The organism is Sulfitobacter sp. JL08 (genome assembly GCF_003352045.1).
In the GTDB taxonomy this organism is placed as follows: domain Bacteria; phylum Pseudomonadota; class Alphaproteobacteria; order Rhodobacterales; family Rhodobacteraceae; genus JL08.
In genome coordinates this window covers 281,249-338,919 of sequence record NZ_CP025815.1, presented here as the reverse complement: position 1 = coordinate 338,919, position 57,671 = coordinate 281,249, and the positions used below count along the sequence as shown (strand labels likewise).

Sequence of the window (57,671 nt, the reverse complement as noted above, 5' to 3'; positions counted from 1 at the left end):
GAGGCAATGAGCCCGGCGCAGAAGATAGCCAAAAGGGTGGCCAGTTCGCGCGTCCCGAAGACATTCAGTCCCAATCGCAGGCCGAAGCGGGCGGATAGGATCGGGTCGGTCACGAACGTGGCCACCGTGAGCAGAACAAGGCCAAGGATCAGCCCGGCCGCGGTGAGGACGGCCGCTTCTGTGACGATCAGTGCAAAGATTCGAGTCGGCGTGGCGCCGACAGACCGCAGGATCGCGAATTCGCGGCGGCGGGTGTCGAGGGTCGCGGAGAGCATGACCACCATCCCGATCATCCCGGCCAAGGCGACGGCCCACGCCATCAGCCGCATCGCGCGCTCGGCCGTCCCGGTGATCCCCCAGAGCTCGGCCAGCGCGACCGCCGGGAGGACGGCACTCAAGGCGTCGGAGGGGCGTTCGTTGACCGCCCGCTGCAGGCCGAGGACATTCGCCCGATCGATCAGTCCGACGTAGACGGCATTGATCCGGTCCGGTTCGTGACCGTGTCCGACCTCCGTGCCTTCGTGGTCGCCATGCGCGTCATGATTCTCGTGCTCGTCGCCGTCTTCATGGTCGTCGTGCCCATCGTGATCCTGTGGGTTGCCGTGCGCGTCATCCTCACCATGACCATCGGCGGACATCGCGGCCGGGTCGAGGGGGTCGGCCAGTGGCGCATCTTCTTGCGCATGCAGGGTGTCGAAGCCCTCGAGCGTGACGAAGACCATCCGATCGACCGCGGTGCCGGTCGGTGCGAGCACGCCCGATATGGTGAAGGGCGCGTCGTCGTGGAGGTCGAAGGAGACCTCGCCGGAACCATGGGCGTTAACGATCACCGCACCCGGGGCATAGCCAAACCGCGCCGCGACCTCGGCACCGACCACTGCGGCGTCTTCCGGCCCGTCACTGGAAAAGTACCCGCCCGCGGCCAGGGAAAGCGGCTGTCCGCCAGAGTGTCGGAAACGCTCGAAATACGCCTCATCCGTGCCGATCACCGGATAGCCGCGGTGATTATCCCCCATCTGGATCGGCACCGCCCAGGCGACCTCGGGCCGATCTTCCAACCATTCGAAGATGTCCCATGTCATGCCGGTTCCGGTGCCGCCCACGCCGAAAACGGTGGCCATCAGGATCTGAACCGAATTGCCGCGCGGCGCCACGATCAGGTCGATCCCCGACGCGGAGTTGGCGAAACTGTCACGCGCGCCATCCCTGAGCCGCTCGACACCGAGGATCAGTGCGACGCTAAGGCTGATGGCCAGTACCGTCAGGCCAGCGACGAAGCGACGGTTCCACAGGCTGCGCAGGCTGAAACTTAGCATCAATCGGCGCTCCGGTTCAGGTCGAGGAAGTCGAGGCTGTGATCGAAATGACCCTCAAGGCTGCGGTCATGACTGACGAAGAGCAGCGCGGTTCCCGCTTGGGCGCATTCCCTTGCCAGCAGCTCGACGAAGGCCACCTTGGCCGCCTCATCGAGCGCGGAGGTCGGCTCGTCCGCCAGGATCAGGTCCGGCGTGCCGATCAGCGCGCGCGCGGCGGCGACCCGTTGCTGTTGCCCGACGCTGAGCTCGTTGGCGGGCTTCGATGCCAGAGCAGGATCGGACAAACCCAATTCGTCCAAAAGACGCTGCGCCGTTCCCGCAGGATCCTCGCCCGTACGCGTACGGCGACGCTGCGAGAATGTGCATGGCAGAAGGACGTTCTCAAGCGCGCTCAGCCACGGAACGAGATTGAACACCTGAAAGATCATGCCGATGTGATCCACCCGAAACCGGTCCCGCGCGCCACCGCGTACGGCGCCGACATCCTGATCCGCAACGTGTATGGCCCCCTTCGGCACATCGACGACCCCCGCGATCGCCGACAGCAAGGTCGATTTTCCGCAGCCGCTCGGGCCATACAGGAACAGGCTCTCGCCGGACGCCAGAGACAGCGCACCAATCCCCAGTGTGCCGCGCTCCGCGCCCGGCCACCGGTAGACAAGCCGTTCAATCCGCAATGGGTGCATACGTCGGCCTCCCAACCTCCCGGCCATGAATTCGCCCGCCGCCTATTCACGACGGGCGGCAGTCTTCATTGAAGCGTGTTCTTGTAGATCACGCCGTCTTTCATGATGAGCGCGAGGTTGGTCACCTGCGCCCGCGCGACGCTTGCAAAGCTAGCCGGAACCAACCCGGACCCAGCCGCAGCCGCTGCAATCTCAAGAAATCTACGACGCTTCATGTATCTCTTCCTCAGCATGTTCAAGAAGTCGTTGCAGGCGCTTTTTGTAAAACGCCTGCTGCAAGAGGTCACTCGATGGTGTTCTTGTAGATCACGCCGTCCTTCATGATGATGACGAAGTTCTTGTCCGGGTCGGCGATCAGGTCGATGTTCTCGAGCGGATTGCCGTCGACCAGAAGCAGGTCGGCATAGGCACCTTCCCGAACCACACCGTTGTCACCGGGATAGGGATCACGCGGCCCGGAACGCTTCAAGATCTCGTAGTTCTGGCTGGTCGCAATCTTCAGCACTTCCCAGGGCTCGAAATAGCGGGTGAGCTTTGCCAACTGCGCGCCCTGACGCGCGGCGAGCGCCTGTGAACCCTGAGTGTCAGTACCGAACCCGAAGAGCAGGTCGTATTTCTTCGCTAACGCGAAGGCTGTATCCGTTCCAGAGATCAGCAATTGGTACTTTTGTGCCGCAAATGAGCCGGGTTCGAGCGGGATCGCATCCTCGTCGTTATAGAAGGGCTGCATGCAGACCGACGTATCCGTCTCCTTCATCAGTTTGGCGGTTTCCTCGTCAATCATCTGGCCATGCTCGACATTCCGGACACCGCCGCGGATCGCGTTCTGGATCGCCTTCCCGGTGTAGGAGTGAACCGTCACGTAGGTGCCCCAGTTCTGTGCCACTTCGACCGCCGCCGCAATTTCCTCGACGGTGTATTGCGAGACGTCCAGCGGATCCGAAGGCGAGGCGACCCCGCCGCCGCCCATCAGCTTGATGAAGGCCGCGCCCCGCATCAGGTTCTCGCGCACGCGCTGCAGGACTTGCGCCTTGCCGTCTGCGATGGCGACCGACCCCATCCTTTCCTGCGGGGTAAGATCCCTTGAATAGCTCTGAGGGATGTCAATCGTTTGACGGAAATCTGCATGGCCCGACGTTTGGGAGATCATCGACCCCGCAGCGTACATCCGGGGACCAACGTACATACCCTCGTCGATCACCGACTTTAGATCGAAGACATTGCCGCCCATGTCCCTGATCGTGGTGAAACCCCGCATAAGCGTTTTTTCCGCCCCATCGGCCGCCACAAGGTTCAGCTTTCCCTCACCAAGCGCGAACGCGTTGCCATTAAAATTGGCCGCCATGCTGTGCCAATGGCAATCTATCAGGCCCGGCATCAGCGTCCGCCCGCCGCCGTCGATGACCGTGCCACCCGCGACGGCCAACGGTTCTGTTGACACGGCGGTGATCAAATTGTCCGTCACTACGACATTGGCGTTTTCGATCAGGGCTTCGTTAACGCCGTCAAAGACATTGACATTGGTGAACAGGATCGGCCCAGAGGCGTCTTGAGCAGCGGCAGGCAGGCCGAAGCTCACGGCGACGGCAAGCGCCGCTGTCAAGTTCCTTGGGTTCAGTTTTCGCATTTGGTTTCTCCTATTTTGGATGCAGAGGATAAATCCTGAAAATCTGTTCTTCTCAGTGGAGAAAGTTCCAAAAGCTGCCTTTATGAAGCGAGCCATTTGGTGTCTTTCCTTGGCTATTCGGTGGAATCATCCATTGCATGCTACAATAACTTGGGGAATCTGGGCGCCATAACGAGGGACATATCCTACGCAGGTCAAGCCCATGTGAGTTCGGCCTGAGCGCAGGGGCACCGGCAGAGCCTGCGCCCCCGCCAGATTTATCCGCTTATTGCTTCAACACCGGTGCCAGGTACAAATAGTCGAACACCATGCGGGAGATCTCTGCAATTGCCCGTTCCCTGTCCGACGTGGATGTCTCGCTGCTGTTCGTGTACACGGCGATGGCAAACCGCCGACCGTCGGGGAGCGTGACATAGCCGACGTCATTGGCAATTCCGCCTACGGTTCCGGTCTTGTGCGCGACGGGCGTTCCCATCGGCATCAGCCCCTTGATACGGCCAGGGCCGCTGCGCGTGCGCGACATGACCCCCAGCAGGAACTCGCGGCTTTCCGGGCTCATCGCCGTGCCACCGTCGATGGCAAGCAGCAGTTGCAGCATCGCAAGGGGCGTTGTGTGGTCGCGGGGATCCGCCTCGAAGTCCGGATTAGGATCAGCCTGCTCCGTCCACAGTGCCGGATTGTTGCTAACGGCCTCAGCGACAGTTTCCGGCGTGGCCGGCCCCGGCAAGCCGTAGAAATCCCGGAGAATCTCAGCGGTTAGCCGGTCAACCCTGAAATCGGTGATCCCGAGCCTGCGCAGGTTCTCGGTCACCGCCTCTGGCCCGCCTGCCAGCCCCATGTTGACGTCGGTCGCGGTGTTGTCGCTTTCCGTGATCATTACCTCGATCAGGTTCGCCACCGAGAGCTGGATCCCGCCATGGGGAAATGTTTCGGCCAGCGCGACGACGCCGGTGACGAACATCTCGTTCGGCACTTCGACGAGTTGATCGAGGCTGAGTTCCCCCCTGTCCACGCGGTCCAGTACGGCCGTGGCGATCGCCACCTTGTAGGTGCTGGCCATGGCGAAGGTCTCATCACCATTGAACGAGATGACCTCGTCGCCGCCGATTTCCTGCGCCGCAAATCCTATGCGCCCGGCAAGCCCCGACACGATCTGTTCGATCGCGGCACCAACGGACTGTCCTTGCGTTGTCTGGCCGTAAGCCGGGCCAAAAGTCGCCGCCGCGGAAACCGCGAGGGCTGCGATAACTGAACGATATTTCATTTTTGGTTTCTCCTTTTCAGATCGAGTTTCGGGAATGCCACGATCTGTTACCGCCATTTGCCGGAAAGGCTGGCGTGATATCGGGCATCCAATCCTGATTTCGTCATTGACGGGTTTCCTTGAAGAACATCCCCATCATCGTCAGGCTCGCGCCTGAACAAAGCATCTGGATTCCGAGCAGCGTCCCGAGCAGAACCAGCGTTGCACCCGGCGAGGACAAAAGAATTATTGCCAAGACGACAGACACTGACCCCGCCAACAAAAGAGGCCAGAAGAACCGTGTGCCTTTGACGCGGAAGGCGAACAAGATCTGGACGATGCCGCTTGCCATCAGGAGGATCAGCACGAACGTGGAAAGCGAAATCATGCCGGCAAGCGGGTTGGCCAAAAATGACCAGCCCAGAAATAGTGTCAGAGCGCCAAGGCACCAGGTCAGTATCTTGTTGCCCAGGCCTTCAGTCCAGAACCCAAGGGCAATTTGCAAAGCGCCCCCAAGCAAGAGAAACATGCCCGTAACCGTAACAATAGCCGCGGACGCGATCACGGCATTGAACAGCACAAATACGCCAAGAGCCATTGTCAGCACCCCAAGCCAAAAATATTTCGTCGAAATTTTCATCGCCATAGCCAGTTCTTCCTTCGTTAAGTGTTTATCGGGGAGGCGGAGATCACGCACCGCATGATCCCGCCTCCCCTTGCCTCAGCGCGTTACGCTCAGTTTTCGACTTTCTGGGGAAAGGCCCCCGTGAAGTCAGATGGCAAAGGCATACCGGTCGAGAATTCGGCACTCCACGCCTCTGCCGAGATCGGCTCGAAGCGTGGCTTGTCTTCGGGGTCAAACCGGATCGGCTGACCCGCGAAGACAGGAAGCAGCTCGTCGTCACGCACAGTGACCTGACCGTTGACGATCACGGCTTTCATGCCCGTCGACGGGATACTGCCCTTTTCATAGGTTGAATTGTCCGTGAAGAGTTCGGGGTCAAAGACCACGATATCGGCAACCATGCCCGTCTGGATGCGGCCGCGTTCCTGCATGGATTTCAGGCCGGTATCGCCCAGATGCTTGGCAGCGTTATAGCTGAGGATCGACATCAGCTGCATCATCGGGATGTTGTTTTCCCGACCGAGCCGGATCGTCGCGCCTCGGGCACCAGCCGTGCGCGGATGCGTGCCACCCAACTCTTCCAGAGGGTAATCCCACGGGGCGTCATACGGCGTGCCAGCAGTTGCATCGCTGGCCATGGTCACGCCTTTCAGCGTCAGCCACTTCGCCTGGTTTTCTTCGGGCTGCTTGAAGATGACGATTAGCCTGGACGGTTCGGATGCAACGGTTTCCTTGTAGGTCTCCAGAGTATAGAACTCACCCGTGACCGGATCGAGCATGGTATCTTCATAGCGTCTGCCAAATTCGTCGATCCAGACCTCAGGCTCCAGGAACTCGGCATTGATCGTGGTGGAACCCGCAGCGTAGGGATAGATTTCACCCCAGATATTGTGGCCCTGTTCCTGAAGCTTGGTGATCATCTCATGGGCAAGCTGCCAGCCGTCGTTGTTGTAGTGCAGCACGATCGCCGGGGCGCCAAGCGTCAGGGCGTTGGCGACAAGTTCTTGCGCGCCGTTATTCTCGGCCGTGTCGGTGCCGAGCGTATAGCGTGTATGTGCACCGGTCGGGCGGTCATAGCGCGCCGCGACTTTCTGCACCTCGAACATCTCGCGTGAAGAAACGCCTGATCTCATGTAGCCCACGGTGCTGCCGATGCCGGGGGCGCCAGCCTGCAGGCCCTTGTCAAGCTCTTCGAGAATCGCGTTGCCCTGTTCCAGGGTCGGACGCGTCGCGCTCCAGCCCGTATTCTTCCGGGTTTCCAAAGCGGAAAGGGGGCCGTCTCTCATGTAATCGCCGTCTGCCCCGTCGATCACCATCGCGCGGGCAGATTCGTGGCTGACCGCGCAGCCATAGTTGGCCCCGGTCACGCCGGCACGCGCTTCGTACCATTCCGCCATATAGGATCCCGCACAGCCCATCTCGAAATCAATGCTGCTGGTCAACCCGTCGCGTAACCCGAGGGAATAGCCGACCGGCATTTGAAAATGGAAATGCGTGTCGATGAAGCCCGGTGCCACGATGTGCCCGGTGGCATCCATCGTTTCGGCACCCGCAAGTGCATCCTGGCTGATGGCGGCTATGCGACCGTCCTTGATGCCGACATTGGCAATGTCGTCGAACAGCGTTTCGGGGTCCATGACGCGGCCATTGTTGATCACAAGATCATAGTCCTGCGCGAAGGCAGGTACGGCCCACATGACACTCATCAATAGGGTCCCGGCGACTAGATGTCTTTGCTTCTTCATCATTTTCTCCAAGCTTTTTTGGTAATGTTTCCCAAGTGGGTCTTAGTAGTGAGGATTGCCTATGGAGCCACCTGTCACCCTTTTGGGCAATATTTTTGGACCGGTGGCGGCCCGAATCGATGGTCCGGGCGCGACAGGCGCCCGGACTCCTCGTGCTTCAACCACCAGCCAGCATTTTCGCCGCGTTGCGCAGATATCCCGGCGAATGATCGATCCCCGAGATTTCATCCTGGTTGGGCGCCAAGCCGAAATACATGCCACAGAAATCGCGGGCGGGATCGACATAGATACCCTGTCCCATGTTCCCATGCTTGAACATGGCGCCGTCGTTGAAGACGTGGTCCCACTGGGCCGAGTTGTAGTCAGGGACTTCGCCGAACCAGTCGGTTCCGTATTGCTCTTCGGTCGAGCCCTTGTAGGCCTCGGGATTGCCCATGGTCTGGATGCTTTTCAGCAGCCTGTCGGAGACGATCTTCTCATCCGACACGACATTCCAACTGGGCGTGTAAATCATCGTGAAGCGCAACAGGTCCTCGGGCGTCGTGTTGTGCAAACCGGCGGCCAGAGGGGTTCCGTCCTGCGCGAGCCCGCAAATGAATGGATTCTTCGCCCCGATCTTCGACCAGACCCGCTCGTTCCAAAGGTCCTGCCACCGCATTCCGGTGACATATTGCGTCGCCAGCACCAGCGTCTGTGGTAAGGTTTCATCCGAACTATGCAGATCTCTACCGAAAGAAAGTCGGCGAACTCGCGGGCCTTCTCTCTGATGAGGCAACGCGTGACGATGCCATGACAGCCATCCGCAGCCTGGTTGACCGCATCGAAGTGCGCGCTGGCACCAAGCGGGGTGAGACCGAAGTGACGCTGGTTGGAACTTTGGCGGGGATCTTGGCGCTTGGTACAAAAACGAACGCCGCCCCGGAGGGCGGCGGTACGTTCTTGTTGGTTGCGGGAGGGCGATCTGGACAAGATCGTACCAAGAATGAGTTAGCAATATGTGTATGATCGCTAATCAGCAAATCACTCATTGCACTGCGAACCCTTCCCCTTATGACTTCGGCAATCTCGGGACATCCAGATAACCAATTTCCGGGGCGTCCATTCGCGGCGCAAAGCACCAATGGCCGCAATGCGAAAAACCGGCCGTTCCTTGCGCTGGCGGCTAATGTCTCAGTTGCGGGACTTTGCTGCCGTTCGCCATGTCCAGCCCAACAGCTGCTAACAGCCGGGAAGCCGACCCCCCCGCTGCTGTCTCGATCCTGCCATGGCGGAACTAAGTCGTTCAGGCCGTGAACTGGCAAGTAGCGGATAAGCCCAACATGAAACTCTACGACCGATAGGTGTTAGTTAGAAACCTCCCACCCGTTTCTTTTTTCACGGTTAAATTTGCAGACGTCTCCTTCGTTCTTCCGCGATGCGCCATCCAGGAACTAAACATAGACTTCAAAGACACATGTCCCCTTGCCATCATCAATGTTAAACTTCTGTTCTGCTCCAGGCTTTAGGTTCAGCCCCAAAGGAAGCCAGTCGACCATGCCCTCAGCGTTCCTTGACACGAGTTCGAAGGTTGGTTGTCTGCTCCCGGGTGTTGTTCCGGGCCTTCCTGCATAGAAAGAGATTATCGGCACTGAGCCTTTGTTGACCACAGTTAAAACACGTTGCTGACCGTCGTTGCTTGAAGGCGTTGAACAAGATGCCAACAGACAGAAGACGAGCGGCACAATCGAAGATTTTGCCAGAATATTAATCATTTATGGAAACTCCCTAGAGCCCGCACAGTCGCAGGCGCAACCCAAGATGGCAAGTAAAAGGCGCTAGCGGTTGGGATCTGGTCAGCGAGCAGTCTCAGTGGACTTGATTGTTGTTCGGGTCACACGCTCACCAGGCAATGACCAGCCTCTCGCCGCACTTGTCTCAAATGTACGCTTTAAAAAAAGATCAGCCAGACTCTGAAAAGCCTGCAATCTGCGCTTGGCCGCCGTTTGAACCAGCCGCAGAATCTTGTACTTTGGCTCTGAACTGCCGTTCGCTATGTCGTCCATTAATGACTGCAACGCGGTGCGGTTTCAACTGGTCGCTGCAACACATGTGTCAAACTTCTCAGCAGGCGTTTGGTATTGCAAGGTCTTTCGAGGTCTCTCGTTAAGCTGGCGAGCGACGGCGCTGAGTTTCGCTTGGCTAAAGCCCGATATGTCGGTGCCTTTCGGGAAGTATTGGCGAAGTAATCGATTGGTATTTTCATTACTTCCTCGTTGCCAAGGTGACTGGGGGTCACAAAAATAGACGTCAATATTTGTCGCCATCGTGAACTTTGCATGCCCGGCCATCTCTGATCCACGGTCCCATGTCAGCGATTTGTACAGCTCCTTGGGAAGCTTGCGCGCTTGTTTGATTAGAGCCGCGGTGACGCTTTGAGTGTCTTTAGTTTCGACCTTCGCCAACATCACAAATCGGGAGTGACGCTCGACCAGCGTGGCAATGTAGCTGTTGTTTGAACCAACGATTAAATCGCCCTCCCAGTGACCTGGCACGGCTCGATCTTCGACCTCAGGAGGGCGGTTACTAATCGGAACAGCATCCTTGATCTTGCGCAGCTTCAGCCCTTTCTGGGTCGCATGCCGTGACCGCCTGATGGCACGCGGACTGCGCAAACATTCCTGCAATTCCTTCTTCAAAACCCCACGGGTTTGCACATAAAGGCTGCGATAGATCGTTTCGTGTGACACGCGGCGTTGCTCTTCATTCGGGTGCTTGCGCTTCAACCAACCCGCAATCTGCTGGGGTGACCATTTCCGGCGTAGCTTGCGCGCAATCAACTGACATAATGGATCGTTGAACGACAACTTACATGATTTGGGTCGCATTGCGCAGTTCCACGCACGTTCATCTGAGCGTGCCGCGCGACTGATCGTTGAAGGCGACCGGTTCAGTCCCTTGGCGATGGAACGCAGCGACTTCTGCGCGACCAACCCGCGAGATATCTCTTCACGGTCCACCAAGCTTAAAGCAAATCGAGATCGCTTACGGGCAGGTGGCCGGATCCCACCAAACTGCGCCAAATGTGGAAAGATCGAAGACGACGCACGATTGAAGTGCCGCCCAATCGAGCTCATAGACTCTCCGCGTTGCCATCGGTCCCACATCTCAGACTTCTGTCTGTCCGTATAAAACGTCCGCGTACGATACTTCATCTCTAACACTCCATCTTTCCAAAAAGATTAAAGTGTTGCGATCACCCGTTGAAACCGCCGGACCATGCGGTCATTCGATTACCCTTTGGTAGAGTATGGAATCCCGGACTTCTCTCAATACGGCACGTATTGTACACCTAAGCTCAGAACGAGCTAGCAAGAGTTGGAACTAAAGATGGGGCAGTCAACAATGTCGTCACCAAGGAAGGACAAGTTGAGTGCATTGCCATTCGTGTCCGCAGTTCGACTGGCGTTGCTTGGTCTGATATCTAGCTTTATCATTACCCCTGCTTTCGCACTTGATGAGGCCGCCGTTCTTGAAAGAATGGTAGATATCTATTCCCAAAATCTGGAGTGCGGCGAAAACCCTGAAGTACCTGCATGGCAGCGCAACGCGATAACCAACAGTAATGACGGGTATCGCGCCAGATATAGCCGCTTTGGATGCACAATTGGTGAGCGTGGTTCCATCGTCGTGTTCCCCGGCCGTGGCGAAGGTTCGTTCGAGTACTACGAGACAGCCATTGATTTCATCGACCGTGGATTTGGGCCGGTATATGTGATCGACCATCGGGGACAGGGTCTGTCCCCAAGATTGTTGGCCGACCATCACAAAGGCCACGTCGCAAATTTTGAGGACTACGTTGACGACGCGTTGGTATTTGTCGACACGGTAAAGATTGATCTGGCCGAATTGGGCGCAGGTCCTAACCCCGTCATGTATCTGACCAGCAATTCGATGGGCGGCGCCGTCGGCATCGGGCTGCTCCAACGCTTGGGGCCAGACAATCCGTTTCGCGCTGCCGCCCTTTTAGGGCCCATGATAAACGTCAACTACCACAGTTTTTCTGGTACACCGGCCAATTGGTTTTACCTTCGTCTCTATTCTGAATCAGGTGCTCTGATGCAGGCCCGGTGGCGGTGTGGGATTGCATCCTATTGGAATGACCAGCGTTGCGAGGAGTATGCCGCAAAGAGTGCGGCAAATGGATATGTGCCCGACACCAGACGTTTCGTTGAAAACACCCAAGCCATCATGACGCATAGCAAGGCGCGCTATGAACTGCGGACCCACATGATGGATCGTTTTGATTGGAGCCAAATCGCTGAGGACGAATATACCAGGGATGAGAACTGGTCCGGCCCACAGCTTGGTGGGGCAACCAACGGCTGGGTTCTTGCGGCGGCACGCTTCAATCGCCAGATGCGCAAACCGGGAAGTCTGGAGAAAATGGCGCATATTCCAATCATGCTTCTGACGGGTTCCGAAGACTTAAGGGCCTATAATCCTTATGCAGAATGGCGCGACCGCAAGCCCGATCTCAGCCGACACACGGAGTTTTGCGACGATCTCAATTCGATTAGCTTGGCTTCAATAGGCGCGAACAGCTGCCAGTTCGTTTCTTTGGTCGGGGGTTATCACGAACTCTACAAAGAGCGCGACTTTGAGCGCAACAAGGCCTTGGATACCGTCGACTGGTTCTTCCGTTTCCATGCTGAAATGTAGGCCCATACCAACTCTGAATATGTCTTTGTATCAAAATAGCAGAGTACCCGCTTATTTAACCGGCAGCTTTTGTTGGCATTGTAGACATCGGTGTGGGCTGCAGCATTCGATAGTTGGGCTCAAGGCAGTCATTCGCCGCCGTCTGCACCAATGACTGCACCGCAGGGACGAAGCAGTCGTTGAAACTGTTCAAGGTAATGTCGACTTTTGGGCCGAAATTCAGAGCCCTTCTAAATTCTGGCGAGGTGCCAACAAGGCGCCAACCTCGACTTCGCACAAAACTCATCTGTGTCGTAGCCTGCAAAAAGCCCATCTTGCGTGACAAGTACGGCCCGCCATCCTCGTGCGATCGCCCCGAGTATATCGGTGTGAAGCGTGTCACCGCACATGATGACACGGTCTGCGGGAACGCCAGGCAACGACCTTTCGACCAATTGATACACTTCAGGAAAGGGTTTCCCAAAAAAACGCACCTGCGTCAGACCACGGTCCACAAGTAGGTGGCCGAAATGCCCCGGCTCAAGCGAAAACCCATCATCGCGTGGAGCCACCAGATCAGCGTTTGCAATGAGCACCGGTCGGTCGCGTTTCAACAATGTCGTTTCGAGAAGTGCCTGCCGGGCATTTGTCCAGCCGCTCGAAGACAGAAACAAGAACCCGCTGACCTGATCATAAATGTCCGGATCATCCCCAAGGCGCAGAACCTCATAAGGGATGTCGGTCATGTTGTCTTCGGGTGCGGCGATAACACCCCATGTGCCCGGGGTCAGGCAATTGAGCGTCGCGTCACGGCTGGTGATTATTTCATCAGCCAAGACCGATATGCCCAGTTTCTGAAACTTGGCGACAGCGCCCTGCCGATCATAGCTTGCCGCGTTGGTCAAAATGCGTATCTGACACTCCAGCGCCCGCAATTGCTCTAACCGTCGGTCGGCCCCTTCGATCAGGGTTTCGCCCACGTTCAAAACACCAAAGGCATCAAACACAAATGCCGATGCCTGATCGGCGATATCCATAAGAGACGATATCTCTTTAGTCTGACTGCGCGTTGGGGCCGAGGGAAAGCGTGGGCGCACTTCCTCGTACCTGTCAAAAATCGCTGGTGCTGTTTGCATTTTCAGCGCCGCCCTCACGTTGAACGACACCCGGCGGCACCGCAATTGATACTGTAACCAGAGCGCGCAAAATGGAAAGTCGAAAACGCTTAAAACAACAAAACAGTGTCAATCTCAGGTATGTACAGTGAGGTCTGAGGTTAGAATGACTGTTTGTCACAAAGTTTTGTTGTTTTGTTGCTATTTCCCTTCTAGCCTTGAAGACGATTCTATCGGGGAGGGTCGATGTCTGAAAAAGTTCGAAAGCGCCACGACAGCATTCTGGGACTGGTACAGGAACGCGGCGTGATGAGCGTTGGCGCGCTGGCGGAAACGCTGGGCGTTTCTATGCAAACCATCCGCCGCGATATTGATCTGCTTTGTGAAGGCGACGCATTACGCCGTCGCCATGGCCGGATCGAACTGGATGCACAGCACCTCAACACACCTTTCGATCAACGGACGGCCACAAACCCAATGGGCAAACAGGCCATCGGAGAAGCCGCTGCCGAATTAATCCCGGATGGGGCGACGATCTTTATTTCCATCGGCTCAACCCCGCTGAGTGTCGCGCGGGCATTGCGTCGCCGTACGAAACTGACGGTGATCACAAATAACCTCAGTGCCGCCATGGCGCTCAGCGATGAAACATCCAATCGGATCATTCTGCCGGGGGGTGAGCTGCGTCTGCCTGACCGTGATATTCTGGGCGATGAGGTGGGCGAATTCTTCGGCCGTTACCGCGCCGAGTTTGGCATTTTCGGTGTCGCGGGCGTCGAAGAGGATGGCAGCCTTCTCGAATTCCACACCGCAGAGGTCTCGGCTCGTCAACGCATCAGGGAGAACTCTCAGGTTTCCGTGCTCGTGCTGGATCAGTCCAAGTTTGGTCGCCTTGCCCCTGCCGCCGGGGAGAACATTCGTGACATGGATCACATCATTCTGGACCGGGAGCCTAGCGCAGCCTTTAGCTCTCTCATCAAAGACATCGGCGACCGGGTGATCCTGTCAGAAAGAGAAATCGCATGACGGGCGCGCCCTTTGTCAGTCTCAAGGATGTTGCGAAGCGTTGGAACGGGCAGCTTGGGGTCGAGGATATTTCACTCGACATCGAAGAGGGGTCGTTCGTGGCGCTGCTGGGTCCTTCGGGCTGTGGCAAGTCCACATCGCTGCGCCTGCTCGCAGGGCTGGAGATCCCGGACGAAGGCCAGATCCTGATTGATGGTCGTGACGTGACCACCTCGGCCGCGTCGGATCGCAACCTGTCGATGGTGTTTCAGTCCTACGCCTTGTTCCCGCATTTGTCGGTGGCGGAAAACGTCATCTTCGGCCTCAAGGTTCGCCGCGTTCCCAAGACTGAGCGTGCCGAGAAGATGAAGCGCGCGTTGGAAATCACCGGGCTGACCGGTCTGGAAAATCGCAAACCAGGTGAGCTGTCAGGCGGACAACGCCAGCGGGTTGCATTGGCCCGCGCGATTGTGGCCGGTCAAAAGCTGTGCTTGATGGATGAACCTCTGTCCAATCTGGACGCCAAGCTGCGCAATTCCGTGCGCAAAGATATCAAAAAACTGCAACGTGATCTTGGTATTACTGTCGTATACGTCACCCATGATCAGACCGAGGCCATGAGCATGGCAGATAAGGTCGTTCTGATGAAAGATGGACGTATTCAACAGGTTGGATCGCCTGATGATCTCTATAACCGACCGGCCAACACCTTTGTGGCCGAGTTTGTGGGCGCGCCGCCGATGGCGTTGATCCAGTCTTCGGTGCTTGCCGGATTTGACAAAGACCTGACGCTGGGCGTGCGCGCCGAACATGTGGCGATTGTGGAGACCGGCAAAGGGCTGCTCAGTTGCACGGTCAGCGAGGCCGAGTTCCTGGGGTCTGAAACGCTCATTGGGCTGAGCCACGAGGGCACAACGGGCCTGAGCGTCCTACAGCCCGGCCTGTCGTTGATCGATGAAGGCGTCACCGTCGACATCGCGTTCGACATCGCGAAACTGCACAAATTCAATCAAGAAGGCGATCGCATAGCAGAGATGTAAATCGCCCAACGACACCACACCATAAGGGAGACTTAAAATGAAACATCTAAGAACTCTGGGCCTTTCCACGGCCTTGGTTGCGGGGATGGCCTTGCCTGCCGCCGCTGAAACAGAACTGACCATGTACTACCCCATCGCTGTGGGCGGCGCCTTGACCGAAGTAGTTGACGGTATCGTAGCCGATTTCGAAGCGGAAAACCCTGATATCAAGGTCAATGCGATCTATTCGGGTAACTACGATGACACCCGCGTGCGGGCCTTGTCGGCGCTGAATTCCGGTGAACCTGCACAACTGGCTGTCATGTTCTCAATCGATGCCTATGACCTGATCGAGCAGGACCTGATCCTGCCGTTTGACGATCTGACCGACGATGCTGCATGGCTGGACAGCTTTTACCCCGCCCTGATGGCCAACGGTAAAATTGAAGGCAAAACATGGGGCATTCCGTTCCAGCGCTCGACCATCGTGGCTTACTACAACAAGGACATGTTCCGCGAGGCGGGGCTGGACCCAGAAAGCCCACCCAGCACATGGGATGAGATGATCGAGATGGGCAAGGCCCTGACCAAGGATGACACTTATGGTCTGATGATCCCGTCGACGGGCTATCCCTATTGGATGTTCCAGGCGCTGGCCATTCAGAACGGCAAGGAGGTGATGTCCGATGATGGCCTGACCACTGCGTTTGATGATCAGGCGGTTGTGGACACGCTGGAGTTCTGGAAATCCCTGTCGGCCGAACACGGCATCATGCCCACCGGCACGGTTGAATGGGGCACCCTGCGTCAGGCCTTCCTGGAAGGGCAAACCGCGATGATGTGGCACTCGACCGGCAACCTGACGGCCGTGAAGAACAACGCCAGCTTTGATTTCGGCGTGGCCGAACTGCCTGCCAATGTGCGCAAGGGCTCGCCCACAGGGGGCGGCAATTTCTATGTGTTCAAGGACACCACACCAGAAGAGCAGGCTGCGGCATTGAAGCTGATCCAGTTCATGACAGCGCCCGAGCAAGCGGCAGAATGGTCTATTGCAACAGGCTACATGGGTGTATCGCCCGCCGCCTATGAGACCGATGCGCTGAAAGCCTATACGCAGGAATTTCCCCCGGCGTTGGTCGCACGCAACCAGCTGGAAAATGCTGTGGCTGAGTTTTCGACCTTTGAGACAGCCCGTGTGCGCGATGGTCTGAACAACGCCATCCAATCGGCGCTGACCGGCGCGAAAGAGCCTGCCGAGGCCTTGGGTGAAGCACAGGCTGCCGCGGACCGGTTGCTGAAAGCCTACCGCTGAACAAATGACCGGCCCCGCAGATCCTTGCGGGGCCGGATTTCGGTAAGGACCACCCTATGAGCCAACACGTCAACCTAGAGCGCCGCCGCCAGGCCATTTATGGCTGGCTGTTGTTGTCGCCTGCGGCTGTGCTGCTGTCGCTGTTTGCGTTTTACCCGTCGATTGCCACGTTCATTTCCAGCCTGTTTTCCAAAAACACGCGCCGCAAGCCATCCGAATTTATCGGTACCGAGAATTATGCGGACCTGTTTGCCGACCCGACTTTCTGGATCGTGGTCAAAAACAACCTCTTCTATGCGGCCATCACCATCCCTGTGTCGATTGCCATAGCGCTTGCCATGGCGCTTTGGGCCAACTCCAAAATCCCCGCTCGCGGCTTTGTGCGCACGGCCTATTTCACGCCCACTGTTCTGCCGATGATCGCTGCGGCCAACCTGTGGCTGTTCTTTTACACGCCGGGACTGGGCGTGCTGGATCAGATCGGATCACTGTTCGGCCTGCCCTCGGTAAACTGGCTGGGCCAACCGGAAACAGCGCTATGGGCGATCATCATCGTGACCATCTGGAAAGAGGCGGGGTTTTTCATGATCTTCTACCTTGCCGCCTTGCAGACCATCCCCGAGGATCTGAAGGAAGCCGCTGATATCGAAGGCTGCAGCCGCTGGACCTACACGCGCCGGATCGTGCTGCCCCTGTTGATGCCGACGACACTGTTCATTATGGTCAACGCGATGATCAATTCGGTCAAACTGATCGACCATTTGTTTATCCTGACCAAGGGCGGCCCTTCGGATGCGTCCAAGCTGATCCTCTACTACATCTGGGAAATGGCCTTTGCCTTCTTTGATGCACCCCATGCCGCCGCGATGACCATCCTTGTGCTGGCCGTGCTGTGCATCGTGGCCGCGATCCAGTTCTTCTATCTTGATCGCCGGACGCATTACCAATGAACGCGATGCTGAGATATGTGGAGCCCGGCGCGGCAATCCTGTTGGCGGTGATCTGGATATCACCGCTGATGTTCGCCTTCTGGGCGGCGTTTCACTCCACGTCGGACGCGGTGAACTTCAACCTTCTGTCACCCTGGACACTGGATAACTTTCGCACCGCCTGGGACGGGGCGCCATGGCTGCGGTATTTCCTCAACACCTTCATGCTGGTGACGGTGGTGCTGATCGGGCAGTTCATCCTGACCACGCTGGCGGGCTTTGCCTTTGCCAAACTGGAGTTTCCTGGCAAGAACTTTGTCTTCATTCTGGTGCTGATGCAGCTCTTTATCCTGCCCGAAGTGCTGATTGTCGAAAACTACGCGATGGTCTCGCGCCTTGGGATGTTTGACACCATCCTCGGCGTCGGCATGCCTTATATGGCCAGCGCCTTTGGCATCTTCCTGATGCGCCAGTCGTTCAAATCCGTCCCGATTGAGTTGCACGAGGCCGCCCGTATCGAAGGCTGCGGCCTCTTGGGCATCCTCTGGCGCGTCTACGTACCTTTGGCCAAACCCACTTATCTGGCCTATGCGCTGGTCTCGGTTTCGACGCATTGGAACAATTTCTTGTGGCCTCTCATTGTGACAAATTCACCCGATACACGGCCCTTGACCGTAGGTCTGTCGATCTTTGGCGCACCTGAGAACGGCGTGGACATCAGCGTGATCTCAGCCGCGACACTGATGTCGGTGGCTCCGCTGCTTATTGCCTTCCTGCTGTTCCAGCGTCAGTTTGTTCAGGCCTTCCTGCGGGCGGGGATCAAGTGACGACAATTCTACAAATCACAGACACACACATCGTTCGTCCGGAACGGCTTGTATCAGGTCAGCTTGATACCGCCGCCTCACTCCGCAAGCTGGTCTCACGGATAAAACAGATCAAACCCCAACTTGGGTCGATCGATGCCGTGCTGGTCACCGGAGACTTGACCGACGACGGTGCCCCCGAAAGCTATGCCCATTTCAAGTCCCTCATGGCGCCGCTGCAATTGCCGCTGTTTGTGATCCCCGGCAACCACGACAGGCGTGCGCCTATGCGCGCCGCTTTTGCGGAACACAGCTATCTGCCCCGATCCGGCAAACTGAACTGGCAGATCCAGCTGGGCGATATCGACGTGATCGGCCTCGACACCCTGATTGAGAGCCAAGGTGGAGGAGAGATTGACGAAACCACATTGGTATTCCTGGAACAGGCGCTGATAAAGGGCCAATCCCGACCGACTTTATTGGCTCTGCACCACCCGCCATTCGATAGCGGGATCGCCTTCATGGATGCACTTGGCCTTCAGGCCCACAAACCACTGGCGAAACTGTTGCAAGGGTTTAATGCAGACATCCGCATTATATGCGGCCACATCCACAGCACCATGATAGCAACCATCGGCGGCAAAACGGCCCTTTCGTCCCCATCTCCGAGCAGTTGTTTTGCTTATGACACCACACCCGATGCCCCGGTGGGATTCATGGATCAGGAAGATGGTTTTATGCTTCACAACTGGCAAAATGGCTTTCGTTCGATACGAATACCGATCGAGGCAGGCCTAGGTCCCAACCCATTCTGACATCTGCGAGTTCGGTGCTTTGCGCTAAGCCGCGAAAGCCCGCATGGTGAGTGTAAAGACGAGGTCTACACGGTTTTTCCAGCTGAAAAAGTCATTCCCCAAAACGCGCGTGAAGGATTTTTGTGAAATTATGAAGCGGAACATCCGTGAATAGATGCACGTATGCGGCCGTTCGTGCGTGCTGCAGCATCGGTCGCTTTGGGCTCAAGGCGGTCATTCGCTATGTCGTCCATTAATGACTGCAACGCGGGACAAACCGGCCTTGTACACCTGCAGCCATTACTGACGCAGCATTTCCTCGCACATGCGGCATGGCTATCGCGGTTTTGCAGCACATCATACCGAACCGGCAGTTCAAGCGGGCCGATCTCATTTTATCTCGAACTGGTCTTTCCCGGCTGCTTGTCGCAACAAACGAGACGCCGGACAAGGCAGCCTTTTGCCGTCGTAGCTCTCGCTAACGCACAAAAATATATACGGTGCTACCGAGGATTTGCAGAATGAAGCGGGCTCATTCTCCCAGTTGCCGCGCCATAAACTGAAGAAAGTCCCAGATCGTTCCCTCTAAATTGTCGGGTCCCAGAAAACCAGGGCTGGCGTAGCGGGTCTTCTGGGCCTGCTGAAGCACCTCGAGCTTTTCGCGGTCCTCCGCGTTGAATTCCTTGCACAGCTCGACATAGTTCACAACTTCCGGGTCTGCAGGATCTGTCTTGAACCCCAGCACGCCCCATCTGATGGCGACCTTGTCTGGCCCGCGAGGGCGGAGGCAAAGATAGAGCGTATAGTTTGCGGCGACACCAAATACAAAACAGGGAAAAATGTTTCCCATGACGCTGTTGCGCTGTTCGTCTTCGGTCATGTCGACGTGAAACGGCCCGCGGGGCGGAAAATCCGGGTGATAATAGGATCGGTAGGCCGTCCAGGCCTCTTGGCCTGGCACCTTGCGGCAAAGCTGGGTCGGGGTCATTGGCTCCAGCGTTTTGGGGTGGGTTGCAAAGAGGTGATAGCCTTCGATGAAATTCTCGTTCAGGTTTTTCCAGTTGGTCGCCCACTCCGTTTCATCGGTGAACAACAGGTTGCGCTCTTCGTTGTGGTAATTGTGCAGGATTGTATCAAGCGACGTCAGCTGTGGGCCGAGGGGCGCTGCCGATCCATCGAGATTGACAAAAATGAACCCGCTCCAGATTTCGGTCCTGAAACCGTGGAGCCGGCATGAGGCGCGATCGAACCCTTTGACTTTGCTCATCAGAGGGGCGGTTTTTAGCGCGCCATCCAGATCATAACTCCACGCGTGATAGCCACACACGAAGCTGCGCCTGTTGCCTTTGCCAGTGGCCACCATGTTTCCGCGGTGGCGGCAGACATTGGAAAGCGCGTTGATTGTGCCATCTTTGCGCCGCGCGATGATCAGCGGCTCGTCCGCGATATCGGTTGTAAAGTAATCTCCGGGTTCAGGTATCTCGCCCGCATTGCCCACGCAAATCCATTCCTTGTGGAACAGCTCTTGTCTCTCAAAGTCATGGAAAGACTGCGAGGTATAGAATTCAGGCGCCATTGTCTGGCGGACGCCGTCCTTGTGCTGGCGCAGCTGTTTCAACTGGCTGCGCAGTGCATCGATTTCTGGGGATTGAACGGTGGTCATGGCCAGCACCTTGAATCTGTGATCTCAGATTAGTGTGCCGCAATCCACATGCACATGCGAGTCAAATTTGGTAGGGCTGGACAAATTCCGGTGCCGAAACACAATCAATCGGACCGGACATATCGAAGACATTGCGTCCTTCCGTCCCGATGGGCAGGAAGGGGCGCAGTTTCGTGTAGATCGCTCCGGTGGTTTGTCCCATTTCAGAGGTTTCCAGTCCGCGCAGAGCCAGAGCCCAGCTTGCGATGATCATCTCCACGGACACGATCTGCCAGGCGAAGGCGATGACCTGCTCGGTTCGCGCAACCGACAGCGGGCCGAGGCCGGAGACGTCTTCAATGCCATCAGCCAGCGCATGGGCACAGTCCAGCAGCACGGGCGCGGCCAGGCCGCGCAATTCTGCCTGCCGGGCCACACCCAGATAGCTGATGATCAGGTTCTGTACCCCACCATCCGCACGGCAGGGCTGGGCAAGACCAAGCGGCAATCCGGAAAACCCGGCATGCTGAACCTTCAGGGACCGCTCGGTGCTGACGGCCGCCGCCATGGCGATGGCTTGTCGCAAGCCGTCCGTCGCGTATGTCAGCGGCGTGCTGTCCATGTTGATCCCTGTCACCAACGATCCGGTTTCAAGTGACACGACCGGATTGTCGCAGACGCAGTTCAGGTCATCCTGGTAGATCGCCGTTGCCTGTGCCAACGCCAACTTGACCGTGCCACCCACTCGCGTGGCAAACCGGAACGACAGCGGATCCTGCAAAAACCTTGCCTCTCCGTCCTGCCAGAGCCGGGCACCCCGCAGGGCGTGGTTGATCTGACGGCAGGAGGCGAGTTGGTGGGGGTTGCGATAACCCGGCCGCATCTCGGCCCGGTAGTAGCTCAGATTGCCGCGAAACGCTTCCAGTGACAGGGCCGCCGCAAGATCAAAAGCAATGGCCAGCCGTGCCGCCTCGGCCATGACATGGGCCCCATGCGACAAGACAAAAGCATTGCAGTTGATCAGTGAAACGGCTTCCTTCTCGGCCAGATCGTAGGGGCCTTCGATCAGCGGCGCGCCACCGTCAAGGCTGCGCCCGACAAGCGGCAGCGCCAGTTGCGCCAGCGGGCCTAGGTCAGCCATGCCGCTGGATGTGCCGGATCGCACCTCGGGCATGTCCGCGCAGTGAAACAACCGCAGCATCCGGCGCACAAGGTCGGGGCGCAGGCCCAGCCTGCCTGTGGCCGCATTGTTGAGCATCACCGCCAGCGCCCCGCGCACCACCGTGGGCGCGAAAGCTGCGCCAGGCATATCAGTGGCCTCTGCGACAATGATGTGATCGTTGAAGGATGCAAAATCCGCGGCCTGTACGCCGATGTCCTTTTGCGAGCCAACCCCGGTGTTTACGCCGTAATAGGCTGACCCGTCCGCGACAGCGCGCATCACGATCCGGCGGCCCTCTGCCACATTGTCCCATGCCGCGCGTGAAAGGTCGCAGGCGATCTTGCCGGATGAAAGCTGCACCAGTTTTTCCAGCGACAGGGTGTCGCCATCAAACAGAAATGCAGCGGGCGTGGTCATGTTTCGATCTGCTCCTTGCGCTTGGCGACATAGGCTTCCAGCTCTTCCTCGACGGCGGGATCAATGGGCGGCTTTTCGTACTCGCGCAGCAGTTGCTTCCAGATGGTATTGGCGCGCTGGGTGGCTGTCTTCGCGCCGTCCTCTTCCCAGGTTTCGAAGTTGCGCCAGTCAGACAGGATCGGTTTGTAAAAGGCGGTCTCATAGCGCGCCAGCGTGTGGGCGGTGCCAAAGAAATGGCCGCCGGGGCCTGCCTCGGCCATCGCCTCCAGCCCCAGCGCGTCTTCGCCGAGATCCAGCGGTTGCAGATAGGCCGCCTGCATCTGCAGGATCTCGGCGTCAAGGATCAGCTTTTCAAACGAACAGGTCAGACCGCCTTCAAGCCAGCCACCGCCATGCAGCATCACGTTGACATGGGCTTGCACGCAGGCGCTGACCGACATGTCGCTTTCATAGGCCGCCTGCAGGTCAACACAGGCCGAGGCCGTGGTGTTGGAGGACCGCAGCGGCAGACCGTAGCGCCGCGCCAGCTGGCCTGAAACGATCACCGATTTGGCGTATTCCGGGGTGCCGAAAGCCGGGGAGCCGGTGCGCATGTCGACGTTCGAGGTAAAGTGACCGTAGAAAATCGGTGATCCGCGCGCCGCCGCCTGACCCAGCACAATCCCTGCCAGCGCTTCGGCGTTCTGCTGGACCAGTGAGCCGCCGATGGTGACCGGGCTCATGGCACCCGCCAGCGTGAAGGGCGTCACATGTATGGGCTGTCCCGCGCGCGCGAATTCGATCAAACCTTCGGCCTGACTATCGTCCAGAAACAGCGGTGAATTGGTATTGATCCCGCCGATAATACCGGGCCGTGCACGCAGGCCGTCGTCGTCGGTTTGCAAGGCGATTTTGGCCATCTCGATACAGTCGCGCGCGCGCGCAGCCGAGTTCAGCCAGCACGGATGCCAGCCCTTGTCCGACAGCGTTGTCTGCGCCAGCATCATGTCCAGATGTCGAGACTCAGGCGGCAGTTCCAGCGGCTCGCAACCACTGCCGCCATCGTGGTGAAAGATATTGAGGGCGGCGGAGATTTTCACGAAATCCCGCATGTCCTCGACCGTTCCGGCCCGCCGTCCGCGGTCGATGTCCGAGACAAATGAAGGCCCGGACACAGTCGCAAATGTCAGTCGGTTACCCCCCACTTTCAGGGTCTTTGCCGGGTCGCGGGCGTGGATGGTGAATTCCGACGGAATGTCGGTCAGCATTTCCTCGACCAGTGCCGGATCAAACCGGACCAACTCGCGGTCATGGTCCACATCAGCGCCCGCTGCTGCGTAGAGGTCCAGTGCAACGGCGCTGTTGACCCTGAGGCCGATGTCGGCGAGCACCTTTAGACTGGCGTGGTGGATCGTCTCGATCTGGTCTTCCGACACGAAGTCGACAGGCCGTAGGGGGCTGCGGACTTCGGCGAAGGGGGGCTGTTCAAATCGGGTGCTTTGCGGGCGTCGAGGCTTGCGGTTCGTGCGAGACATGGGGTTTCTCCGGAGATTTTGGGGGCATGGGGCAGATGCGGTCCGCAACCCCCGCCCAGGTTTCGGCCCGCACAATTGGCGCAACTTTTGTCCGCATCGTGTCTGTTCCTTTGATCATGCCCGCATCCTGCGCCCCTCAGGATCGTAGAGCGGTTGGACGTGCAACGTCGCGGGGCGCAACTGTCCCAAAAGTTCTATCGCATAATTTCCGTTCTCGCGGTAGGCATCCGGCTGGACATAGCCAAGCGCGATATGGGCCTCAACCGCAGGTCCCCACCCGCCGGAGGAGACATAGCCGACCGGTTCGCCATCCAGAAAGATCGCTTCGTCGCCCCAGACCGCATCTGTTCCGGCCTCGACCGTAAAGGTCGCCGGGCGTTCGCGTGCGGGGCCGTATGCGGCAACCGCAGCGGCTCCGTTGAATGTGGCATCACCGCGCATATGCCGCATCATATCGCATTCATGGGCGAAATAGTCAGGCGACAGCTCAAGCCCCCATGCGGGGAAACTCTTTTCCAGCCGTGTCTGCATCAGCGATCGCGTGCCAACAAGGCCCAGTCCCAGATCCGCACCTTCACCGCGCAGCAGATCGAACAGCGCCAGCTGCCGGTCGCGCGGTACATACATCTCATAACCACATTCGCCCGTGAAAGAAACGCGCAAGACCGTGACATCCGGTATCCCGCCAATGGTCATTTGGGCCGCTGACATAAAGCTGAAATGGTCCGTGTCCATCTCTTGCGCGGCCAACCGGATGATAAGACGTTGCGCGTTCGGCCCGCAGATATGCAAGCCAGCCTGATTCGCAGACAGGTTGCGCAGGGCGACGCCCTCCATTGGCAGAAACCTTGAGAAATGCCGCATGAACGCCAGTTGCATGTAATCCGCGCCCAGCACCATGAAGCGGTTCTGTTCCAAACGGGCGAGCGAGAAATCCCCGATCACGCGCCCCTTGTCCGACAGCATCGGTGACAGCGCCATGCGTCCAAGGCCGGGAATGCGTCCGGCCATGACCTGTTCCAGCCAGGCCACCGCGCCTGGGCCTGTCACCTCGAACTTCGCCATGGCCGAGAATTCCATCAGCCCCAACTCATTGCGAATGCGCTTGCCTTCGTCTGCAACCGGGCCCCACCAGTTTGGCTGGCGATAGGTAAGACTGTCGGAAACCCCGGGCGTGGCCGCAAACCAATTCGGGTGTTCGGTGCCAAAGGAGGCTCCGAATACCCCGCCCGCGCCGACCAGACGGTCATGTATGGCGGGTTTGTTGATCGAGCGGCCAACATCGAATTCCTGATAGGGAAAGGTTTTCTCGGAGCGGTTTTCGTAGAAATAGCGGGTGCGGGCCTCGGTATAGCCTCGGTCTGCCCAGTCGCCGAACCGCGCGATATCCCAGTGAAAAACGTCGATCTCCGGCTCGCCCTGTATGATCCATTCGGCCAGCGCGCGGCCGATACCAGCACCCTGATTGAAGCCCGCCATCACCCCATTGGCGCAAAAATAGTTCTCCAGATTGGGATGCGGGCCGATCAGGGGCGCAAGGTCAGGCGAAAAGATCATTGGTCCGTTGATCACCCGTTTGACACCGGCGTCCGCCAGACAAGGCATGATCTCAATCGACTTCTCAAGGTTCCAGTCCATCCGCGACAGATCATCAGGCAAAAGTTCATGGCCAAAATCAGCAGGCGTGCCCTCCTTGGCCCAATGGACACAGGTGCTTTCGTAAGCCCCCAGAAGCAGGCCCATGCCTTCCTGGCGGGCATAGCAACCGGTTTCATTGTCGTTGATCTGCGGCAGCTCAAAACCAAGCTGCTCAATCTCTGGGATCGTCTCAGTTACCATGTAATGATGTTCGACCGGCATCAACGGCAGTTCGATCCCCGCAAGACGGGCAACTTCGCGGCCCCAGAGTCCGGCAGCATTGACGATGAATTCGGCGTGAATCGTCCCTTGCGCGGTATCGACATCCCAAGAGCCATCTGCGCGTGGCGTTGTTGCCGTCACGGGCGTATGGCGGTGGATCGTAGCCCCTAATGCGCGCGCGGCGGCCGCAAAGGCTTGCGTGGCCGAGGCCGGGTCCACATGCCCGCCTTCCTCTTCCCAAAGCGCGCCGACCATATGAGAGGTGTCCAGTACCGGCGCTTTCTCGCGGACTTCGTCCATCGTGATGAAGTGGCTTTCGATGCCCAGTCTGCGGCACGCACTTTGCAGGATTGCGTTGGAGTCTATTTCGTCTTGCGTGCGACAGATGTTGAGCCCGCCGGTATAGTGGAACCCGCAAGACTGGCCGGTTTCCTGCTCCAGTTCGCGGTACATCTGAAACGTGTAGCGGTGCATTTCAGCAGAGGTATTCGGGCGCAGCACCGTGAACAGCCCGCCAGCGGCATGCCAGCTGGAACCGGATGTCAGCTCCTGACGCTCAAGCAGTACAACGTCGCGCCACCCGTTCCGGGCAAGGTGATACAACACCGAACAGCCCACGATCCCGCCGCCGATAACTACAACTCTGGCTGTCGATTGCATATGGTCCCCGGGGTTTGCAAAAGGCGCGCGGGGATCATCCCGCACAGCAGGTGACCCAACGCTTGACTATAATCTGTGATCTCAGAATCGAGAACTGGCAAGCATTTTCTATGCGGCGCTGACCGGAACCCTTTTGTCTGGCCAGTCGACCGACCGAAACAAACCCATGCCCCAGGCCGCGTCCTGCTCCATCAAGCGGCCTGCCTCGGCACTGTCGCCGGATCGCAGAGCCTGAACCAGTTTGCGATGGTCATTTTCCCAATCTGCCTGGTCGACGATCTTGCCGATGGCAAGGCCCAACAAAGGCCCGGTGCGCACAAAGATCATATCGACCGTATCGGCCAGAAAGCTGTTTCCTGACTGGGCGTGAACCGCGCGGTGAAACCGGGCATTGAGCCGTAGGAATGCGCCAACGTCCCCGTTGTGCCAAGCCTCTTCTGCCGCGTCGCACATCAGGTCGAGTTGCGACAGGGCCGCGGGAGAGATCAGTTTCGCCGCCGCTGCCGCGCCTGCAGCTTCAAGAATGGCGCGGACCTCAAACAGATCTGCTGCTTTTTTTGGATTTAGTTTGGGCACCCGGTAGGCCCGCTTTGCTTCGACTTCCAGCGCACCTTCCGCACTTAACCGCTTGAGCGCTTCACGGACCGGCATCACACTTATCCCATTCTGGGCAGCAACCGTTCGTGTAGAAATCTTGCTCTCGGGCACAAAATCGCCCGAAATCAACGCCTCGCGCAGGTGCTGATAAACCTGTTCGCTGAGGCTTTCACTGGCGGATTTTTGGATTTTTTCGACCATCCGGTTATTGATACGCGACATTTCCGGTCGGCTCAAGGCACTGGACTTTTCTGGTTTGCGGGAGAGGGCAGAAGGAAATTCAATTTGACTTTGTACCGGAACCCGCCATTCTGAGATCACAGATTTAGGTGGACGATGTGGCGCGGCAGTGCCCTTCGCCCGCAGAAAAACGAGAAAAAGAGGCCGCCCATTCCTGCGTGGCACCAACAAATGGGGGAAAGACAATGAAAGATTACATGCTCACGCGGCGCACGCTGCATCCGCTGACAAAGAGCTTTGTCAAAGAATTCAAGGGCGGGCGCATGAAGCGCCGGGAGTTTCTGGCTTCCATGATGTCCGTCGGGGTAACTGCTGCCGGTGCCTTTGCGCTTGGCGGTCTGGCCGCACCGGCCAAGGCCGACACCAGCGGTGCAAAAACCGGTGGCACATTGCGCATTGCCTGCCCGGTTCGCAGCGCGGGGAAGAAAGATGCGCGTCTGTTCGACTGGGACGCCTATGTCTCAAGCCAAAGCTGCGAATACCTTGTGCGCTGGACATCGGATGGCACCTTTGTCCCCACCTTGCTGGAAAGCTGGGAGGTCAACGATGATGCAACCGTTTACACATTGAATCTGCGCAAAGGCGTTAAATGGTCGAACGGTGATGATTTCACCTCCGAAGACGTGGTTTTCAACATCACACGCTGGTGCGAGGCGGATGTCGAGGGCAACTCCATGGCTGCACGTTTCAGCTCACTTGTAGATGCCGAGACGAGGAACGCGATTGAGGGCAGCATTGTGGCCCTGGATGACCACACTGTGCAGCTGAACCTTCCTGCGTCAGATATCACGCTCATTGCCGCGATGACGGATTATCCGTCTCTGATCGTGCACCGCAGCTTTGATCCCGATGGCGATATGGTGGCACAGTATAACATTGGTACCGGTGCCTATGAGATCGAAAGCTGGGAAATTGGCACAAAGGCCCGCGTTGTGCGGCGCCCCGGTTACTGGGGCGGCGATGCTTTCCTTGATGCGGTCGAATTCATTGACTACGGCGAGGACATCGCGTCGACGACCGCTGCCTTTGAATCGAACGAGGTTGACGCCAACCTGACAACACAGGCCGGCGCCGTGGAGCTGTTGGATGGCATCGGTCTGGTCCGCAGTGATGTGGCCACCGCAGCCACGGTCGTGTGTCGCTTCAATAACGCCACCCCCCCTTATGATGATCCGCGGGTGCGCCGAGCCCTGCAGCTTGCCGTTGATAACAGCATCGTCATGGAACTGGGTGTGAATGGCCTGGGTAAAGTCGCCGAAAACCATCATGTCGGCCCAATGCACGAGGAGTATTTTGCGCTGCCCGCCTTCAAGCGGGACGTTGAACAATCCAAAGCGCTTCTGGCCGAGGCAGGCATGACCGATCACGAGTTTGATCTGATTTCGATTGATGAAGGCTGGCGCAAGGACACGACCGACGCCATCGCTGACCAGTTGCGCAGCGCAGGGATCAATGTGAAACGCACGGTGCTGCCCGGCTCTACGTTCTGGAATGACTGGACCAAATACCCGGCATCGACGACAGATTGGGCCGCGCGCCCGCTTGGCGTGCAGGTGCTGGCGCTGGCCTATCGGTCTGGTGAGGCGTGGAATGAATCTGCCTATAGCGATCCGGAATTTGACTCAGCATTGGCGGCAGCCATGGCTGTGGCCGATCCGGCCAAGCGCGCCGCGTTGATGGAAAAGGTTGAACGGATCCTGCAGGAGTCCGGGACGCTCGTCCAACCCTACTGGCGGCTTGAGACCCGGCATTTCACGGACAAGGTCAAAAACCTCACGGCGCATCAGGCGCAGGAGTTTCACCTCAATCAGGTCTGGATGGACAGCTGACCCTCTGATCGTGTCTTACCCCGGGGTGCGTGATGCATCCCGGAGATACCCGTAGGTGACCCATAAGGCCCGCGGCCTGCCGACGGACATGCTGAATTGAAATCGCGTCAGGTGATCCTGACCGGACTTGCTCTGGTCGAGGTCGCAGCATTCTGATTTTGGCCGGACGCAGCCAAGGATGACCTCCAAAACGCCACCACCCATTGGGGAGCCCTAAAATGTATCTTAGAAATGCCTGGTATGTCGCCGCAACCGATGCAGAGATCACGCGCGACCTGAAGCAGATCGTTGTGCTGAACGAAAAGATCGTGATGTACCGCACCGAGGCAGGCGACCCCGTCGCACTTGATGACGCCTGCCCCCACCGCAGAATGCCTCTGTCTCAGGGGCGGATCAAGGGCGACACGCTTGAATGCGGCTATCACGGTTTGACATTTGACTGCGCGGGCAGTTGCATCCGGGTGCCCGGGCAGGACAACATACCAACGCGTGCCAATATCCACGCCTATCCAGTCTTCAGCCGCTATGGTCTGGTCTGGATCTGGATGGGAGATCCCGCACGCGCCGATCCCGATACGATCTTTGAGGTCTTGCATTACGATGACCCGAACTGGGGGATCAACCGGGGCGAGGCCATGGGATTTCCGTGCAATTACTTATACATCACTGACAACCTGCTTGATCCCTCGCACGTCGCCTGGGTTCACCAATCCTCTTTCGGCAATGCCGCCTGCGAAGAGGAACCGCTGGTCGTGTCCAGCGATGACAGCGGCGTTCTTGTCTCGCGCTGGATGTATGACGTGGAAGTGGCGCCTTTTTATCAGAAACTTGTACCATTCGAGGGCAATTGCGACCGCAAACAGCACTACGAGGTGCGCTATCCCTGCCTGGCCTACATCAAGGCCGTTTTCTGCCCGGCAGGCACCGGTGGGGATGAGGAAAACCTGCCGGACGGCCAGTTCTTCCAGATGGACAGCTACAATTTCATGACCCCCGTAGACGAGACCACAACACGTTATTACTGGTTCCAGATCCGCAATACCTGTCCGGACGATGCCGAGATTTCAGCCTATATGAGCCGCTCTGTCGAAGCGGCGTTCAACGAGGATCGCGACGTGCTGATCCATGTCCAGAAAGGCATGAGCGCGCGGCCGGAGGGCACCATCGACATTGCGATTGACGCAGGGCCGCTGCTGTTCCGGCGCAGGCTGCAAAAGCTGATCGATGCCGAAAGTTCCGGCGCCTAGCCGAGCGCCATGCAGGCCCCTGAAACACACCCTCGGATTGGCTCTGTCAGGACAATCGCGACGATCCTGTTTTGCGCAGGCCTGCTGGTTGCCGGGAACAGCCTCTTTCTGACCCTCCTGCCGATGCGGGCGAACCTCGAAGGATTTTCGACAACCTATATCGGCGTGCTGGGGTCGGCATATTTTGGCGGTTTCGCGGTCGGGTGTTTCTTCGCGCCTCGGTTGATCATGTCCGTCGGGCATATCCGAACCTTTGCCGGGCTGGCAGCGGTGTTGACCGCGCTCAGCCTGTCCTATGAACTGGCCGTTGAGGCTTATGTCTGGGGCGCGCTTCGGTTTTTCAGTGGTATCATTCTGGCAGCCCTCTTTATCGTTGTGGAAAGCTGGCTCAACGACAGTTCGACCAATCTCAACCGCGGGCGTGTGCTGTCGGCCTATATCATCGTATCGAACCTTCTGACGATGGTCGGCCAGCAAATGGTCAATCTCTTTGAAATCAATGCCCCCGGCGCATTCATGGCAATCGCCATGCTGATCTGTCTGTCGATTGTCCCTCTGACCCTGATCCGCACCTCAACCCCCAAGCCGATCCCTTCGGCACGGATCAACCTGCGCAAACTTCTTGCCGTGTCGCCGGTTGGGGTGGTCGGATGTCTGTTCGTAGGCGCGGTCGAAGGCGCGTTCTGGTCCATGGGTCCGGTATTCGGTCAGGAGCGCGGGTTGAATGTGGTTGATGTGACCATCCTGATGTCCTGCTTTGTCCTCGGCGGCACCCTGTCGCAATGGCCCATCGGCTGGCTGTCGGATCGCATGGACCGCCGGTTGGTGATTAGCGCGACTGCCTTTGGCACCTTCGTCACCGGGATCATCATCGGATTTGTGCATTTGCCACCCGGTTTGCCGGTTTACGGCATGGCGGTGCTGCTTGGCGCGATGATGGTGCCGCTTTATCCGCTGTGTCTGAGCCACGCCAATGACAATGCCCCCAATGCGATGCTGGTGGAACTGAGCGGCGGGCTTTTGTTGATCTACAGTCTGGGGGCGGCACTGGGCCCCCTTGCGGCGGCGTTGCTGATGGCGGGAGACCGCCCTGGTGGGCTGTTCCTGTTCATCGCGGTTTTGCTGCTTGGGCTCGCCGTCGTCGTCTGCGCGCGATTGCTGACGACGGCGGCAACACCGGGCGAACGCGGGCAACGGGTTGAATTTGTACCGGTGCCCAAGACCTCTGCTTCGGTCTATGCTCTTGAGGAAGATGACGAAACAGAACAGCGGGGGCAAGAGTAGCGACATGGAAGGCCAAATGCTCAAGGGAAAAATCGCGCTGGTATCAGGCGCAAGCCGCGGGATCGGGGCGGGCATCGCCCGCGAACTGGCTGCGCAAGGCGCGCATGTCGTCCTGGCTGCACGCACTTTGAACGAGGGTGAGGGGCGCAACTGGCATGCCGGTGGCCCCACTGTGCCAGGATCGCTTGCCGAAAACGTCGCACATATCCGCGCCTCGGGCGGCAGCGCGGAACCCTTTCAGATCGATCTGAGAGATAAGGCTCAGATCAAGAAAATGGTCGCCCACGTGGTTGCCGAGCATGGCAAGATCGACATCCTCGCCAATTGTGCCATGGGGTTTCCTGCCGACTACAAGGGCGACATCTGGTCAAGCGATGACACCGACTGGGACGCCATGATGGAAATTGGTGTGCGCTCGAAATATCTTCTCGCGCATTTCGTCTCGCCAGTGATGATGGCGCAGGGGCACGGCCTGATCGTCAATATCTCGGCAGGCGCATCAAAAGACGAATATTACAGTCCGATGTTCCGTATGGCGATGGCGTCAGTCGACCGTATGACGTCCGCTATCGCCCATGATCTGCACCCCCACGGCGTGAGCGCGGTGTCGGTCTGGCCCCGCTGGGTGCGCACTGAGCGTGTCCTGATGGCGGCCGAGAATACCGATTTGGGGTTTGATGTCTCATCAGAGGACCTTGCCCAGTCGGACACACCGGAATTTACAGGGCGCGCCATTGCGCATCTGTTCTGTGATCCTGACCTGACCGGGCGGTCCGGGCGTTGTTTTCCGCTCCTTGAATTGGCACATCACTATGGTTTTGCGGACATCGACGGAATACAGCCGCCACTGGATCAGACATCTCAACTTTGGTCTGCACGGTTGAATGCGATCTGGGATATTCTCGCATCGTAACGATAGGCAATACGCGCACCTCCCCCTCCATCATATCGCCTGCCACATTCCGAAAGCCGAGCTACATCCCTACATCTGTCAGGGTTTGCTGCGCCAAAGGCGCGGTTGGTACAACCGTATGGTTCTGCGACCCGCAAACGCATTAAGCAAACGGGCTTGGTCGAGATCAACAACGACAGATGGTGCCGATATCTCGCCTGATGAACCGAACGGGTGACAGCGACAAGCGGATTTTTGCAGTCGATCGCCGAAGAATCGTTGCCATCCCGCGCGAAAGCCCTGAGCATCGAATACCCGTCGATTTCGACGAAAACCGCCTGACAAAAATGGTCAAACCTATCGTGTAGAACGGCGTATCAGAAATTGCATTTAGCGTGAGTTCACGCTGTAACCTGCATGAGTGTCCGGTTTTCTTGCCGCATTGCGGCATGCAGTCTTGCAGTCTTGCAGCATCCTACGTGCTGCGAGCACGCGCAGCGAGATCTTGAAACTTCAGCTCGGGGCTCTGACCAGTCATTCGCCGCAGACTGCACCGATGTCGGCTGAGCGGACTAATCGGACTTTCCAATTTGACGATTGCTTGTCTGCCTTGAGCGATGAAATATCTTTGATGTCGATGATGCTGAATCGTCTAAAATGCGCCGTCAGATCGCTCCGAGGTAATACCCGATGGCCTCCGCTAATTCAGTTTCTTCGTAGCCGAAATGGGAGCGTACGACCTCTTCCAATTTTCGAAACGTGGTGGCGGCTTGAACGAAATTCGCATCTCGAGGGTCTTCCGCCAATGCCTCCGCTGCACGACCGAGGCGGATGATTAACTCATGGACCACCTCGTGTTCTGCCTTCAATTTGGCCACAATGTCGCGGAACTTACCTCCACCCGCTGCCTCGATCCGGGGAAACATGTCGGCGCCTTCAATGTCGTGGTGAAACTTTAGCACCTGACATTCACGCCCGCAAAGAGATCCGAACGCACGAAAATTCTCAGCCATATCGAGTGAAAGCACGATACGCTTCAGGTGCTCAGGTGGAGTGTCCCCCGCTTCGATCCGAGCCAGGACCGCACCGATTTGGGCCATCTCCATCAGATAATGACGGTGGATAGCGGCCAGTTGTCGTCCTTGGCGACGGTGTATGTCTGTTGCCTCCGGCACTGGCGGCGCCTTTGGTCGGCCAGCTTCGTTGAGGCTGAGGTCGTCCAGTAATTGGGTTGAAAGGTCAGTCATGCCGATCAAGAATAGCTTAACTCACGCCAAGTCAAGGAGGTCTGCTAATGGGATGTACCGGCTGCTTCACCCAGCAGGTTAGGCTTGGCCTATACTGCAAAAAGGAGAAGTAGCATGGCGAAGAATGATTTTGATGAGCTGATGTCAGTTGGCGTTGATATCGGCAAAGACGTATTTCACTTGGTTGGCTTTGACAAAGAAGGTCGGCTTGTTTTGCGCAAGAAGATCAAACGCATGGCGTTGGTTGCGACGTTTGAGGAGCTGCCGCAATGTATTGTCGGGATGGAAGCTTGCCTGAGCGCGCACTTTGTCAGCCGAACGCTGAGCAAGATGGGGTTCGAGCCCCGGATCATTCCCGCGATTTATGTGAAGCCTTTCAACAAGGGCCAGAAGAACGACTACAATGACGCTGAAGCTATTGCAGAAGCCGCTTTGCGTCCCAATCTCAAGACGGTATCGGAGAAGACGCAGGAGCAGCTTGATCTCCAGGCGCTGCATCGCGTTCGGTCACGGCTTGTGTCACGTCGGACAGCAGCAATGAATCAGATCCGGGCCTTTCTGATCGAACAGGGGATCACTGTCCGACGTAGTGTCGCGGCTCTGCGCGCCTCGCTCGAAGCCATTCTTAGCAATCGCGGCGACGAGATGTCCTTGCGGATGCGGAGATTGATCCTGGGGCTCCAACAGGATTGGATATGGCTGGATAAACGGATCGATATGACCACATCTGAAATCAAAGAGGTCAGCGAGACCGAGGAAAGCTGCCAACGTCTGATGACCATTCCGGGCATCGGGCCAATCATCTCAACGGCTGTGGTTGCAGCTGTCGGGACCGGCGAGGCTTATGATCGGGGGCGAGATTTTGCGGCTTGGCTGGGGCTCGTTCCGCGACAACACAGCACCGGCGGGCGCACCATCCTGGGTCGTATCACAAAACGAGGCAGCCGGTATCTCCGCATGCTGTTTGTGCAGGCCGCGCAGGTCATCATGATGCGACCGAAGAACTGGCATAAGTTTAGTTTTGGCGCATGGTTGGAAGCCGCCGCGACGCGCATGCAGCACAACAAGCTCGGCGTGGCGCTTGCCAATAAGCTAGCGCGGATCGCATGGAGTGTTCTTAACTCAGGCAAGGACTTCGATTGGATGGAAAAAGAATTGGCGACTGCGATCTGATCACAGCCGCAAACGACGTTCGTAAACCTCAAATGCATGGAACGGAATAAAAACGCACTCAAAGTCTGAGAGCCCGAATGGTCATAATCGACCTGTCCGCTAATGAGACAAAGGCGCGTGCGTACTCCCAACAGGGCCACGGCAAGCAACACAAGCCGATCCAAAGGCCGGATACATATCAGCGACTTCCAGAAGACATGCAATTGAACACTTGCGAACAGCAGCCGGTACATACATTTGGGCTCGGTGCAGACCTTCGACTGTTTTTATCAGATGACGGCTATGCGTTCGAACCTTATGCTGAGGCGCTCTTCCCTGACCTTGTTCGCCTTGGATTTTCGGATTTTGCGGGCTATCGATCTCTGACGTCTCTGACTGTTGAATGTCACTCAGAACTGACCCGGTAAGGGCCAGAATTGTCACTGAGAAATGACCCATGTGCAACCGTGCCCCTGACGGGATTTGTCGGGGGTCATTGGAGTGATAGACATGGGATTTTTGAGCGTAATTCGACGATGGGCACTGAGGGACAAGATGCCCATTCGCGAGATTTCACGGCGGACGGGACTGTCTCGCAACACCATCAGGAAGTATCTGCGGGCTGACATAGTGGAGCCCAGTTTCCAGACGCCCAAGCGGCCAAGCAAGCTGGATCCGTTTGCGGAGAAACTGTCAGGCTGGCTGATTACGGAGCAGCGCAAATCGCGCAAAGATCGATGCACGGCCAAGCAGATGCACGCAGATCTGGTGCAGCTTGGCTTTGATGGATCATATGAACGGGTCGCAGCTTTTGTCAGGGCTTGGAAAGCAGAGCGGCAGCATGTGATGCAAACAACTGGGCGCGGGACATTTGTGCCTTTGGTGTTCCAACCTGGCGAAGCATTCCAGTTCGATTGGAGCGAGGACTGGGCCGTGATCGGCGGCGAGCGTGTCAAGCTTCAGGTCGCCCATATCAAGCTGTCACATAGCAGGGCGTTTTTGGTGCGGGCCTATTTGTTGCAGACGCATGAAATGCTGTTTGACGCGCATTGGCATGCTTTCCGTGTGTTTGGCGGCATTCCGGGCCGTGGCATCTATGACAATATGAAGACGGCTGTTGACCGTGTCGGTCGCGGCAAGCAGCGCGATGTGAATGCGCGCTTTCTGGCGATGACCAGCCACTACGTCTTCGAGCCAGAGTTCTGCAATCCAGCGGCGGGCTGGGAGAAAGGCCAGGTTGAAAAGAACGTCCGCGATGCGCGCCATCGTCTGTGGCAGGTCGCGCCTGTCTTCCGAAACCTTGTAGCCCTGAATGATTGGCTCGAAGGTCGCTGCAAGATGTTGTGGGCCGAGACGGCGCACGGCAGTTTGCCCGGCAGTATTGCCGATGCCTGGGAAGGCGAGAAAGCCGCGCTGATGCCGCTGCCAACAGCCTTTGACGGCTTTGTTGAGCTGAGCAAGCGCGTGTCACCAACCTGTCTGATCACCTTTGATCGCAACCGCTACTCTGTGCCCGCAAGCTTCGCAAACCGCCGTGTCAGCCTGCACATCTACCCTGAGAAATTGGTCGTTGTTACCGAGGGGCAGGTCATTTGCGCCCACCAGCGCATCATTGAAAGATCCCACCGCCAGCTTGGGCGCGTCATCTATGACTGGCGGCATTACCTGGCGGTGGTCCAGCGCAAACCGGGGGCGCTACGCAATGGTGCCCCATTCATGGAAATGCCCGATCCCTTCCGACAATTGCAGGATCAATTACTGCGTAAGCCCGGAGGAGATCGAGAGATGGTCGATATCTTGTCACTCGTTCTGCACCATGATGAACAGGCCGTGCTCTGTGCGGTAGAAATGGCGCTGGAGGCAGGTGTGCCAACCAAGACCCATGTGCTGAACCTGCTTCACAGGCTGGTGGACGGCACTCCGACAGACCAGCCCGATGTGACCCCGCCTTCAGCCCTAGCTCTGAATAAGGAACCTGAGGCCAATGTCAGCCGCTACGACGGGCTGCGGCAAGGAGGAACGCGTCATGCGTCATGACCCCGCCGGTGCGGCTATCGTCATCATGCTGCGCAGCTTGAAAATGCCCGGAATGGCGCAGGCTGTCGGCGATCTGCTTGAACAGGGGGCACCTGCATTTGATGCAGCCGTCCCGGTGCTCTCGCAGTTGCTCAAGGCTGAAATGGCCGAACGCGAGGTGCGCTCAATCGCCTACCACATGAAGGCCGCACGCTTCCCGGCCTACAAGGATCTTTCCGGCTTCAACTTCTCCGCCAGTGAGATCAACGAAGCTTTGGTCCGCCAACTACACCGGTGCGAGTTCATAGACGGCGCTGAGAATGTCGTGCTGATCGGTGGGCCAGGTACGGGGAAAAGCCACGTTGCGACTGCACTCGGCATTCAGGCCATAGAGCATCATCGCAAACGTGTGCGCTTCTTCTCAACGGTCGAACTGGTCAACGCGCTGGAGCAAGAAAAGGCCCTCGGCAAGGCTGGGAAAATCGCTGAGGCACTGGTCAAAACGGACCTCGTCATCCTTGACGAGCTCGGATACCTGCCGTTCAGCACATCAGGCGGCGCGCTGCTGTTCCACCTTTTGAGCAAACTCTACGAACGCACCAGCGTTGTCATCACCACCAACCTCAGCTTCAGCGAATGGGCGACGGTCTTCGGTGATGCCAAAATGACCACGGCCTTGCTCGATCGGCTCACCCACCGCTGCCACATTCTCGAGACCGGCAATGATAGTTATCGCTTCAAAGCCAGCTCAGAAATTGCGAAACAGAAAAGGAAGGAAACAACAGCATTGACCACATCATGACGAAGAAAGCATAACGACTGAGCGGGTCAAATCTCGGTGACAACACCGGGTCAGTTCTGAGTGACATTCAACAGCCAAGCCTTCAAGAAAGGTCTTCAGATGAGCAAACGTTCGCCATTTGACCACAAATACTGGAACCTGGCGCAGGCATCGGTGTGGGTTGAATACCGCGAGAAAAAACTGGTCGAAGACTTTGATGCCGGTGATCGCGACGCCTATATCGCGCTTGGCATGTATCCATCGATGTGGCCAGCCAACCGGGAACGACATGGTGCAATCGAGGACCTCAGGCGCGCGTTGGAGCAAAGGCGGATAGTCTCATATGGATATCGCAACAATACTCCAGGGCAGCTAGAAGAGATCCCCGCAGCTGAGTGGACTGACCTTGCGATACGGCCCCCGTTAGTCTGTTTTGCAGGGCAGCCAAACAATCAACCATGGAGCGCCGTGCGGTTGCTCAGCGCCGACATGAAGCGGTTCTGGCGCAGCATCAATGAAGTCAGTGGCCGAAGCAAATATGACTGGGATGCAATTCGTGCGATCTTTGATGAACTGCAACGTCAAAATTCAGAGATGAGCCAAAACGAACTGATCCTCGAGCTTCAAGGCACCTATGAAGATCGTTTGAAGAAAGACGCTCCCAGCCGCTCCAGTATCCAGCGCAAAATCAACACCTAGACCTGACTAGCCCATGCCCCGTCTGATTAATGGGCCAATGGCGGGCTGACGGGCCGGGTCAGCAGTGCCTAACTGTTCTCAATGAAGAACAGGAGTGGCCGATGCGCCGGGACGTTTCACATCAACAGAAGACCGGTCGCGCAGATGAGACGCTGCGTACGCTGGTGCGGCTGTTGGCACGTGCAGCTGCCCGTGAGGCTTTGGCGGCCACTCCCCGAACGGAAGACCAGGAGCATGGCTCTTCTCTTCCAAGCGAAGGGAACGATCATGTCACATAAGCCAAACCCCAAACCCGATCCGATGCTCGACATCACTGATGTCGCGGAGACCTGTCGTGTGTCTGAGAAGACCGTACGCCGTTGGATTCACGCCGGCGATCTGCCTGCTGCGCGGCTTGGCAACCAGTGGAGGATCGTCCCGCGCGACCTCAGAACCTTCGTTTTGGAGCGGATGAGCCGGTGACCAAAGTTGTCCACTCATGTCTATTGTTTTCAGAGGCTTATGGAGGTGTCGGGACAGCGTGCCTGCACAATCCGAACCGGATTATTATGCTACGCTTTCCCGACTGGGACGCGTTGTCCACCCGTGACCACCCGAGGTCATCCCTATACATGAGGAGTGCCGCCCGATGACTAAAGAGACCCCTCAAGAGACGGCTGTCAGCCCCTTTGTTTCGGTCAAGGCGCCCATGCTCGACAGTGTTATTGCACAGCTTTCCAACATGGAAGATCTGTCTCTGACACGGCGCCGGGATTTGAAGTCGGCGCTCAGATCGCTGGCGCGCATGCTCGGACGGCCTCCCGCCGAGATTCCGGCAAATATCAATTGGCTTTACATCCGTGTGCGCAAGATTGTCCCAGCGCGACACGACATCACCAAAAAGCGCTTGGCAAATATCAAGAGCGATGCCTTGAAGGCGCTGGAACTGACGGGCTGCTCTCGCAAGCGCGCCGACTGGCTGGCACCTGTCAGCCCGGGCTGGTCAGACCTGCTGGGTAAGATTGAGAACAAGCATGACCTCTGGAAACTGACCCAGCTTGCGCAATTCTGCTCAGCGCTGTCGGTGGAACCCCACCAGATCAGGGACCAACATCCTCACGCGTTGCTGGAGACCCTGATCGCTGAAAGCTTCGTCAACCGGCCAGAGCATGTCGTCGCCAATGCCATCAAGACATGGAACAGGTTGAAGGATCAGATCTGCGATTGGCCGGATGTTTCGCTCTCACCCCTGCCCCGCAAGAAAGAGCCCTGGACCTTTCCCATCGAGACATTTCCGAACGCGTTCCAGTCTGATGTCGACGCATGGCTCAAACGGCTGGGCAATCCTGATCTTTTCGATGCCTCGGGTCCCAGTCAGGCGTTGCGCCCGACCACCATCGCGCACCGTCGGTTTCAGATCCAGGAGGTGGCCTCTGCGTTGGTGCACTCCGGCAAACCAATGGCTGAGATCACAAGCCTCGCCTTGCTCGTCGACATGGACAATCTCAAGGCCGCCCTTCGGTGGATGATGGGACGCTTTGATGACAAGCCTACAGAAGCCATCAAAGGCGTGGCTGTCTGCCTGCAGGCCATCGCGAAGCATCATGTCGGCGTCGATGCAGTTCACCTCGATGACATTCGGGGGATTGTCAAACGCCTCGGCCGTGATGCTGACGGCTTGCGCGAGAAGAACCGTCAGCGCCTGCTTCAGCTCGAAGACAGCGACAACCTCGCCAGGCTGCTGCATTTACCAACAGTCTTGGTCACAAAGGCAGAGCGTCTTTTCGCAACCAAGCCCCGCAAGGCCGCTCTTCTTGTGCAGGCCGCACTGGCCATCGAGATCCTGCTAAATGCCCCGATGCGGGTTGGTAATCTCGCTTCACTGAACCTCGAGCGGCACCTCAAACCGATCAGGATCAAACGCGAGCATCGGACCCACATTCATATACCGTCGCATGAGGTGAAGAATAACGTGGCGCTGGATTATGAACTCGGCAAGGACGCCACGGTCTTGCTGAACTATTATCTGGAGAAGGCACGCCCGGTATTATTGGTGGAGCGTTCAGACTTTCTGTTTCCCGCCATGAATGGCGGCTCCAAACGGCCAAATGGCGTTTCAAACTTGATCAAGACAACCATCCTTGAACACACAGGTCTGACTATCAATGCGCACTTGTTCCGCAGTATCGCGGGCAAGATCCACAGCCTGGTGCAACCGGGCGATGTCACCACGCTGAGCCATGTGCTGAACAACTCTCTCAGGACCGCGATGAAGGCCTATGCGCAGTTCGAGCGTCGCTCAGCGTTGGAGCATTACCAGAACTCCCTTACGGCCGCACGGAGGGCAGGATGACCCAGCTATTGCCACATGAAGATCCCCTGCGTCGCTGCCTGAAGGTTCATGAATGGCCAGAAGCCGACCAGAGCGCCTGGGAAAAGCTTTTTGAGCCCGGAGATATTCTGGAGGGCACAGCCGGTCTTGGACAGCACTGGTGTGACGATACACGGGAAAAGTACCGCAAGGGATACGGAAGGTGGCTGACCTTCCTGATCACAAGCGGTCAGTACGAGGTCAATCATGCGCCTGAAGACCGCGTCACACTAGAGGCCGTGTCTGCCTACATCAGCCAACTCTCTGGAGAGGTGGCAAGCTGGACCGTCTGGGGGCGGTTGGCCGAACTCCTCGCCGTTTGCAAAGCGATGTCACCGGCAGCAGACTGGTCCTGGCTCAATCGGGCAGTGCGGCGTCTTGAGGCACAGGGGAGAGATTCGAAGGACAAGCATTCGCGGTTGCGGCCCGCAGCAGAGATCTCGGGTTGGGCCTATGGAGAACTTGACCGGATCCTCAAAGCGCCACCGGCACGGCACGCCGAGACCAAGTTTCGGGATGCGCTGCTTGTGGGGCTGTTGATTGCCTGCCCCACCATGCGGCTGGGAAATCTCACGATGATTAAGATCGATCAACATCTGATAAAGCTCAAGGGGCGCTACGAGTTGCGTTTTGTGGCGTCAGAGATGAAGGCCCGCAAGCCCGTTGAAATCCCGGTGCCGGTAGGGCTCACCACGTACATCGAACACTATATCGAGCAAGTTCGGCATACATTACTCAACGGTAATGAAAACGATCGCCTGTGGATCACACAGTATGGGAAGCCAATGACCGGAAACACGATATATGCCGGGATCTGTAAAGCGACAGAGCGCGCCTTTGGTCGCGCGATCAACCCACATCTGTTTCGGGATTGTGCTGTGACCAGCGTTGCCATCGAGGATCCCAAGCACATCGGTATTGCCGCCCCAATTCTTGGGCACACAGATCCCAGGACAACAGAGAAACACTACATGCAAGCCCAACACTTGCATGCGTGCAGAACGTTGGGGCAGTCTGTGAAAGAGCTCAGGGCGCAACTCCAGCCCGCTGGCGTCAACGCAAAGCGGAGGAAACGCTGATGAAAGCCGCTATTTATGCACGGTATTCGACGGACATGCAGAACCCTGCATCGATCGAGGACCAGATCCGCACCTGTGAAGAAAATGTCATGGCGGCGGGCGGAACGACGGTTCAGGTCTACACGGACGCGGCCATTAGCGGCGGTTCGATCAAGACACGTCCCGGCCTTCAGGCGCTTATCGCGGATGCAGGTCTGGGTTTGTTCGATACGGTCGTTGCCGAATCCCTCGACCGCGTAAGCCGGGATCAGGAAGATATCGCCGGTATTTACAAACGCCTGCAATATGCCGACATCAAGCTCACTACCCTGGCCGAAGGTGATGTCAGCGAGTTGCACATCGGCCTGAAGGGCACGATGAATGCGCTGTTTCTCAAGGATTTGGCGCAGAAGACAAGGCGCGGCCTGCGCGGTCGCGTTGAACAAGGCCTCTCGGGCGGCGGCAACTCCTACGGCTACAGTGTGGTCCGTCGGATGCTGGCTGATGGCACGGCTGCCACAGGCGAGCGGGTCATCGAGCCCGCAGAAGCCAACGTCGTGCAGCGTATCTTTGCAGAATATATCGCCGGGCGGTCTGCCCGTAAAATTGCAGCAGGCCTGAACGGCGACCACATTCCCAGCCCGCGCGGAGGTGAGTGGAATGCTTCAACGATTCACGGCAGCCGTCAGCGGCGCAATGGCATTCTGAACAACGAGATGTATGTTGGGCGCCTCGTATGGAACAGACAGCGCTTTGTGAAGGATCCGGACACTGGCAAACGGCAGTCGCGGCTGAATCCCCCTGAAGACTGGATTACCACAGAAGTGCCTGACCTACGGATTATTGACGATGAGACCTGGCAAAAGGCGCAAGCGCTCAAGTCTCGCTATGCCAGTCATGCTGGCAATAAGCGCCAGACCAAGAAGCGCCTGCTCACGGGGCTCGTTAAATGCGGCTGCTGTGGTGGCAACATGACGATTGCCCGCAAGGATCGATACTATTGCGCCGCACGCCGCGAGAAAGGCACCTGCGAGGCGGCCTTTGGCATCGCCGCCGCAGAGGTCGAGAACCGCGTGCTGGACGGGTTGCGCGATATCCTTGTTGGCAATGACACTCTCGTTGACGAGTTTACCTCCGAACTGAAGGCCGAACTCGCAAGGTTGAGCAAGCGCAGTACCTCCGATCAAGCTGCCTTGCAAAAGGACTTGGCAGAGGTCGAACGTGGGATCACCCGCTGCGTCGATTTCATAATGTCGGGAGATGGAGCGCCTGTCTCGGTACGTGAACGGCTGACCACCCTGGAAGACCGCAAATCCACCCTGCAGGCGCAAATCGCCCGCAACCCGGTCTCGCCTGTGGTAAGGTTTCATCCGAACTATGCAGATCTCTACCGAAAGAAAGTCGGCGAACTCGCGGGCCTTCTCTCTGATGAGGCAACGCGTGACGATGCCATGACAGCCATCCGCAGCCTGGTTGACCGCATCGAAGTGCGCGCTGGCACCAAGCGGGGTGAGACCGAAGTGACGCTGGTTGGAACTTTGGCGGGGATCTTGGCGCTTGGTACAAAAACGAACGCCGCCCCGGAGGGCGGCGGTACGTTCTTGTTGGTTGCGGGAGTAGGATTTGAACCTACGACCTTCAGGTTATGAGCCTGACGAGCTACCGGGCTGCTCCATCCCGCGCCAAAGCGCTTCCCTAATCAAAACAGGTGGTTAGGGAGCATCGAAAGAGAGATACGTCACGTTAATCGACATCTGCCGGTCAACATGTTCCAAAGGTCTTTACTAGGTTTGGCGGTGACCTACTCTCCCACGCCTTAAGACGCAGTACCATTGGCGCAACAGTGCTTAACTGCCGAGTTCGGGATGGGATCGGGTGTTTCACTTGTGCTATGACCACCAAACCGAGAAAAAACCTCTGAAAATTCCAAGTCAAATACGCTGATTGTATGTGTATGCTTTTGATTGTCTGTAAAAGTCTGACTTTTACTGGATCAAATCAAGCCTATCGAGCAATTAGTACCAGTCAACTGAATGCATTACTGCACTTACATCTCTGGCCTATCGACGAGGTGGTCTACCTCGGCTCTCAGGGATACCTTGTTTTGAGGGGGGCTTCCCGCTTAGATGCCTTCAGCGGTTATCCTTTCCGATCGTAGCTACCCAGCACTGCTATTGGCATAACAACTGGTCCACCAGTGGATCGTTCACCCCGGTCCTCTCGTACTAGGGGCAACTCCTCTCAAGTATCCTACACCCACGGAAGATAGGGACCGAACTGTCTCACGACGTTCTAAACCCAGCTCACGTACCTCTTTAAACGGCGAACAGCCGTACCCTTGGGACCTGCTCCAGCCCCAGGATGAGATGAGCCGACATCGAGGTGCCAAACACTGCCGTCGATATGGACTCTTGGGCAGTATCAGCCTGTTATCCCCGGCGTACCTTTTATCCGTTGAGCGATGGCCCTTCCACTCGGGACCACCGGATCACTATGGCCGTCTTTCGACTCTGCTCGACTTGTCAGTCTCGCAGTCAGGCTGGCTTCTGCCATTGCACTCAACGAGCGATTTCCGACCGCTCTGAGCCAACCTTCGCGCGCCTCCGTTACGCTTTAGGAGGCGACCGCCCCAGTCAAACTACCCGCCACGCAGGGTCCCGGATCCGGATAACGGACCGCGGTTAGACATCAAGCAAGATAAGGGTGGTATCTCAAGGAAGGCTCCACAGAAACTAGCGTTCCTGCTTCAAAGCCTACCACCTATCCTGCACATATCGTGCCTGATGCCAGTGCGAAGCTGTAGTAAAGGTGCACGGGGTCTTTCCGTCTAACCGCGGGAAACCTGCATCTTGACAGGTAATTCAATTTCGCTGAGTCTATGTTGGAGACAGCGGGGAAGTCGTTACGCCATTCGTGCAGGTCGGAACTTACCCGACAAGGAATTTCGCTACCTTAGGACCGTTATAGTTACGGCCGCCGTTTACCTGGGCTTCAATTCAAGGCTCTCACCTCTCCTTTTAACCTTCAGGCACCGGGCAGGCGTCAGACCCTATACGTCGTCTTGCGACTTCGCAGAGCCCTGTGTTTTTAATAAACAGTCGCCACCCCCTGGTTTGTGCCCCCAGCCCCTAGTTGCCTAGGAACCGGGCCTCCTTCTCGCGAACTTACGGAGGTATTTTGCCGAGTTCCTTCAACATAGTTCTCTCAAGCGCCTTGGTATTCTCTACCAGTCCACCTGTGTCGGTTTAGGGTACGATCTAATGGAGGGCTATTTCCTGGAACCGATCAGCGGCCCACCCAATCCAATAAGGGTGAACAACCTTCACGATCCGTCACATCCTCCTGGCCCAGGAATATTAACCTGGTTCCCATCGACTACGCCTTTCGGCCTCGCCTTAGGGGTCGGCTTACCCTGCTCAGATTAGCTTTAAGCAGGAACCCTTGGACTTTCGGCGAGAGTGTCTCTCACACTCTTTGTCGCTACTCATGTCATCATTCTCACTAGTGATCTCTCCACCGGATCGCTCACGCGCCGGCTTCACAGAAAACTCCTTGTCTCCGGAACCACCTAAGTGGCTAAAGAGACTAGGAGTTATGTCACACTACGCTCTGCTACCATGCCTTACGGCATCCTCAGCTTCGGCTCATGGCTTGAGCCCCGTTACATCTTCGCCGCAGGACAACTTAATTAGACCAGTGAGCTGTTACGCTATCTTTAAAAGATGGCTGCTTCTAAGCCAACTTCCTGGTTGTTTTGGTCGTCCCACCTGCTTTCCCACTTAGCCATGAATTAGGGGCCTTAGCTGGAGGTCAGGGTTGTTTCCCTCTTCACGACGGACGTTAGCATTCGCCGTGTGTCTGCCATCTAGTACTCCTCGGTATTCGGAGTTTGGTTAGGATCAGTAAGCCTGTGGGGCCCCATTACCCATCCAGTGCTCTACCCCCGAGGGTATTCGGATGACGCTCTACCTAAATAGATTTCGCAGAGAACCAGCTATCTCCGAGTTTGATTGGCCTTTCACCCCTAGGCACAGCTCATCCCGATCCTTTTCAACGGATGTGGGTTCGGCCCTCCAGTAAGTGTTACCTTACCTTCAGCCTGGCCATGCCTAGATCACTCGGTTTCGGGTCTGATCCCACGAACTCGACGCCCTATTAAGACTCGCTTTCGCTGCGCCTACACCTAACGGCTTAAGCTTGCACGTGAGACCAAGTCGATGACCCATTATACAAAAGGTACGCCGTCACAAGACTGGACACTGATAACAATCAATTTGTCGGGATGGAAACGCGGAATTGAACCGTTTCCAAACCGGGGTTGCTGCTGTAGAGGCCGGCATTCGATCTGTGATCGACAGACAGTCCAAGGCGTATGCCTTTGGGTGTCTGATATCCGACTTCAAGTCCGGATCTGAATTCGATCGGGCCACCCAGATCCACGCCACTGCCAGGTGCATAAAGCCCTGCCATTGTGTGAAGCTGTACAAACATTCCGCTGCGGCTGTCCGAGAGAGTGTAGGCTTGGCCTACACCGCCCCAAAGCTCTCCGTCAGTGGTGGCAGAGAAGCCATAAATCCACTGAAACGGGCCGCTTGCAACGCTTGTATCCCGTCGAAAATAAATCTCTTCGCCAACATGATCGTCTTGAAAGACGGTCTGGCCGGCTGAAAGACTAGCATATGACTGCACCTCGTTTTGAGCGAGGCAACCGTTATACGGACAGTGGTTAACGCTCATATCAATCAGTCCTGCGACCAATGTTAATACGGCAAACGTTCCGTCCGTTATAAATGCTAAATCCGACATGCTAATCCCTCAGTGATTTGTTTTTTCACTGTGATGAAGCAGATTGTTATTAGAGTCCAGTCAAGCTCCGACTGATTGTAGGCGTTCGGTTTCAGGTACTGTTTCACTCCCCTCGTCGGGGTGCTTTTCACCTTTCCCTCACGGTACTGGTTCACTATCGGTCAGTAAGGAGTACTTAGCCTTCGAAGGTGGTCCTCCGATCTTCAGACAGAATTTCACGTGTTCCGCCCTACTTAATACGTCCGATCATGCTTCTTATACGGGGCTGTCACCCGCTATGGCCGTGCTTTCCAACACGTTCTAATCACAATTACGGCTCGGCTGGTCCCCGTTCGCTCGCCGCTACTAGGGGAGTATCAATTGATTTCCTTTCCTCCGGGTACTTAGATGTTTCAGTTCCCCGGGTTTGCTTTTATAAACCTATGTATTCAGTCTATAAATACCTGGTTTACCTCATTATTAGCTGCTCCTAAGAGCAGTAATAACAAAGTATCAGGTGGGTTGCCCCATTCAGAAATCCATGGATCAAAGCCTATTCTCAGCTCCCCATGGCTTATCGCAGAGTATCACGTCTTTCATCGCCTCTTACTGCCAAGGCATTCACCAAACGCCCTTTTCGCGCTTGATTTGATCCAGAAAAAGAAAGACTTGCGTCAATCGCGACAACAGAAGCTGGTAAGAAACTGTCATCTTTATTCTGAACCAAAAGCATACTTTCCCGCCCGCTTCATGTCGGTGAAGCGGACAATTGAACGATCCGTGCGGATCGTTCGGGTTAGTGTACTTGACTTGGACAACATGTTCTTTTCAACGATGCATACGCATGGGCGGCCGAGGAAACAGCCACGTCAAACGCTCGCGTCAGCCCGAAGGCATCAGCACAAAGTTGAGGTTTTTCCCTTACTCGGGAAAACCAAACATTGTTGATTTTGTATCTCTCTTTACGATGTCAATTCGTCCGATTGGACGGTTAAACACTTGAAGCAGTGCTTAACGGTCAAATCGTGTGCGGTGTTGGTGGAGCCTAGCGGGATCGAACCGCTGACCTCCTGAATGCAAATCAGGCGCTCTCCCAGCTGAGCTAAGGCCCCAAAATTTTGGTGGGTCGAGGAGGACTTGAACCTCCGACCTCACGCTTATCAGGCGTGCGCTCTAACCACCTGAGCTACCGACCCAAGACAGACCGGTAGGTCTGTGATTACTGTCTGAAGAGATATGAGGACGGTCCGGTCCGATGTTGATCGGCTTTGTTTGCCGATCGTTGCTAAGTGTTTCACGAGATTAGCAAGCTAATCTGACTAGAAACATCCTTAGAAAGGAGGTGATCCAGCCGCAGGTTCCCCTACGGCTACCTTGTTACGACTTCACCCCAGTCGCTGAGCTCACCGTGGTCCGCTGCCCCCTCGAAAGGTTGGCGCACGGCCTTCGGGTAAACCCAACTCCCATGGTGTGACGGGCGGTGTGTACAAGGCCCGGGAACGTATTCACCGCGTCATGCTGTTACGCGATTACTAGCGATTCCGACTTCATGGGGTCGAGTTGCAGACCCCAATCCGAACTGAGATGGTTTTTTGGGATTAACCCATTGTCACCACCATTGTAGCACGTGTGTAGCCCAACCCGTAAGGGCCATGAGGACTTGACGTCATCCACACCTTCCTCCCGCTTATCACGGGCAGTTTCTTTAGAGTGCCCAGCTTAACCTGCTGGCAACTAAAGATGTGGGTTGCGCTCGTTGCCGGACTTAACCGAACATCTCACGACACGAGCTGACGACAGCCATGCAGCACCTGTCACTAGGTCCCGAAGGAAGGCTCCATCTCTGGAGTTGTCCTAGGATGTCAAGGGTTGGTAAGGTTCTGCGCGTTGCTTCGAATTAAACCACATGCTCCACCGCTTGTGCGGGCCCCCGTCAATTCCTTTGAGTTTTAATCTTGCGACCGTACTCCCCAGGCGGAATGCTTAATCCGTTAGGTGTGACACCGAACAGTATACTGCCCGACGTCTGGCATTCATCGTTTACGGTGTGGACTACCAGGGTATCTAATCCTGTTTGCTCCCCACACTTTCGCACCTCAGCGTCAGTATCGAGTCAGTGAGCCGCCTTCGCCACTGGTGTTCCTCCAAATATCTACGAATTTCACCTCTACACTTGGAATTCCACTCACCTCTCTCGAACTCAAGACCAGGAGTTTTGAGGGCAGTTCCAGGGTTGAGCCCTGGGATTTCACCCCCAACTTTCTGATCCGCCTACGTGCGCTTTACGCCCAGTAATTCCGAACAACGCTAACCCCCTCCGTATTACCGCGGCTGCTGGCACGGAGTTAGCCGGGGTTTCTTTACCAGGTACTGTCATTATCATCCCTGGCGAAAGTGCTTTACGACCCTAAGGCCTTCATCACACACGCGGCATGGCTAGATCAGGCTTTCGCCCATTGTCTAAGATTCCCCACTGCTGCCTCCCGTAGGAGTCTGGGCCGTGTCTCAGTCCCAGTGTTGCTGATCATCCTCTAAAACCAGCTACTGATCGTAGACTTGGTAGGCCATTACCCCACCAACTATCTAATCAGACGCGGGCTAATCCATCACCGATAAATCTTTCCCCCGAAGGGCGTATACGGTATTACTCTCAGTTTCCCGAGGCTATTCCGTAGTGAAGGGTATATTCCCACGCGTTACTAACCCGTCCGCCGCTCGCCCCGAAGGGTGCGCTCGACTTGCATGTGTTAGGCCTGCCGCCAGCGTTCGTTCTGAGCCAGGATCAAACTCTCAAGTTGAAAAGCTATTGCTAGCTTATCCTTGACGTTCGAACCTCTGCACATCGAATTTGTTGTTCAAACAAATTCAGTCTCTGTTTGTTGTGCTTCAGGTTTTCATAAGAAAACAAGAAACCGTCCAAACAGTGAAGCTGACACTAGATCATCGACCCGAAGGTCTACTAGCGCGATATGTAGAGGTTGATCCATCGAATGAACCAAACCGCCCACATATCTCTTCAGAAACTATCAATTTCAAAAAGCGTAGAGACAAAAATGACTGAGATGCGCCCTATCTTTTATGGCGCGCCCCGCCTCGTTTACCTCTGATTTTATTCTTCCGCCTCGTTGCCGTCCAGTGTGTCTGGCCCGTCTGGCGCCCCGTTGGTGCATCTCTGCGCCGCCGGTGAAGTGGGTTCTAGGCTTAGTCGCAGAAAGCCGCAAGCGCTTTTTTTAAGAAATGTCATCTTTTTTTCATTTTTTCACTTTATCCATTTAATTCAATACATTGAGTTACAAAAATTGCGAAAATTCCCGCCTATTGGATCGATTGTTATGCGGCAGGGCCCGCTGGCGACGGAATCAAACAACTACATATTGGGTTATCCACAGACATACCCCCAAGTTAGGGCGATTTGGGCGCGACTCGTCCCCGTAACAAGGCCGAGTCACCCGCCGACTCGTCACGATTCATATGCAGTCTGGTGATATTTCCCGAGTCGGCAGCGCTGGATGGTGCAGTTTCCCGCGTGGTTCAGTGCAGGCACAGCGTCCCCAGCGTTCTTATTCTGCCCGATCCGCAGGCAAAGCGGTTTCAGGCTGCTTGTGATTTGCGCCTTTTGGGCAGCCGGAGTGCCAGCAAAGCCAGAACAAGCCCCAGATAGACCAGCGGTTCAATCTGAAATCCCTTGGACAGCCAGATGAAATGGACGCATCCCAGAATCGCGATTCCATAGATCGCCTTGTGCAGCGTGCGCCACGTCCGGCCCAGTTTGCGCACGGACCAGTTGTTGGACGTGATCGCAAGCGGCACCATCAGCAGAAATGCGGCCATGCCGATTGTCACATAGGGGCGCTTTACAATGTCGGCCCAAACCTCGCTCGGGATCTGGACATCCAGCACCAGCCACACCAGCAAATGCAGACATATATAATAGAACGTCACCAACCCGATGGCACGCCGGTACCGGATCAGGTTCAAACCGGTGTATCGGCGCAACGGGCTGATCGCCAGACCGGCCACCAGAAACTTCAGCCCAAGTGCGCCCAGTTCGTGTTCCAAGGCCTTGATGGGTTCAACGCCCAGACCGCCGGTCAGTCCCAGATACAGCAGGTAAGGCGCGGGCAAGGCACACACTATATATACAAGCCAAACCGGAACGCGCCGGATCAGGTCATTTGCCCTGTCCACGCTCATTTAGTGGTACTTGGCCAGATCCATACCGGCATACATCGAAGCAACCTCTTCCTCGTACCCGTTGAACATCAGCGTCGGCACCTTTTTGGCAAACAGGCCGCCGCCGATGGGCTGTTCCCATGCCTGCGACCAGCGAGGATGATCCACGTTCGGGTTCACATTACTATAAAACCCGTATTCAGACGCACTGTATTTGTTCCAGGCGGTTGGTGGTTCCTTGTCGGTCAGGGTAATCCGCACGACCGACTTGATCGATTTGTATCCGTATTTCCACGGCACAACCAATCGCAACGGCGCGCCGTTCTGCTTGGGGATGTCCTTGCCGTAAAGACCGGTTGCCATGATCGTCAGCGGATGCATCGCTTCGTCCAGGCGCAGACCTTCGACATAGGGCCAGTCGATAATCGGATAGCGCATGCCCGGCATTTCCTCGGGGCGGTTCAATGTTTGAAAGGCCACGTATTTCGCGCCGGATTGCACCCCGACCATGTTCAGCAGATCGGCCAGTTCAAAACCGTTCCAAGGCACGATCAAAGACCAGCGTTCAACACAGCGCAGCCGGTAGATACGTTCTTCTATGGTCATCGCTTTCATGATGTCCTCGAACGCATAGCTCCCGGGCTTGTCGACCATACCGTTGATCTCGACCGACCAGGGATCGATCGTCATCTGGCCGGCATGGCGCGCGGGATCGCCCTTGTCCGCGCCGAATTCATAGAAGTTGTTATAGCTGGTGATCTCTTCCCAGGTGTTCGGGGTCAGATCGCCAGTTGCAGAACGGGCCTGTTGCCCGATCCCGGCCAACCCGATGCCAGCGGCCACACCTGTCATCAACTGACGCCGGTTCAGATATACTGATTCCGGCGTGACATCTTTTTCAGTCAGGTCGCTTTTCCAACGGTTCGCCATTCACATCTCCTGTTTTCGGCTTTCCACTCTATCTAGGGGGCAGCGAGCCATACGCCAAACCACTTTGACTCACATCTTGGCGACCGGACTGTAACTTGGCAGAATCTCGTTCATCGGAATGGATCGCCCGTCCGCCTGCATGATCCGCACATGGCGGCGGCGCATCAGGCGGGGTTCGGCGACGCCGACAGAATGGGCGATCGTTTCAACCTCGTGAATGATCTCTTTCGCAAAGCGCGCCACGCGCACATATTTGTCTTCCACCACAAGACCATTCTGAAATCTGGGGTTGTGGGTGGTTATGCCGGTCGGGCAGGTATTCTTGTTGCACTTCAGCGCCTGAATACAGCCCAGCGAAAACATGAAGCCGCGCGCTGACGTGACAAAATCGGCCCCCGCCGCCAACGCCCACGCCACATCGCCCGGATTGACCAGCTTGCCCGACGCCACCAGCCTGATGCGATCCTTCAGCCCATGTTCGTCGCGCAGGTTGGCAACCATCGGCAGCGCCTCGCGTACCGACATTCCCACCAGATCAATCAGTGGCATCGGTGCGGCCCCGGTACCGCCTTCGCCGCCGTCAATGGTGATGAAATCCGGTGCGCATTCTGCGCCACGCTGCACGATCAGATCAAAGAATTCGCGCAACGGTTCCTGCGCACCGACAACCGTTTTGATGCCGACAGGTTTTCCCGTGACTCCGCGGATATGATGGATCATGTCCAGCAGATCGCCAAAATCGTCTACTTCTATGTGCCGGTTCGGTGAAATGCTGTCCTGTCCTTCGCGGATGCCGCGAATGGCGGCAATTTCCGCTGACACTTTTGCACCCGGCAATATGCCGCCTTTGCCCGGCTTGGCCCCCTGCGCCAGCTTGATTTCGAACATGCGGACAGTTTCGTGTTCTGCAACCTTGCGCAGCTTCTCATCGTTCATGTGGCCGTCTTCTGTGCGTACGCCGTATTTGGCCGTGCCGATCTGGAACACCACATCGCACCCGCCTTCGACGTGAAACGGGCTAAGCCCGCCTTCGCCCGTGTTCAGCCAGATGCCCGCCTCTTTGGCGCCGCGGCTGAGCGCCTGCACCGCGGGTTTGGAAATCGCGCCAAAGCTCATCCCCGATATGTTGAAAAAGGATTGCGCGACATAGGGGATACGCGCCCCCGGCCCGATGATCATCGGTTCGGTGCTGGCAAACTGGTTGTCCAGCGGCGGAAAGGCGGCATTGACGAATATCGGCGTGCCCACAACGGATGTGTTGCGGGTAGACCCGAAGGCGACAGTATTGGCCTCGCCTTCTCCGGCCCGCTTGATCCATTCCCGCTGCGCGCGGTTGAACGGCAATTCCTCGCGATCCATTGCGAAAAAATACTGCCTGAAAAACTCACCCAGCGCGGAAAACAAATGCCGGAATCGTCCGATCACCGGATAATTCCGGCGGATGGCATCGCTGGTCTGCATCCGGTCCACCACAAAGAACACAAGCACGGCAAGAACCGCAATTCCGACCAGCCCGACAAAGGCAAAGACCATGAATTCCAAAGCAGTCATTGCAAAACCCATATGTGTTCTCCGATACTTGTGCCACGGCACGGTGATTCAGGTTTCCGGACCGGGTGTAACGCCCGGCCCCCTGATGGCCGGAACAGTGTCGCAAGCCGCCCCGCTGCGCAATGGAAGGATCAGCATGAGACATTTTTTGACCGTGACCGCCCTGTGCCTGACAGCCACCGCCTCTCTGGCTGGCGATGTCGTGACCTACACGACCGACGAAAGCTTTGACGATGTGATCTTTGGTCTTGAAAACGCCATTCTGGATCAGGGGCTGGTGATCGAAGGTGTCAATCATGTCGGTGACATGCTGGAACGCACCGGCCCGGATGTGGGATCAGATGTGACGGTGTTTCTGGCGGCGGATGTGTACAGTTTCTGTTCCGCATTCCTGTCGCGCAAGGTGATGGAAGCGGACCCGATGAACCTGATGTACTGCCCCTATACGATCTTTGTTGCCCAAAGCCCGGATGCACCGGATCAGACCATGATCGGTTATCGCACCTTTCCAGAAGGCCCGATGCAAGAGGTTCAGACCCTGCTGGATGACATTACAAAGGCCGCAATCGGCGTAGAGTAACGCGCCCTTTCATCACGTTTATTTGACTGGTCCGCAGAAACTGTCGCGGCTTAGCGCACGCGCCTTTTCCGTCAAGCCGAAGAAAGCCGCAATCGGCGGGAATCCCCGCTGATCCGACCCTGCGTTCGCGTCGTAACTTCCCCGATACCAACAAGGTATTTTCGACATTCTCATAAGGGAGATCGACATGCTTCGCTCTACAACTTTTGCCTTCGCAACCGCAGCAACCTTCATCGCGGGCGCCGCCTTTGCCGGTGGCCATTCCAAAGATATCGTCGACACCGCCGTCGAGGCCGGATCGTTCAACACTCTGGTGGCTGCAGTTCAGGCTGCCGGCCTAGTCGATACATTGAAAGGCGATGGCCCGTTCACCGTATTTGCCCCGACAGATGAGGCGTTCGCGGCCCTGCCCGAAGGCACCGTTGAAACGCTGTTGAAGCCGGAAAACAAAGATCAGCTGACCGCCATTCTGACGTATCACGTGGTCGCCGGCAAAGTGATGTCGACCGACCTTAGCGACGGCATGACAGCCGCCACCGTTCAGGGCGGAGAGATAACGATTGATCTGGACAACGGCGTGATGGTGAACACTGCAACAGTCACAGCCGCAGACATCGAAACATCCAACGGCGTCATCCACGTGATCGACACCGTTCTGATCCCTGCCGAATAATCGCGCGGCACTTCTGCCCATACAGCCACGAAAGCCCGTGCAGTCATGTGCGGGCTTTTTCCTGCGCAACCCGATTACGAAAAAAGGCCGGACATTTCAGTCCGGCCTTTCGTGGTCTTTTCAACGCCGCGCGTCAATGCACGACGGCGTCCTCGGGCGGTGTTCGGTTGGAACGGGATACCCGATCCCCGATCAGCAAGCCGTCAACCCCGGCAGATACCTTGACGGTATCGCCATCCATCACATCCCCTGCCAACAGCATTTCTGCCAACGGGTTCTGCAACGCAGTCTGGATCACCCGTTTCAACGGCCGTGCGCCAAACACAGGGTCATAGCCTTCGTCGGCCAGCCATTTCAACGCAGCATCGTCCAGATCAAGCGTGATCTTGCGGCCGACAAGACGTTTGGCCAGTCGCGCCAACTGAATGGTCACGATCGAGTCCATGTCTTCGCGGTTCAGACGATCAAAAATGATCGTTTCATCCAGACGGTTCAGGAATTCGGGGCGGAAATGCGCCCGCACGGCATCCATAACATCACGTTTGGCATCGGAAGCATCCGCGCCATCGGGCAGCCGGCTTAGTGCCTGCGCGCCAAGGTTGGATGTCAAGATGATCAGCGTCTGCTTGAAATCAACCGTCCGGCCCTGACCATCTGTCAGAACACCATCGTCCAGCACCTGCAACAGCACGTTGAACACATCCGGGTGCGCCTTTTCGACCTCGTCAAACAGAACCACCTGATAGGGTCTGCGCCGCACCGCTTCTGTCAGCACACCGCCTTCGTCGTATCCGACATATCCGGGGGGTGCCCCGATCAGACGTGATACAGCATGCTTTTCCATGAATTCCGACATGTCGATGCGCACCATTGCGTGTTCATCGTCAAACAGGAATTCTGCCACGGCCTTGGTCAGTTCGGTTTTACCAACACCGGTCGGCCCCAGAAACAGGAAGCTGCCAAGGGGGCGGCCTTCGTCGTTCAGACCCGCCCGCGCGCGGCGCACCGCGTTTGCAACGGCCTGCACGGCACTGTTTTGTCCGATCACGCGCGCATGCAATTGCTCTTCCATGCGCAGCAATTTTTCGCGGTCGCCTTCCAGCATCTTGGATGTCGGAATACCGGTCCAGCGTTCAACCACGCTAGCGATCTGTTCGGGGCGTACGGCCTCGGCCACCATGACCTCGCTTTCGCTGCCTTCCGCCGCGTTCAGCTTTCTTTCAAGCTCGGGAATGACGCCATAAGACAATTCACCCGCCTTGGACAGATTGCCTTCGCGCTTGGCGATATCCAGCTCGGCGCGGGCATGATCCAGCTGTTCTTTCAGATCGCGGGCACTGGCCAGCTTGTCGCGTTCGCTTTGCCACTGTGCAGTCATCTCGCTGGAACGTTCTTGCAATTCGGCCAGATCCTTGGTCAGCGTTTCCAGCCGATCCTTGGAGGCGGCATCATCTTCCAGCCGCAGGGCTTCCGCTTCGATCTGCTTTTGCAGGATTTCACGGTCCAGCGCATCCAGTTCTTCGGGTTTGCTGTCCACTTCCATGCGCAGCCGGCTCGCGGCCTCGTCGACCAGATCAATCGCCTTGTCGGGCAGGAACCGGTCCGTGATGTAACGGTGGCTTAGCGTTGCCGCCGCGACCAGCGCGCTGTCGGAAATCCGCACACCATGGTGCAGCTCATATTTTTCCTTGATCCCGCGCAGAATGCTGACGGTGTCTTCGACAGTGGGTTCCGCGATCACCAAAGGCTGGAAACGGCGCGCCAGAGCGGCATCTTTTTCGACGTATTTGCGGTATTCGTCCAGCGTGGTCGCACCGATACAGTGCAATTCACCCCGCGCCAGCGCCGGTTTGATCAGGTTGGCAGCGTCCATCGCGCCATCGCCCTTGCCAGCCCCGACCAGGGTATGCATCTCATCAATGAACAGGATGATTTCACCGGCAGCGGCGGTCACTTCGTTCAATACCGCCTTCAGGCGTTCTTCGAATTCACCGCGATATTTCGCACCGGCGATCAGCGCGCCCATATCCAGCGCAAGCAATTTCTTGTTTCGCAGGCTTTCGGGCACGTCACCGTTGATGATGCGCAGCGCCATTCCTTCGGCGATGGCGGTCTTGCCCACGCCCGGTTCCCCGATCAGCACAGGGTTGTTCTTGGTGCGGCGTGACAGCACCTGCATCGCACGGCGAATTTCCTCGTCGCGCCCGATGATCGGGTCAATCTTGCCCTGCTCTGCCGCTTCGGTCAGATCACGCGCGTATTTTTTCAGCGCATCATACCCTTCTTCGGCGCTGGCCGTGTCTGCGGTGCGCCCCTTGCGAATGTCATTGATCGCCGCATTCAGCCCCTGCGCCGTCACGTTACCGGCATCCAGCGCATCCTTGGCTTTGGATTTGACCATGCACAGCGCCATCAGAATGCGTTCGACCGGCACAAAACTATCGCCTGCCTTTTTGGCCAGCGCTTCTGCTTCGGTCAGCACTTTTGCTGTCGGCCCGTCCAGATAGACCTGACCGGCATCACCTGTCACTTGCGGGATTTTGGACAACGCCAGATCCAGTGCCTGAACGACCTGTTCCGGTGCGCCACCGGCACGTTTGATCAGGTTGCTGGCAAGCCCCTGATCGTCGTCCATCAAAGCTATCAGGATGTGTTCCGGCGTCAAACGCTGGTGGTTTTCGCGTGTTGCGATGGTTTGGGCGGCTTGCACGAACCCGCGCGACCGCTCCGTGAACTTGCTCAAGTCCATGGTCTGTCTCCTTTTCAAAGCACCCGTTTTATCTCACGCCTGACATGCAGCACGCTTGGCTCGGGCCTCGACCTCAATATGTGAAAGCAGCCCTTTCGCTTCAAGAGGGTGCCACCCGAAACAGGCCCGTGCGGGGAAAAACTTTGGCCTATGCCCCTTTTTTGCCATTCTGGCGCGCAATAGCTTTCACATCGTAAACGAGTGAGAGAGTACCCATGCGTGTTGATCACATTAATCTGGCTGACATTGCCTATCACACGGCATCCAACTGCCATATCGCGAAAATCCATCTGGTCGGTCCCGACACGGACATCACGCTGGACTGCGCCGCCTTTCTGGCGCCCGAGCAATCGAAACATGCGGTCGCTTCTGCGCTGATCAGTGATGCCATCCGCCAGTTACACCGCCTGAACGCAAGCCCGCGCGACAAAAAGACCCTGACATTCGCACCCGGCGCCCTGCCCGATGTGGCACGCAAACTGATCTGATTTCAGCATCGGCGAAACCATGCCGATCATATGTTACGGGGCGTCACATCAGCGTGTTCCCCATAAAAACATATGAACCCGATTCCTATCTAGCGCGTTGAGGCCATACAAACGTCTTTTAATAGGATGAGCAGATGAAACATTTTCGTTTCCCATTTCCCCAAGCGCGCGTTTCCGACGTGATTTATAATGCAGC

The 57,671-nt window shown here is 56.9% G+C and carries 44 protein-coding genes, 3 tRNA genes and 3 rRNA genes (2 of these 50 running past the window's edge); 23 read left to right on the top strand and 27 right to left on the bottom strand.

From position 1 onward, the window contains the following. The 10 genes from C1J05_RS01650 to C1J05_RS01610 form a co-directional block, all read right to left on the bottom strand. Window positions 1-1,316: the 5' portion of an ABC transporter permease gene (locus C1J05_RS01650; RefSeq protein ID WP_114868736.1), read on the bottom strand. 64 nt of this gene lie to the left of the window's left edge; the window shows 1,316 of its 1,380 coding nt (coding positions 1-1,316); it begins with the start codon at window positions 1,314-1,316; its stop codon lies off the left edge, out of view. Beyond that, window positions 1,316-2,002, bottom strand: coding sequence for an ATP-binding cassette domain-containing protein (locus tag C1J05_RS01645; RefSeq protein ID WP_114868735.1), 687 nt, complete (start codon window positions 2,000-2,002; stop codon window positions 1,316-1,318). The genes C1J05_RS01650 and C1J05_RS01645 overlap by 1 nt, the downstream gene beginning before the upstream one ends. A 65-nt stretch (window positions 2,003-2,067) precedes the next feature. Beyond that, complete coding sequence (locus tag C1J05_RS21235) at window positions 2,068-2,217, bottom strand: hypothetical protein (RefSeq protein ID WP_162797881.1); 150 nt, start codon at window positions 2,215-2,217, stop codon at window positions 2,068-2,070. A gap of 68 nt (window positions 2,218-2,285) precedes the next feature. Next, window positions 2,286-3,629 carry a metal-dependent hydrolase family protein gene (locus C1J05_RS01640; protein WP_114868734.1) on the bottom strand — a complete coding sequence of 448 codons (1,344 nt, stop codon included), beginning with the start codon at window positions 3,627-3,629 and terminating at the stop codon, window positions 2,286-2,288. Window positions 3,630-3,894: 265 nt separating this feature from the next. Further along, window positions 3,895-4,893, bottom strand: coding sequence for a class A beta-lactamase (bla, locus tag C1J05_RS01635; protein ID WP_114872048.1), 999 nt, complete (start codon window positions 4,891-4,893; stop codon window positions 3,895-3,897). A gap of 103 nt (window positions 4,894-4,996) precedes the next feature. Further along, window positions 4,997-5,518, bottom strand: coding sequence for an HdeD family acid-resistance protein (locus C1J05_RS01630; protein WP_114868733.1), 522 nt, complete (start codon window positions 5,516-5,518; stop codon window positions 4,997-4,999). Window positions 5,519-5,607: 89 nt separating this feature from the next. After that, window positions 5,608-7,245 (bottom strand): aminoacylase, encoded by a 1,638-nt coding sequence (locus C1J05_RS01625; protein ID WP_217621155.1) that lies wholly within the window; start codon window positions 7,243-7,245, stop codon window positions 5,608-5,610. A 154-nt stretch (window positions 7,246-7,399) separates the two neighbouring features. Beyond that, window positions 7,400-7,927, bottom strand: a complete 528-nt coding sequence (locus tag C1J05_RS01620) for a serine hydrolase (RefSeq protein ID WP_114868731.1) — start codon at window positions 7,925-7,927, stop codon at window positions 7,400-7,402. Between the two features lie 745 nt (window positions 7,928-8,672). Continuing rightward, complete coding sequence (locus tag C1J05_RS21230; RefSeq protein ID WP_162797880.1) at window positions 8,673-8,993, bottom strand: hypothetical protein; 321 nt, start codon at window positions 8,991-8,993, stop codon at window positions 8,673-8,675. 315 nt (window positions 8,994-9,308) lie between these two features. Beyond that, a complete protein-coding gene (locus tag C1J05_RS01610; protein ID WP_114868729.1) occupies window positions 9,309-10,433 on the bottom strand; it encodes an IS30 family transposase in 1,125 nt (374 codons plus the stop codon). Between the two features lie 214 nt (window positions 10,434-10,647). On the opposite strand from C1J05_RS01610, the gene C1J05_RS01605 reads away from it, so the two are divergent. Further along, window positions 10,648-11,940 carry a serine aminopeptidase domain-containing protein gene (locus C1J05_RS01605; protein ID WP_162797879.1) on the top strand — a complete coding sequence of 431 codons (1,293 nt, stop codon included), beginning with the start codon at window positions 10,648-10,650 and terminating at the stop codon, window positions 11,938-11,940. A 230-nt stretch (window positions 11,941-12,170) separates the two neighbouring features. Here C1J05_RS01605 and C1J05_RS01600 read toward each other — a convergent pair whose 3' ends face one another. Continuing rightward, window positions 12,171-13,055, bottom strand: coding sequence for an HAD-IIA family hydrolase (locus C1J05_RS01600; RefSeq protein WP_114872047.1), 885 nt, complete (start codon window positions 13,053-13,055; stop codon window positions 12,171-12,173). A gap of 225 nt (window positions 13,056-13,280) precedes the next feature. Between C1J05_RS01600 and C1J05_RS01595 the strand changes: the two genes are divergently transcribed. Genes C1J05_RS01595 through C1J05_RS01570 form a run of 6 tightly spaced genes read left to right on the top strand, consistent with a single transcriptional unit; the run spans window position 13,281 to window position 18,920 of the window. After that, a complete protein-coding gene (locus C1J05_RS01595; protein WP_114868727.1) occupies window positions 13,281-14,060 on the top strand; it encodes a DeoR/GlpR family DNA-binding transcription regulator in 780 nt (259 codons plus the stop codon). After that, the gene (locus C1J05_RS01590) at window positions 14,057-15,079 is read left to right on the top strand and encodes an ABC transporter ATP-binding protein (RefSeq protein WP_114868726.1); all 1,023 of its coding nucleotides are present in this window, start codon (window positions 14,057-14,059) and stop codon (window positions 15,077-15,079) included. Before C1J05_RS01595 ends, C1J05_RS01590 begins: the two co-directional genes overlap by 4 nt. Before the next feature lie 37 nt (window positions 15,080-15,116). Beyond that, window positions 15,117-16,370 carry an ABC transporter substrate-binding protein gene (locus tag C1J05_RS01585; protein ID WP_114868725.1) on the top strand — a complete coding sequence of 418 codons (1,254 nt, stop codon included), beginning with the start codon at window positions 15,117-15,119 and terminating at the stop codon, window positions 16,368-16,370. A 56-nt stretch (window positions 16,371-16,426) separates the two neighbouring features. Next, complete coding sequence (locus C1J05_RS01580) at window positions 16,427-17,320, top strand: carbohydrate ABC transporter permease (protein ID WP_114868724.1); 894 nt, start codon at window positions 16,427-16,429, stop codon at window positions 17,318-17,320. Further along, window positions 17,317-18,126, top strand: a complete 810-nt coding sequence (locus tag C1J05_RS01575) for a carbohydrate ABC transporter permease (RefSeq protein WP_114868723.1) — start codon at window positions 17,317-17,319, stop codon at window positions 18,124-18,126. Before C1J05_RS01580 ends, C1J05_RS01575 begins: the two co-directional genes overlap by 4 nt. Next, the gene (locus tag C1J05_RS01570; protein WP_114868722.1) at window positions 18,123-18,920 is read left to right on the top strand and encodes a phosphodiesterase; all 798 of its coding nucleotides are present in this window, start codon (window positions 18,123-18,125) and stop codon (window positions 18,918-18,920) included. The genes C1J05_RS01575 and C1J05_RS01570 overlap by 4 nt, the downstream gene beginning before the upstream one ends. 511 nt (window positions 18,921-19,431) lie before the next feature. Here the strand turns inward: C1J05_RS01570 and C1J05_RS01565 are convergent. From C1J05_RS01565 to C1J05_RS01545, 5 genes are all read right to left on the bottom strand, one after another. Continuing rightward, window positions 19,432-20,562, bottom strand: coding sequence for an aromatic ring-hydroxylating oxygenase subunit alpha (locus tag C1J05_RS01565; protein ID WP_114868721.1), 1,131 nt, complete (start codon window positions 20,560-20,562; stop codon window positions 19,432-19,434). A 61-nt stretch (window positions 20,563-20,623) separates the two neighbouring features. Beyond that, complete coding sequence (locus tag C1J05_RS01560) at window positions 20,624-22,120, bottom strand: aromatic amino acid lyase (protein ID WP_114868720.1); 1,497 nt, start codon at window positions 22,118-22,120, stop codon at window positions 20,624-20,626. After that, entirely contained in the window at window positions 22,117-23,634 is a 1,518-nt protein-coding gene (locus tag C1J05_RS01555) for a trimethylamine methyltransferase family protein (protein ID WP_114868719.1), read from the bottom strand. Before C1J05_RS01555 ends, C1J05_RS01560 begins: the two co-directional genes overlap by 4 nt. Window positions 23,635-23,748: 114 nt before the next feature. After that, a complete protein-coding gene (locus C1J05_RS01550) occupies window positions 23,749-26,154 on the bottom strand; it encodes an FAD-dependent oxidoreductase (protein ID WP_114868718.1) in 2,406 nt (801 codons plus the stop codon). 108 nt (window positions 26,155-26,262) lie between these two features. After that, entirely contained in the window at window positions 26,263-27,156 is an 894-nt protein-coding gene (locus C1J05_RS01545; protein ID WP_254684772.1) for a GntR family transcriptional regulator, read from the bottom strand. A gap of 20 nt (window positions 27,157-27,176) precedes the next feature. Between C1J05_RS01545 and C1J05_RS01540 the strand changes: the two genes are divergently transcribed. The 4 genes from C1J05_RS01540 to C1J05_RS01525 all read left to right on the top strand — a co-directional run bounded on the left by C1J05_RS01540 (window position 27,177) and on the right by C1J05_RS01525 (window position 32,264). After that, the gene (locus C1J05_RS01540; protein WP_114868716.1) at window positions 27,177-28,820 is read left to right on the top strand and encodes an ABC transporter substrate-binding protein; all 1,644 of its coding nucleotides are present in this window, start codon (window positions 27,177-27,179) and stop codon (window positions 28,818-28,820) included. Between the two features lie 218 nt (window positions 28,821-29,038). Then, window positions 29,039-30,067, top strand: coding sequence for an aromatic ring-hydroxylating dioxygenase subunit alpha (locus tag C1J05_RS01535; RefSeq protein WP_114868715.1), 1,029 nt, complete (start codon window positions 29,039-29,041; stop codon window positions 30,065-30,067). Window positions 30,068-30,076: 9 nt separating this feature from the next. After that, on the top strand, window positions 30,077-31,351 hold the full coding sequence (locus C1J05_RS01530; protein WP_114868714.1) for an MFS transporter: 1,275 nt from the start codon (window positions 30,077-30,079) through the stop codon (window positions 31,349-31,351). 4 nt (window positions 31,352-31,355) lie between these two features. Next, a complete protein-coding gene (locus C1J05_RS01525; protein ID WP_162797877.1) occupies window positions 31,356-32,264 on the top strand; it encodes an SDR family NAD(P)-dependent oxidoreductase in 909 nt (302 codons plus the stop codon). Between the two features lie 644 nt (window positions 32,265-32,908). Here the strand turns inward: C1J05_RS01525 and C1J05_RS01520 are convergent. Continuing rightward, window positions 32,909-33,490, bottom strand: a complete 582-nt coding sequence (locus C1J05_RS01520) for a hemerythrin domain-containing protein (protein ID WP_114868712.1) — start codon at window positions 33,488-33,490, stop codon at window positions 32,909-32,911. Between the two features lie 114 nt (window positions 33,491-33,604). On the opposite strand from C1J05_RS01520, the gene C1J05_RS01515 reads away from it, so the two are divergent. The 8 genes from C1J05_RS01515 to C1J05_RS01475 all read left to right on the top strand — a co-directional run bounded on the left by C1J05_RS01515 (window position 33,605) and on the right by C1J05_RS01475 (window position 43,195). Further along, window positions 33,605-34,663 carry an IS110 family transposase gene (locus C1J05_RS01515; protein WP_114868711.1) on the top strand — a complete coding sequence of 353 codons (1,059 nt, stop codon included), beginning with the start codon at window positions 33,605-33,607 and terminating at the stop codon, window positions 34,661-34,663. A 489-nt stretch (window positions 34,664-35,152) separates the two neighbouring features. Further along, a complete protein-coding gene (gene istA / locus C1J05_RS01505; protein ID WP_114868709.1) occupies window positions 35,153-36,679 on the top strand; it encodes an IS21 family transposase in 1,527 nt (508 codons plus the stop codon). Next, window positions 36,669-37,460, top strand: a complete 792-nt coding sequence (gene istB / locus C1J05_RS01500; protein ID WP_114870387.1) for an IS21-like element helper ATPase IstB — start codon at window positions 36,669-36,671, stop codon at window positions 37,458-37,460. The genes istA and istB overlap by 11 nt, the downstream gene beginning before the upstream one ends. Window positions 37,461-37,559: 99 nt before the next feature. Further along, a complete protein-coding gene (locus C1J05_RS01495; RefSeq protein ID WP_114868708.1) occupies window positions 37,560-38,138 on the top strand; it encodes a hypothetical protein in 579 nt (192 codons plus the stop codon). Window positions 38,139-38,405: 267 nt separating this feature from the next. Beyond that, complete coding sequence (locus tag C1J05_RS21225; protein ID WP_162797876.1) at window positions 38,406-38,600, top strand: helix-turn-helix domain-containing protein; 195 nt, start codon at window positions 38,406-38,408, stop codon at window positions 38,598-38,600. 166 nt (window positions 38,601-38,766) lie between these two features. Continuing rightward, window positions 38,767-40,470, top strand: a complete 1,704-nt coding sequence (locus tag C1J05_RS01485; RefSeq protein ID WP_162797875.1) for a hypothetical protein — start codon at window positions 38,767-38,769, stop codon at window positions 40,468-40,470. Next, complete coding sequence (locus C1J05_RS01480; RefSeq protein WP_114868705.1) at window positions 40,467-41,567, top strand: site-specific integrase; 1,101 nt, start codon at window positions 40,467-40,469, stop codon at window positions 41,565-41,567. The genes C1J05_RS01485 and C1J05_RS01480 overlap by 4 nt, the downstream gene beginning before the upstream one ends. Next, complete coding sequence (locus C1J05_RS01475; protein ID WP_114872046.1) at window positions 41,567-43,195, top strand: recombinase family protein; 1,629 nt, start codon at window positions 41,567-41,569, stop codon at window positions 43,193-43,195. The genes C1J05_RS01480 and C1J05_RS01475 overlap by 1 nt, the downstream gene beginning before the upstream one ends. On the opposite strand, the gene C1J05_RS01470 is transcribed toward C1J05_RS01475, so the two are convergent. From C1J05_RS01470 to C1J05_RS01425, 9 genes are all read right to left on the bottom strand, one after another. Then, window positions 43,152-43,228, bottom strand: a tRNA-Met gene (locus C1J05_RS01470). The genes C1J05_RS01475 and C1J05_RS01470 overlap by 44 nt on opposite strands. Window positions 43,229-43,334: 106 nt before the next feature. Then, window positions 43,335-43,449: ribosomal RNA gene (gene rrf, locus C1J05_RS01465) — 5S ribosomal RNA — on the bottom strand. Between the two features lie 91 nt (window positions 43,450-43,540). Then, a 23S ribosomal RNA gene (locus C1J05_RS01460) occupies window positions 43,541-46,980 on the bottom strand. Window positions 46,981-47,367: 387 nt separating this feature from the next. Continuing rightward, a tRNA-Ala gene (locus tag C1J05_RS01455) sits at window positions 47,368-47,443 on the bottom strand. 7 nt (window positions 47,444-47,450) lie between these two features. Then, window positions 47,451-47,527 (bottom strand) — tRNA-Ile (locus C1J05_RS01450). A 139-nt stretch (window positions 47,528-47,666) separates the two neighbouring features. After that, window positions 47,667-49,129 (bottom strand): 16S ribosomal RNA (locus C1J05_RS01445). The 16S, 23S and 5S rRNA genes sit together here with 3 tRNA genes alongside, the layout of an rRNA operon. A gap of 793 nt (window positions 49,130-49,922) precedes the next feature. Beyond that, window positions 49,923-50,525 carry a protein-methionine-sulfoxide reductase heme-binding subunit MsrQ gene (msrQ, locus tag C1J05_RS01435; protein WP_114868703.1) on the bottom strand — a complete coding sequence of 201 codons (603 nt, stop codon included), beginning with the start codon at window positions 50,523-50,525 and terminating at the stop codon, window positions 49,923-49,925. Further along, window positions 50,526-51,434, bottom strand: coding sequence for a protein-methionine-sulfoxide reductase catalytic subunit MsrP (msrP, locus tag C1J05_RS01430; protein ID WP_114868702.1), 909 nt, complete (start codon window positions 51,432-51,434; stop codon window positions 50,526-50,528). 69 nt (window positions 51,435-51,503) lie between these two features. Beyond that, on the bottom strand, window positions 51,504-52,997 hold the full coding sequence (locus C1J05_RS01425; RefSeq protein WP_114868701.1) for an FMN-binding glutamate synthase family protein: 1,494 nt from the start codon (window positions 52,995-52,997) through the stop codon (window positions 51,504-51,506). A 124-nt stretch (window positions 52,998-53,121) separates the two neighbouring features. On the opposite strand from C1J05_RS01425, the gene C1J05_RS01420 reads away from it, so the two are divergent. Together C1J05_RS01420 and C1J05_RS01415 are read left to right on the top strand one after the other, a co-directional pair. Next, window positions 53,122-53,565, top strand: a complete 444-nt coding sequence (locus C1J05_RS01420) for a DUF302 domain-containing protein (RefSeq protein WP_114872045.1) — start codon at window positions 53,122-53,124, stop codon at window positions 53,563-53,565. 187 nt (window positions 53,566-53,752) lie between these two features. After that, complete coding sequence (locus tag C1J05_RS01415; RefSeq protein ID WP_114868700.1) at window positions 53,753-54,238, top strand: fasciclin domain-containing protein; 486 nt, start codon at window positions 53,753-53,755, stop codon at window positions 54,236-54,238. Window positions 54,239-54,371: 133 nt separating this feature from the next. Here the strand turns inward: C1J05_RS01415 and clpB are convergent, their stop codons facing one another. Then, window positions 54,372-56,987, bottom strand: coding sequence for an ATP-dependent chaperone ClpB (clpB, locus tag C1J05_RS01410; protein ID WP_114868699.1), 2,616 nt, complete (start codon window positions 56,985-56,987; stop codon window positions 54,372-54,374). Between the two features lie 215 nt (window positions 56,988-57,202). On the opposite strand from clpB, the gene C1J05_RS01405 reads away from it, so the two are divergent. After that, complete coding sequence (locus C1J05_RS01405) at window positions 57,203-57,475, top strand: hypothetical protein (RefSeq protein ID WP_114868698.1); 273 nt, start codon at window positions 57,203-57,205, stop codon at window positions 57,473-57,475. 134 nt (window positions 57,476-57,609) lie between these two features. After that, window positions 57,610-57,671 carry the beginning of an orotidine 5-phosphate decarboxylase gene (locus C1J05_RS01400; RefSeq protein WP_114868697.1) on the top strand. The gene runs 271 nt beyond the window's last position, so the window shows 62 of its 333 coding nt (coding positions 1-62); its start codon is at window positions 57,610-57,612; its stop codon lies beyond the right edge, outside the window.

Coding starts and splice junctions, on each gene's coding strand:
- C1J05_RS01645 (WP_114868735.1), bottom strand. CDS start 2,002: ATGCACCCATTGCGGATTGAACGGCTTGTCTACCGGTGGCCGGGCGCG.
- C1J05_RS21235 (WP_162797881.1), bottom strand. CDS start 2,217: ATGAAGCGTCGTAGATTTCTTGAGATTGCAGCGGCTGCGGCTGGGTCC.
- C1J05_RS01640 (WP_114868734.1), bottom strand. CDS start 3,629: ATGCGAAAACTGAACCCAAGGAACTTGACAGCGGCGCTTGCCGTCGCC.
- bla (WP_114872048.1), bottom strand. CDS start 4,893: ATGAAATATCGTTCAGTTATCGCAGCCCTCGCGGTTTCCGCGGCGGCG.
- C1J05_RS01630 (WP_114868733.1), bottom strand. CDS start 5,518: ATGGCGATGAAAATTTCGACGAAATATTTTTGGCTTGGGGTGCTGACA.
- C1J05_RS01625 (WP_217621155.1), bottom strand. CDS start 7,245: ATGATGAAGAAGCAAAGACATCTAGTCGCCGGGACCCTATTGATGAGT.
- C1J05_RS21230 (WP_162797880.1), bottom strand. CDS start 8,993: ATGATTAATATTCTGGCAAAATCTTCGATTGTGCCGCTCGTCTTCTGT.
- C1J05_RS01610 (WP_114868729.1), bottom strand. CDS start 10,433: ATGAAGTATCGTACGCGGACGTTTTATACGGACAGACAGAAGTCTGAG.
- C1J05_RS01600 (WP_114872047.1), bottom strand. CDS start 13,055: ATGCAAACAGCACCAGCGATTTTTGACAGGTACGAGGAAGTGCGCCCA.
- C1J05_RS01595 (WP_114868727.1), top strand. CDS start 13,281: ATGTCTGAAAAAGTTCGAAAGCGCCACGACAGCATTCTGGGACTGGTA.
- C1J05_RS01590 (WP_114868726.1), top strand. CDS start 14,057: ATGACGGGCGCGCCCTTTGTCAGTCTCAAGGATGTTGCGAAGCGTTGG.
- C1J05_RS01585 (WP_114868725.1), top strand. CDS start 15,117: ATGAAACATCTAAGAACTCTGGGCCTTTCCACGGCCTTGGTTGCGGGG.
- C1J05_RS01580 (WP_114868724.1), top strand. CDS start 16,427: ATGAGCCAACACGTCAACCTAGAGCGCCGCCGCCAGGCCATTTATGGC.
- C1J05_RS01575 (WP_114868723.1), top strand. CDS start 17,317: ATGAACGCGATGCTGAGATATGTGGAGCCCGGCGCGGCAATCCTGTTG.
- C1J05_RS01565 (WP_114868721.1), bottom strand. CDS start 20,562: ATGACCACCGTTCAATCCCCAGAAATCGATGCACTGCGCAGCCAGTTG.
- C1J05_RS01560 (WP_114868720.1), bottom strand. CDS start 22,120: ATGACCACGCCCGCTGCATTTCTGTTTGATGGCGACACCCTGTCGCTG.
- C1J05_RS01555 (WP_114868719.1), bottom strand. CDS start 23,634: ATGTCTCGCACGAACCGCAAGCCTCGACGCCCGCAAAGCACCCGATTT.
- C1J05_RS01550 (WP_114868718.1), bottom strand. CDS start 26,154: ATGCAATCGACAGCCAGAGTTGTAGTTATCGGCGGCGGGATCGTGGGC.
- C1J05_RS01540 (WP_114868716.1), top strand. CDS start 27,177: ATGAAAGATTACATGCTCACGCGGCGCACGCTGCATCCGCTGACAAAG.
- C1J05_RS01535 (WP_114868715.1), top strand. CDS start 29,039: ATGTATCTTAGAAATGCCTGGTATGTCGCCGCAACCGATGCAGAGATC.
- C1J05_RS01530 (WP_114868714.1), top strand. CDS start 30,077: ATGCAGGCCCCTGAAACACACCCTCGGATTGGCTCTGTCAGGACAATC.
- C1J05_RS01525 (WP_162797877.1), top strand. CDS start 31,356: ATGGAAGGCCAAATGCTCAAGGGAAAAATCGCGCTGGTATCAGGCGCA.
- C1J05_RS01520 (WP_114868712.1), bottom strand. CDS start 33,490: ATGACTGACCTTTCAACCCAATTACTGGACGACCTCAGCCTCAACGAA.
- C1J05_RS01515 (WP_114868711.1), top strand. CDS start 33,605: ATGGCGAAGAATGATTTTGATGAGCTGATGTCAGTTGGCGTTGATATC.
- istA (WP_114868709.1), top strand. CDS start 35,153: ATGGGATTTTTGAGCGTAATTCGACGATGGGCACTGAGGGACAAGATG.
- istB (WP_114870387.1), top strand. CDS start 36,669: ATGCGTCATGACCCCGCCGGTGCGGCTATCGTCATCATGCTGCGCAGC.
- C1J05_RS01495 (WP_114868708.1), top strand. CDS start 37,560: ATGAGCAAACGTTCGCCATTTGACCACAAATACTGGAACCTGGCGCAG.
- C1J05_RS21225 (WP_162797876.1), top strand. CDS start 38,406: ATGTCACATAAGCCAAACCCCAAACCCGATCCGATGCTCGACATCACT.
- C1J05_RS01485 (WP_162797875.1), top strand. CDS start 38,767: ATGACTAAAGAGACCCCTCAAGAGACGGCTGTCAGCCCCTTTGTTTCG.
- C1J05_RS01480 (WP_114868705.1), top strand. CDS start 40,467: ATGACCCAGCTATTGCCACATGAAGATCCCCTGCGTCGCTGCCTGAAG.
- C1J05_RS01475 (WP_114872046.1), top strand. CDS start 41,567: ATGAAAGCCGCTATTTATGCACGGTATTCGACGGACATGCAGAACCCT.
- msrQ (WP_114868703.1), bottom strand. CDS start 50,525: ATGAGCGTGGACAGGGCAAATGACCTGATCCGGCGCGTTCCGGTTTGG.
- msrP (WP_114868702.1), bottom strand. CDS start 51,434: ATGGCGAACCGTTGGAAAAGCGACCTGACTGAAAAAGATGTCACGCCG.
- C1J05_RS01425 (WP_114868701.1), bottom strand. CDS start 52,997: ATGGGTTTTGCAATGACTGCTTTGGAATTCATGGTCTTTGCCTTTGTC.
- C1J05_RS01420 (WP_114872045.1), top strand. CDS start 53,122: ATGAGACATTTTTTGACCGTGACCGCCCTGTGCCTGACAGCCACCGCC.
- C1J05_RS01415 (WP_114868700.1), top strand. CDS start 53,753: ATGCTTCGCTCTACAACTTTTGCCTTCGCAACCGCAGCAACCTTCATC.
- clpB (WP_114868699.1), bottom strand. CDS start 56,987: ATGGACTTGAGCAAGTTCACGGAGCGGTCGCGCGGGTTCGTGCAAGCC.
- C1J05_RS01405 (WP_114868698.1), top strand. CDS start 57,203: ATGCGTGTTGATCACATTAATCTGGCTGACATTGCCTATCACACGGCA.